This is a genomic window from Erwinia sp. GW821-FHT03D09 (assembly GCF_059420805.1).
This window is the reverse complement of record NZ_JBWKUK010000017.1, coordinates 75,741-119,962: the sequence shown is the minus strand read 5'-3', so window position 1 is coordinate 119,962 and position 44,222 is coordinate 75,741. Positions and strand designations below refer to the sequence as shown.

Sequence of the window (44,222 nt, the reverse complement as noted above, 5' to 3'; positions counted from 1 at the left end):
AGAAGTGAAACGCCGTAGCGCCGATGGTAGTGTGGGGTCTCCCCATGCGAGAGTAGGGAACTGCCAGGCATCAAATAAAGATCCTTAACGGATCGAGACTTTACCCCTGACAAGGTAAAGGCGAAACACCTGAAATCAGACAGTTTCTGATATCAGTACAGAATCGGTGGAGCGGTAGTTCAGTTGGTTAGAATACCTGCCTGTCACGCAGGGGGTCGCGGGTTCGAGCCCCGTCCGTTCCGCCACTTAAATAAAAAAAGCCCTGAGCTAACGCTCAGGGCTTTTTTGCTTTGCTACAAACCGATTGTGTTTGCATTTACTTACGCAGAAGGCCATGGAATTACAGCACGGTGATTGAAACTGCACGGTAAAGCCCCTATAACTGGAAAATGGAAAGCATCCATCGTTGTAACAGAGCAGGCAATAACGTGCGAAAAAAGACTTATGCTATGAGATATGTAGCAGGGCAGCCAGCGGAACGTATTTTTCCGCCGGGGTCGATGTTTCATGTCGGACAGGCATTACCGCCAGGCGCACCGCTCACCACGGAAACTTCGTTAAAAGTTCTGGTCTGGAATATCTTCAAGCAGCAGCGGGCTGAATGGCTGTCGGTGCTGCAAAACTTCGGTAAAGACGCACATCTGGTACTTTTACAGGAAGCGCAAACCACCCCTGAACTGGTACGTTTTGCCACAAGTAATTATCTTGCGGCGGATCAGGTCCCCGCTTTTGTGCTGCCACAGCATCCTTCAGGCGTGATGACGCTGGCATCCGCTCATCCCGTTTACTGCTGCCCGCTACGTGAACGAGAACCGCTGCTGCGGCTGTCCAAGTCCGCTCTGGTGACCGCCTATCCGCTGCCGGACAGTCAGATGCTGATGGTCGTGAATATTCACGCGGTGAATTTCAGCATTGGTATTGATGTCTACAGCAAGCAGCTGGGGCCGATCGGTGAGCAAATTATCAACCATCAGGGACCGGTGATCATGGCCGGAGACTTTAATGCCTGGAGCCGCCAGCGCATCAATGCCCTGTATCGTTTTTCCCGGGAAATGGGCCTGCGTGAGGTGCGCTTTACTGACGATCATCGGCGTAAAGCGTTTGGGCGCCCGCTTGATTTCGTTTTCTACCGCGGCATGGGCGTTGCCAAAGCCTCGGTGCTGGTTACTACGGCTTCCGATCACAATCCACTACTGGTTGAATTCCACTCGCACCCCGCGAATACGTTCTGAAAATAAAGGATTTTTATGGCCCGGCATCACGATCACGTCGATAAACAGTTTGGCGAGCAGGCAACTGCCTATCTGACCAGCGCAGTTCATGCCAGCGGTCGCGATCTGGTTAAGCTGAGTGAGCGTTTTTATGCTGCATCTGATGCGCGGGTGCTCGATTTAGGCTGTGGTGCCGGGCATGCCAGCTTTGTTGCCGCGCAGTACGTTAAAGACGTAGTGGCTTACGATCTCTCCGAAAAAATGCTGACGGTGGTGGCACAGACGGCAAAGGAGCGTGGATATCACCATCTGACTACGCGGCAAGGCTATGCGGAAAAGCTGCCGTTTGCCAACGAGGAATTTGATATCGTCATCAGCCGTTATTCGGCTCACCACTGGCACGATGTCGGCAGCGCGCTGCGTGAAGTTCGCCGCGTACTGAAACCAGGCGGCAAAGCCATCTTTATGGACGTAAATTCGCCGGGAAATCCGGTGCTGGATATCTGGTTGCAAACCGTTGAAGCCCTGCGCGATACCTCGCACGTCCGGGACTATTCCCCCGGTGAGTGGCTGACGCTGTTTACCGAGTCAGGGCTGGCCATCGAGGCGATTTCACATGACCGCCTGGAGCTGGAGTTTACCAGCTGGGTTGAGCGCATGCGAACGCCACAGGTCATGGTGCAGGCGATTCGTGCCTACCAGCATTCTGCACCCTACGACGTTCAGCGATACTATGTGCTGCAACCCGACGGCAGCTTTACCACGGACATCATTTTTATTGAGGTCAGCAGGCCCTGAGTATGATTACGGCTCCACCAGGGCAATCGCCCGTACCGGTGAGGCCGACGCGCCTTTAATCCTCAGTGGTAAAGCGATAAGGTAAACGATGCGGGCAGGTTGTGCAGATTTGCCAGATTTTCGACAATCAGGCAATCTGAGCCAGGCACGGCATGATGCGCGGGATGCCCCTCGCTGCTGAAGTTGTCCAGCGACATTGCATCGGTACCAAACACGGTGACCCCTTTATCAATCAGATAGCGTGTTCCCTCCCCCGATAGCCCTGGCCAGTCCTGCAGGAAGGCCTGATGATGGGGGCGGGGCTGCCATTTTTTATCATAGCCGGTGCGAAAAATAACGATATCGCCCGCCGTTATCCCGCCGTGTTTCTCTTCCCACTGCTGAATCTGTTCGAGGCTGATGACGCTGTTTTTCTCGATGTGGGACATATCCAGGCAGCGCCCCCGTCCCGTGAGCTGGCGGACATCAATACTGTCGATAGTTTTCCCTTCGGCAATAAAGTGAATCGGCGCATCAACGTGGGTGCCACAGTGATCGCCAAGGCTGAGCTGGCAGTTATAGTTGCCGTCCCCTGCGACATAGTCTTCTGAACGATGGCAGAAAAACTTGCCGTGAGTCGGCCATACCGGCATGAATTCTTCATAGGGATGATTAAGCTCAATCAAACGGTGGCGGCTCAGCAGATTGACCAGTTCAGTGCTCATATCAGGCCTTTTTAACGTTAACGGTTTCTTTAATTAACCAGAGTGGAATACAGGAAATGACCAGAACGGCCGCAATTACCAGATAGTGCGTGGTAAAGCCGTAGCTGTGAATGATCCAGCCACTGACCGGGGCAACCAGAATACCGGCGATACCCACCGCCAGCCCGATCATCAGACCTATACTTGACGCGGTGGCACGTGGGGAAGAGTCGATTAACAGTGCACAGGCTACCGGGAAAGGGGAGTTACGGAACAGCCCCCAGAAGAGCAGAATGGCCCATGCCAGCGCGGCTGAGTGGATGAACACGCAAAGTGCTGCGGCGAGTATTCAGCCCGTGATGATGACCGTCAGTTAGCGTTTGCGCCCTTTGACATCAGAGAAACTTCCTCAAACGATCTGACCAATCCACCCGGTGAGGCCGGAGACCCCGGAGATAATGGCTGTCGTAGAAAGATCAAGGCCCACTTCACGGGTTAACTGCAGCGTCAGAAAGTTAGCAATACCCATCTCTGCCAAGGTGAAACCGAAGATCAGCAGTATCGCTAACTGGCAGTTACGGTTCTTCAGGCAGGACAAAACATTGGCCCAGATGGACGACTGCTCAACGGTCTGCTGCAGAGATAGGGTCACCGGCGGCGTAAGGCCGTTTTCAACAATCCATTTATTGACCTTAACGTGATTTTTCTTCGTTCCCAGCAGCAGCTGAGCGACTAAAATCACCAGTCCAATCATGGGAATAAACAGGAACGCTTCACACGAGGTCGCAACGCCAGAATAGCAGCAATCAGCACCGGCCCGATAAACTGACCGAGGGGAAAACCGGTATGGTGAACGCCAATCGCGAACCCACGGTTTTCCTTCTGCCACCATTCACCGAGCAGGGCGAGGTTAATCGGTTCGGAGCCGCCGGTGCCCATCCCCATCGCTACGCGCAGTACCTGAAACATGCCAGGTGTTTTACAAAACGCGGTAGCCGCACCGGAAACCACTTCAACCAGCACCGCCACGCACCAGCTGTAGCAGCGCTTATGCCCGGTCCCGACCCAGTCAGAAAACAAACCGAACAGGATGGCGCCTGTTAAGGTCCCGACAAAGCTGAGCGAGTTGAGCCAGCGGCCTGTACCTCGGTGAGGTTAAACGAGGTCATGATCGCCGGTAGCAGCGTGGGCAAAATAATGCGGTCGATAGAGTTCATCAAAATGGCGAGCGTGGTGATCACCGGCATCCACCAATAAATAGGGTGCGCTCGGGGAATAAAACGCATTAAGCCGCGTCTGGCAGGGTATTGATAAGCAAGCGTCGGTGCAGTTCTGCTTTTGGCCCGCTGGGCCATTTCTGAAGAGGGGAGAGTCATATCCTGTGCCTTTGAAATCTAGGTTATCGGTGCCGTTCTGCCATTGCACTGGCAGAGCGGAGATGCCTGGTGTTGTTATTTTTTTGCGTGTTTAGATCAAAAATTAAACACTAATATAACATTAGATTTCAGGTGTACTACCATACAAGAAAGATCGCGCGATAACCCGATCTTCATCACAGTCACTGCAGAGGAAGCGCAAGCGGGATCACAAATTGAATAGCGAAGAAGATGAAATTGAGAAAAGAGAAAACAAAAAAGCCAATCCGAAGATTGGCTTTTTAACTGGTATTTCAACAGATTAGCTATCTGGCGTTGCGCTGTTATTTACAAACAACGTCAGCTTGTCGCCCGGTTGAAGATTTTTGGCATTGTTGGCAACGCTGTTCCAGCGCACCACATCCTTGATATTCACACCGTGACGCTTAGCAATACTGGCCAGAGAATCACCCTTACGAACCTGGTAGGTGATGCTGTCGCCGTTATTTGCCAGTCGCGTACTGCTGCCAGTTCTCAGATTTAATATCTGGCCGGGTTTAATGCTGGCAGTACGCAGATTGTTAGCGCGCTGCAGGGTCTTCACCGGAATACTCAGGCGCTTGGCGATAGCGGACAACGTATCACCATTGCGCACCTTGTAGGTGGCCGGAGAGACGCTGTTCTTCGCCAGCGACGTTGGCTGAACTGCGGCAATATCACCTTCTGCCAGTGAATTACGCAGCTGTGCAACGTTGGACTTCGGAACCATAATGTAGTGAGGACCATTTGGTGCCGTTGTACCACGTTTGTATCCCGTGTTAAAACTCTTCAGCTTGCTCAGCGACATGCCAGCCATATCGGCGGCCTGCGTCAGTTCAATCTGCTGACCCACTTCAACACGTGCCAGTGCGCGGGTTTCGTTTGTCGTTGGCAGACGAATACCATAGCGCTTGCTGTCCTTGAGCAATTGCCCCAGAGCCAGCATTTTTGGCACATAAACCGTCGTCTCACGTGGAAGCACCAGTGACCAGAAATCCGTTGGCCGCCCTTTAGCTTTATTCGCCTTCATCGCTTTCAACACGCGGCCTTCACCACTGTTATAGGCAGCTACCGTTAGTAACCAGTCACCGTCAAACATGCCGTTAAGGCGCTGCATCATATCCAGAGCAACTTTTGTCGAAGCAACAATATCACGTCGCCCGTCATACCATTGATTCTGTTTCAAGCCGTAGTTTCGCCCCGTTTGCGGTACAATCTGCCAGATGCCAGCGGCATTCGCAGATGATGTTGCGTAGGGGTCAAAAGCGCTCTCCACTATGGGTAGTAGTACCAGTTCCATCGGCATTTTGCGTTGCTTAATCTGCTCGACTATCCAGTACATATACGGCTCTGCCCGTAATGTTACATCGTGGAGATAGCTCTTGTTCTTCAGGTACTTCTGTTTTTGTTCGCGTATCCGGTAATTATCCGGAACCTTCATCTTCAGCTCGTCGCTAATGAAATTCCACAGATCCTGACCCTGCGCGAGGCCGGTTCCATCGTCCTGCCATCGAGGGGACAACATTGAATCTGAGTACTGTCCATTTTCACCTTGACCTGCCGAAGACAAACTCTGTGCATGCTGTTCAGGAATGTTGGCATCATGCTTTGATGCCTGGCACCCCACCAGCAAGACCGAGGCGAGAATTATCGCTTTAGCCTTCATGTGTGTGTCAATAGTTCGATTAAAAGACGAGCAATCATACGTGCTCGTCCCACTCATGACAACCTAAAATATTAAAAGTGGTCTTTCTTAGCACGTAAGGCAGCAAATACCTGCCACTCATGTTGCATAGTTGTTTCTAAACCAATTAGATTTTGTAATTCAGTATCTTGCGTCATTAAAAAAACATTAATTTTTCGCTCAAGTTCCAGTTTTGTCGGTAAAGTTATGTGGTTTTTTGAGCGTAACTCCTTAATTTTATGCAGGTAGCGCTCTATTTCCTTATGTTGCGGATAAATCGCGTGTGCAAAAGTTAAATTCGATAATGTGTACTCATGCGCGCAACAAACTAGTGTATTGGCTGGAAGTGAATTAAGCTTTTGAAAGGATTCGAACATTTGTTGCGGTGTTCCCTCGAATAATCTTCCGCAACCGCCGGAAAACAGCGTGTCTCCACAAAAAAGATAAGGGGAACTGAAATATGAGATATGTCCCAAAGTGTGACCAGGCGTAGCATAAATATTGAATTCCAGGCCAAGAATTTTGATTTTTTCGCCTTCGCCGACAATTTCAGTGGCGCCTTTACCCTGTGTTTCCTGCGGACCGTACACCGTAATATTGGGATACTGGTCCAGGATTTCAGCCACGCCCCCCACATGATCGTGATGGTGATGGGTGAGTAAAATCGCGACCGGCTGCCACTGATTTTGGGACAGTGTACGCAAAACCGGCGCTGCTTCCCCCGGATCGACGATCAGACAGCGCCCTGCGGTGTCATTTAACATCCAGATGTAGTTATCCTGAAGTGCCGGAATACTGGTAAGATTCATATTCACCTCTTTATACTTTTCATCAGTGACGTCGCGCCAGGTGTCCTGCGGCAACGCTAGTCAGACTGGTATATACTCATAATGGATAGAAGATGGTAAAGCATGAAGCCTGCTAAAACACGCCAAATCCGCCACGTGCCTGACTCATGGTCGCAAATTCCCTGCGGGGAGTTTTATCGTGATGCGCTGGCCCATCATCTGCGCCCCAGTCTGGCCAAACTGTATGGTTTTCATTTGCTCAAGTTGGGCAATCTCAGCGCAGAAATTGATACGGAAGCCTGTGCCATCTCTCATCAGGTAAATGTGGGACTGAAAGGCGATCTGCTGCAGGTCAAGGCCGATCCGCTCAGCCTGCCGTTTGAATCGAAGTCGGTGGATGCCTGTCTGCTGGCCCATACGCTTGCCTGGAGTAGCGATCCGCATCGCATCCTGCGCGAAGTCGATCGGGTATTAATTGATGATGGCTGGATGTTAATAAGCGGCTTCAACCTGTTCAGTATGCTGGGTGTCGGCAAGCTGATCCCGGGCGTTCACCGTATGATCCCCTGGAACAGCCGCATGTTTACTCAGATGCGGCTGCTGGACTGGCTGAGCCTGCTGAATTACGAAGTGGTGCAGCGCAGTGGTTTTCAGGTATTACCCTGGAGCCGGCAGGGTGGGAAGGTCATTAGCACGCATCTGCCAGCGCTTGGCTGCCTGAATCTTATCGTGGCACGTAAGCGTACCTTCCCGTTGATTATCAATCCGATGAAAAAGAGTACCAGCAAGCCGAAGCTACAAACGGTGGGCGCTACACGGCAGTTTTACCCGCGTTCCCCTCAGGAACCCGACTGATAACCAACGTCATCAAACGTAGGATTACCGGCAGCGTTGCGGGCCAGTTCATCGCAGCGCTCGTTTTCAGCGTGCCCCGCATGGCCTTTTACCCACTTCCAGTCGATGTCATGCAGGCTAAGTGCGCTGTCGAGGCGCTGCCAGAGATCGACATTTTTAACCGGTTTTTTATCCGCCGTTTTCCAGCCGCGCTTTTTCCAGTTGTGTATCCAACTGGTAATCCCCTGGCGCACATACTGGCTGTCGGTACTCAAGACGACGGAGCAGGGCTGCTTCAGGGCCTCAAGCGCGACAATCGCCGCCATCATCTCCATGCGGTTGTTGGTGGTCAGATGGTATCCGGCGCTGAATTCCTTCTCATGCTCGCCGTAGCGCAGAATCGCGCCGTATCCACCGGGGCCTGGGTTGCCGAGGCACGAACCGTCGGTGAAAATTTCTACCTGCTTAAGCATCTCTGGTAGACTCCCTGTAGAAAAACGCCAAGTCTGACATAAACGGGTCCTATGAGCACAGTAAATACCACACGCCAGATCGTACTTGATACCGAAACCACCGGTATGAACATGATTGGTACCCACTATGAAGGTCACTGCATCATTGAAATTGGTGCCGTCGAGGTGATTAACCGCCGCCTGACCGGCAATAACTTCCACGTTTATCTGAAGCCCGATCGGCTGGTGGACCCGGAAGCGTTTGGCGTTCACGGTATCGCCGATGAATTTCTTGCCGATAAACCCACCTTTGCCGACATTGCCGATGACTTCCTCGCCTATATCGACGGTGCGGAGCTGGTCATTCACAACGCGTCGTTCGATATCGGCTTCATGGACTATGAGTTTGGCAAGCTCAAGCGCAATATCCCGAAAACGGAAACCTTCTGCCAGATAACCGACAGCCTGGCGATGGCGCGCCGGATGTTTCCCGGCAAACGTAACAGCCTTGATGCCCTTTGCTCGCGTTATGAAATAGATAACAGTAAACGAACGCTGCACGGCGCACTGCTCGACTCCGAAATTCTGGCAGAAGTCTTCCTGATCATGACCGGCGGCCAGACCTCGCTGTCGTTTTCAATGGAAGGAGAAAAGGAAGAACAAAGCAGCGGTGATATCATTCATCGTATTGCGCGGCCTTCATCAGGTCTGCGCGTGCTGCGTGCCAGCGAGCAAGAACTGGCTGAACATGAAAAACGTCTGGATTTGGTACAGAAGAAGGGCGGCAGCTGCCTGTGGCGTTCACAGCAGGAAAATGTGCAGTAAGTCACTAAAAATGCGCAATAAAACCGCTTCGAGCACAAAAAAAGAACAGTTGAAATTATTCTGAATAAAAAGCGTTGACGAACGTTTTGTCGATCCGTAATATCCGATTCGTTCCCGACGGGGAACAAAGCGCGGAGCGGTAGTTCAGTTGGTTAGAATACCTGCCTGTCACGCAGGGGGTCGCGGGTTCGAGCCCCGTCCGTTCCGCCAAGTATACAGAGAAAGGCCGATTCGAAAGAATCGGCCTTTTTCGTTCTTGCTTCCCTCAAAAAACATTCCGGCGAAAAAAAGCCGCAACGTTATCCGTTACGGCCTTCTTCAAAACTTAGCTGGCGGGTATATTCGCCTGAGCTGAGCTTATTATTTTTCGTTATTGCTCTTTCTGCATCACCACGTCTGCACGATAATCAGCGCCCGTCCGGGCCTGGGCCATTTCATCACGTGCAATCCAGCGGTAGGCCCCGGCTCCCAGCGCCACGCCGATAAACCAGCTGAAGTTAGCCACCGCGTGCAGCGAAGGGATAAAGCTGATCACCAGGCCAATGCCCACCGATGGCAGCAGCGCGGCAATCGCTTTTGGGTTGAAGCCGCCTTTGTACCAGTACTTTCCTTTCGGCGTGTCGTCAAACAGGTCGTCAACGGAGATTTTGCTACGCTTCAGCAGATAGAAGTCGGCAAGCAGGATACCGAACAGCGGCCCGATAAATGCGCCCAGCACGTCCAGCGTATAGTGAATCAGCTCCGGTGACTGGAACAGGTTCCACGGCGTTAACAGCACGGAACCCACGGCAGCAATCATCCCGCCGGTACGGAAGCTGATCTTCTGCGGCGAACAGTTCGAGAAGTCGAAGGCCGGAGAAACGAAGTTGGCCACAATATTAATGCCGATAGTGGCGGTAATCATCGTTAACAGGCCGATTGCCACCGCCAGGTCATTTCCCACCATGCTGACGGTTTCAATCGGATCGGTAATCATGCGGCCAAACAGCGACTGTGTACCGGAAACAATTACCACGGTTACAATCGAGAACAGCAGGAAGTTAAATGGCAGGCCCCAGCGGTTCCCGCGGCGGATTTCATCCATGCTTTTACCGTAGCGCGCAAAGTCACCGAAGTTCAGCTGCGGGCCGGAGAAGTAAGACACCACCAGCGCGGTGGCGGTATCGCGCAGGAAAAAGTGCGCCAGCGTTGTATACAAGCCATCCGTGAAGACGACAACGGGGCCATTGTGCTCGGCTGCGGCGGCATGGCCGATCTGGCGCGTGAACTGACACACGAACTCGGTATGCCGGTGATTGATGGCGTGGGCGCGGCGGTCAAAATGGTGGAGTCGCTGCTGGCTCTGGGGTTGAATACCAGTAAGCATGGCGATCTGGATTACCCGATTCGAAAAAAACTTTCAGGTCAGTTTGAACGCCTAAACTAAGGCAACGATCTGTCCGATACTAAGGATGTTTTGATGAGCGATAGTCCGGAAAAGAAAGAGTACAGCTTTAACAAAAACTACCCGCGTGACCTGATCGGCTACGCAGGGAATCCTCCTCACGTCGCCTGGCCGGGTAAAGCACGGATCGCCGTGCAGTTCGTACTCAACTATGAAGAGGGTGCGGAAAACAACGTCCTGCACGGTGATGCGGGCTCAGAGCAGTTTCTGTCCGATATCATTGGCGCGGCAAGTTATCCCGAGCGGCATATGTCGATGGATTCGCTCTATGAATACGGCTCTCGTGCCGGATTCTGGCGCATCCACAACGAGTTCCAGAAGCGCAATCTGCCGCTGACGGTATTTGGCGTGGCGATGGCGCTGGCTCGCCACCCGGAAATTGTCGAGGCGATCAAAAACGCAGGTTACGACGTTGTCAGCCACGGCTGGCGCTGGGTCCACTATCAGGGAATAGATGCGAAAACCGAGCGCCAACATATGCAGCAGGCGCTGGATACGCTCACCGATCTGTTTGGCAAAACGCCAACGGGCTGGTACACCGGGCGCGACAGCCCGAATACCCGTCGGCTGGTGGTGGAGCAGGGCGGGCTCACCTACGACAGCGACTATTACGGTGACGATCTGCCGTTCTGGACCCAGGTTACCTGCCAGGACGGTACCGTTAAACCGCATCTGATTATTCCCTACACCCTTGAAACCAACGACATGCGCTTTGCAACGCCGCAGGGGTTTAACACCGCAGAGCAGTTCTACACCTACCTGCGCGACAGCTTCGATGTGCTGTATGAAGAGGGTGAAACCTCGCCAAAAATGCTTTCCATCGGTATGCACTGCCGCCTGCTCGGCCGCCCGGGTCGCTTCCGCGCGCTGCAGCGCTTCCTGGACCATATCCAGCAGTACGATAACGTCTGGATTTGTACCCGCCAGCAGATCGCCGATCACTGGATAAAAACGCATCCGGCTCCGCAGCTCTGATCAAAAACGGATGGGGAAACCCATCCGTTTTTTTGCGCTATCGGAAGAACATCATTCAGGGAATTAAACTGACCTGCGCAGCAACAATCCGCCAGCCGCAGGGAAGTTTCACCCAGGTTTGCTGCTGACGGCCGATTTTATCGCTGCCCTCGCGGGTAAATTCGGTGCTGCAAACGGCAAAATCCTCCCCGAAGGTGGATATCACCGTATTTTGCAGCTGGCGGTTCAGTCCGACGGGCGAGCGTGATGCGCGGAATTCGCGGATAGCGTCAATGCCATACAGATTCTCACCGGCTCCCAGACGTACGGTGCGATCGTCGTGCCAGAACAGCTCATCCAGAACGACAGTATCGTTGCTGATTAAGGCTTCCTCGTAGCGGTAAAAAGCCGCAGTCACTTCAGCGTGGATCGCCGGGCGATCGATATGTTCACTTTTCATTTTTTATCTTCCATGTTTGCAGGCATCGCCTGCGCAATACCCATCTGCTCCAGTGCCCTGGCGGCTCGCAGACAGGCTTGTTCGTTAAACGGTGCCGCGATCAGCTGCAGGCCAATCGGTAACCCACTCGTCGCTCGTAACGGAACGGTAGCGACCGGCAGTCCGAGAAATGAGATCGGCTGGGCCAGCATGCCCATACTCGCGCGGGTTGGCAAGTCGTTGCCATTAATGCGCATGGTCGGCTGGCCAATCAGCGTGGCGCAGGTCGGCGTGGCGGGAGCGATTAACACATCAACATCGTTGAACAGCGTCAGCGACCGCTGCTGGCAGTGGCGGCGAAAACGCTGGGCCTGAACGTACCATGCTGAAGGCAGCATGGCGCCGGCCAGCAGCCGCTCGCGGGATGCGGGTTCAAAACGCTCCGGTGACTGTCTCAGCGCAGGCAGATAGTGATTTCCGCCCTCGGCTGCCGTCAGAATAAAGGCCGATGCTCGCGCCAGTTCTGCCTCCGGCAGTAAAAACTCATCAATGGCTTCCAGCGCCTTTGCCGCGGTGGCTACGGCGGTGCGTGCGTGCTCATCGCACCACTGCTGAAAATATCCGCCCAGCACGCCGAAGCGCAGGCCGTCAATCCCGCGATCCAGCTGTGAAACGGTGGCGGCAGGGGCTTCCGTCGCCTGAAATGCATCACTATGATCGTGACCCTGCAGGACATCATAAACTTCTGCCAGATCGCTTACCCGGCGGGCCAGCAGGCCGATATGATCGAGACTGGCAACAAAGGGATGACTGCCGCTGCGCGACAGGCGGCCAAAGGTGGGTTTCAGCCCGAAAATTCCGCACAGCGAGGCCGGAACGCGAATGGAACCGTTGGTATCGGTGCCGAGTGTGAAATGAACCAGCCCGGCAGCCACGGCGGCCGCGGAACCGCCGGACGATCCTCCGGCAATACGCGAAGTGTCATGCGGGTTTCGCGTTGCGCCATAGTGAGTGTTTTCGGTGGTGAAACCGTAGGCGTAGGCATCCATGTTAAGCATCCCTGACAGCATCGCCCCGCTGGCGGTCAGCTGCCGCACCGCCCAGGCATCCTCCCTGGCAACGGGGCGATCGCTGAACAGGCTGGCTCCGGCCAGCGTGGTGTGACCGGCCACATCAAACAGGTTTTTAACCGCATAGGGCACGGCGGCCAGCGCGGGAAGGGGCTGGCCGTCACGCTGCAGGCGATCGAGACACTGAGCTTCCTGCAGCATGCGATCTCGCGTCATGCCGGTCCAGGCATTAATCGCCGGGTTGTGTTGTTCTATCGCCGCAAGCGCCCGGCTGGCGATATCAACGGCGCTCAGATCGCCCGTTGCCAGCGCCTGGCGGACTTCACTGATGGAGAGAGCGGTCAGATTCATGCTTTATACACTCCCGCCACTTCCAGCCGATCATCCAGCGGGAAGGCCATTAGCGGCGCAGCCATGGCGGCAATGCGGGTGAACTGCACCAGCAGCTCGGCGCGGCGTGCTTCGTCCAGATCCATACCGAGAATCTGTTCCATCTGTAAGATATACGTTGCCCAGTCGGGCTGAGTTGGCGTCATGTTCTTCTCCTGCTAAAAACCGGCGGCGCTACCGTTGCTGCGGGGATCGAAGGCTCCTTCCAGCATGCCGTTGGTATGGCGAATGATTGCGCCCGCGTGGCCAACTGCTTCGCTGAAATCGGGCAGCAGCTCGACCTCATGTCCAAGCGCACGCAGCGCGTTGATGGTTTCCGCGCTAAAACGTCCTTCCAGCTTCAGGGAATCGGACAGCTGTCCCCAGGTGCGGCCCAGCAGCCAGCGCGGCGCACTTAGCGCCTGTTGCAGCGGCATTCCCTGAACGACATGACGGGTGAAAATGGCGGCCTGGGTCTGCGGCTGGCCGTCACCGCCCATTGAACCGTAAACCAGCGTACGGCCATCGTTCAGCCGTGCGGCTGCCGGATTGAGGGTGTGGAACGGCTGTTTCCCGGGAGCCAGCGCCAGCAGGTGATCGGCATCCAGGCTGAACGACGCCCCGCGATTCTGCCAGGTGATGCCGGTGCCCGGCAGTACCACGCCGCTGCCAAACTCGTGATAAATACTCTGGATAAAGGATACCGACAGTCCGCTGCTGTCCATCACGCCCATCCAGACGGTATCGCCCGGGCCTTTGCCGTTGCCCCACGGCGCGGCCTGATCCAGATCGATCCGATCGGCAAGCTGCTTCAGGCGATCGGATGTCAGCAGCGACTGCATCTCTTCGCGCATGAAGCGCGGGTCGGTGATATGGCTGTCGCGCAGTCCGAAAGCCAGCTTGGTGGCTTCGACGATGCGGTGGATGGTTTGCGCTTCATCCGCATCTTCCATCGCCAGATGATCGGTGATGCCCAGAATGGCCAGCGATACCAGTCCCTGGGTAGGCGGCGTCATATTGTAGATATCGCCAGACTGGTGGCGGATGCGTAGCGGCGTACGGCGTTTTGCCTGCTGACGGTTAAGATCCTCCAGCGTAATCGGCATACCGAGCTGCGACATTTCTGCGGCCAGCCGCTGTGCCAGCGGGCCGCGATAGAAGCTCTCCAGCCCCTCTTCAACCAGCTGGATCAGCGTAGCGGCAAGATCCGGCTGCACAAAGCGGCTGCCGGCTTTCGGGATCTCATTACCTGGTAAAAACGCGGCGGCAAAACCGGGCTGATCGGCCAGTTCAGCGTATTTGCTGGCGGTGGCTTCCGCCTGGGAAGCGGCGATCGGAATGCCGTCCGCCGCATAGCGGATCGCATCATTTAACAGGCGAACCAGCGGCAGCGGCTCGCCGCCGTACTCGGCGGAAATCGCCAGCGCCTCGGACCAGCCGCTAACCGTCCCCGCCACGGTCAGTGCCGATTTTGGGCCGCGATGCGGGATATGGCTGTCGCCCGCGTAAAAGTCGAGATCGGCCAGGGACCCTGCCGCGCCGCTGGCGTCAATGGCCACCGGCTCGTCGCCCGGTGGAACAATCAGCCAGAAACCGTCGCCGCCCAGCCCGTTCATATGGGGATAGACCACTGCAACGGTGGCCGCGGCAGCGACCATGGCTTCAATGGCGTTGCCTCCCGCCCGTAAAATTCCCAGTGCGCTCTCGCTGGCCAGATGATGTGGGGTCACTGCCATCCCCTGCGGTGCCATATTGCTCTGATTCATATTATTCTCGTTATTGCTCGAACTGAGTGTGACTAAAGCAAGAGTCATTCCAGTTTTTGTATAACAATCAGACACAGGCGGGGCGTTCCGGGAAAATGGGGCGTTGGCAGGGCGCGAGCGGACGCATTTTTTTCCGGCTACAGACAGGCACGTTATTTGTATATGATCGGTGGAATGAAACAAAAGTTACAGGATGCATAGACATGAAGCAGCTTGATGAACGCCTGCGTGGCCATTATGCGCAACTCTCGCCGCAGGAGCAGCGCATTGCGGATTTCGTCTTTGATCATTATGACGACCTGATCGGTTACAACAGCGCGGAACTGGCGCGGCTGAGCGGGGTGTCGAAGGCCACGGTAAGCCGCTTATTTAAGCGTCTGGGCTATGACACCTATAAAGATATGCGCAACGAGCTGCGTACCCTGCGCCAGAGCGGCATGCCGCTGACGGACGTGCGGGATGCGGTTCAGGGCAATACCCTGTTAGCACGCCACTACAAGCAGGAAATGGCTAACCTTACGCAGTGGGTTAACACCCTCGACAGCACGCATTTCGGCCAGGTCGTGCAGGCATTGTGTGAGAGCCAGCGGATTTTTATTATTGGCTTACGTAACTCTTATCCGGTCGCACTGCACTTCCGCCAGCAGCTGCTTCAGGTCCGGAGCCGGGTGCAGCTGCTGCCGCAGCCGGGGCAAACTTTTTCCGAAGAGCTAATCGACATCACCCCGGAGGATATGGTGATCGTAATGGCGTTTCGCCGCCGCCCGCGCATTATCCGGCCGCTGTTACAGCAGCTGCAGCAGCGCCATATTCCTACGCTGGTGATGTGCGAACCTCAGGCGCAGACGTCCATCGCGCTGGCGCGCTGGCAGCTGTGTGCGCCGCTGGATAGCGTATCAGCCTTTGACAGCTACTCGGCGGCCAACAGCCTGGTCAACCTGCTGTCGAATGCCGTCTTGCATGAGTTACTCAGCAACGGGCGTCAGCGTATCCATCAGATTGCCGATCTTTACGGCGAGCTGGACGAGTTGGAACAACGTTGATGGGGCACTAATTTGGTGCTTTGCATAGTTATGGGGCATGAGGCGGTGCCCCTTTTTATTGCGCTTTTATCGCGCTTCGATCTGCCTTTTCCGATTTTTTTCATTGGAATAACCCGCTTTCATTTATGGGGTTTCTATCTTTTATTCTGATTTTAAAAAGGTTTTATCCGGGTTGTGCCGATGCACCCCCGATTTCAGTAAGAAAAATCAACGCTAAAATCCCCGATGGCACATTAGTTGCAAATAAATTCTTTAAGAATCTTTCGTTTCATGATGTATTAATCGGGGAAGTGAGAATGAAAAAAGGCTTATTCGCATTACTGGCTGGCGCGTTACTGCTGACGTCTACCGCTTCGGCGCTGGCGGACCAACTACAAGATATTGAAAAACGTGGTGTTATCCGCATTGCCGTACCGCAGGATTTCCCGCCGTTTGGTTCGGTAGGTACCGACTTACAGCCGCAGGGCTATGACATCGATATGGCGAAGTATCTGGCAAAGCAAATGAAACTTAAGTTGCAGCTGGTGCCGGTCACCAGCGCCAACCGCGTGCCTTATTTGCAGACGGATAAAGTGGATCTGGTAATTTCCAGCCTGGGTAAAAATCCGGAGCGCGAAAAAGTGATCGACTTCAGCCGCGCCTATGCCCCGTTCTTCCTCGGCGTGTTTGGTCCGAAAGACGGTACCCTGAAAGACGCGGCGGAGTTGAGCGGTAAATCCATCGGCGTCACCCGCGGTGCCGTTGAGGATATGGTACTGACCAGCGTGGCACCGAAAGAGGCGGAAGTGAAACGCTACGAAGATAACAACACTACGCTGTCGGCCTATCTGTCTGGTCAGGTGCAGTATGTGGCGACCGGTAACCTGGTCGTGGCGGCTATTGCCCGCCAGAACGCGGACAAAGCGCCGGTGGCGAAGTTTATGCTGAAAGATTCGCCGTGCTTTATCGGCATGAAAAAGAATGAACCAGCGCTGAAGGCCAAAGTGGATGAGCTTATCGGCCAGGCGCTGAAGGACGACACGCTGAACAAACTATCGCAAGAATGGCTGAAAGCGCCATTACCCGCTGACCTGGGTTAATCGGGGCTGACTGATGATCGGGCAACTGAATTTTCCCGCGCTGTGGCCCTACTGGCCGGAACTGATTTCCGGCCTGTGGGTGACTATCCAGCTAACGGTGATGGCTACCGTTGGGGGCGTGGGGCTGGGTATTCTGGGGGCTGCGCTGCGAAGCGGTAAACTCTCACTACTCAGCCGCTGCTGGGGCGTTTATGTCGAACTGATCCGCAATACGCCGTTTGTGGTTCAGCTATTTTTTATCGTTTTCGGCCTGCCCAATCTGGGCCTGAAACTCACAGCCGGAGAGGCGGCGCTGCTGGCGATGTTGATTAACCTCGGTGCCTACAGCACGGAAATTATCCGCGCCGGTATCCAGGTGACGCCGAAAGGGCAGTGGGAGGCCGGGCGGGTGCTGGGCTTAACCCGTACTCAGACGTTTATCCGCGTGGTGCTGCCGCCGTCGATGAAGCGCATTTATCCGGCACTGGTGAGCCAGTGCATTATCGTGATGCTTGGCTCCTCGGTGGTGTCGCAGGTCTCTTATGAAGAGCTGACCTTTGCCGCCAACCTGATCCAGTCGCGGACGTTTTTGAGTTTTGAAGTGTATCTGGTGACCACGCTGATGTATCTGGCGCTGTCGATTGCCATGCGTCAGCTGCTGCTGGCCGCCGGGCGTAAATGGTTCGGGGAGCAGCCGTAATGACAACCTTTACCGACTGGGACATCCTGCGCAATCTGCTGCTCGCGGCACGCTGGACCCTCCTGCTGTCGCTGACGGCATTCTTTGGCGGTACGCTGGTGGCGATGCCGCTGGTGATGGTTCGCCTGACTCGCCGCCGCTGGCCGTGTCGCTTTATCCGCGCCTGGACCGAACTGTTTCAGGGAACGCCGCTGCTGATGCAGCTGTTTCTGGCCTTCTTCGGCGTGGCGCTGTTCGGCATTGACGTTTCGCCGTGGACTGCCGCCTCGTTGGCGCTGACATTTTATACCAGCGCCTTCCTGATTGATATCTGGTACGGCAGCATCCAGGCACTGCCAAAAGGGCAGTGGGAAGCCTGTCGTTGCCTCGGTCTGAGCTTCGGCCAGACGCTGTATCGCGTGGTTCTGCCGCAGGCGCTGCGCATCGGCATCGCGCCGACCGTGGGCTTTGCGGTACAGGTGGTGAAAGGCACAGCGCTGGCGTCGATTATCGGCTTTATCGAGCTAACCAAAGCCGGAACCATTCTGAACAATGTGACGTATCAACCGTTTAAAGTTTTCGGGCTGGTGGCGCTGGGCTACTTCCTGATGTGTTATCCGCTGTCCCGCTACAGCCAGTATCTGGAGAAGAAATTCAATGCCGCTCATCACCATTAATCAGGTGCAGAAATACTATGGCGACAACCACGTACTGAAAGGCGTGGATCTCGACATCGAAATGGGCCAGGTGATCTCCATCATCGGCCGCAGCGGCTCGGGGAAAAGTACCCTGCTGCGCTGCATGAACGGGCTGGAAGGCTATCAGGAAGGCAGCATTAAACTGGGCGGGATGACCATCACCGATCGTGAATCCCAGGCGCGTGAAATCAGCCGTTCGGTCGGCATGGTGTTCCAGAACTTTAATCTGTTCCCGCACATGACCGCGCTGGAAAACGTGATGCTGGCACCGCGCCGCGTGCTGAAAAAGAACGATGCCGAGTGCCGGGCGCTGGCGGCGGAAATGCTCAATAAAGTGGGGCTGGGGGATCGCATGGATTACTATCCTGCGAACCTGTCCGGCGGCCAGCAGCAGCGCGTGGCGATTGCCCGCGCGCTGGCGATGTCACCGAAAGTGTTGCTGTGCGATGAGATCACCTCTGCGCTCGATCCCGAACTGGTTGGCGAAGTGCTGAAAGTGCTGGAGCAGCTGGCGAAAGAGGGCATGACGCTGATCCTTGTGACTCATGAAATGAATTTTGCCCGCGAAGTGGGCGACCGCGTAGTGTTTATGCATCAGGGCCGCGTTTGGGAGCAGGGCGACAGTGAAACCCTGTTTGCCAATCCGCAGAGCACTGAGCTTAAACAATTTATCTCCTCGGTGCGGGGCCTGAACTAACGCACCGGAACTCACCCTGAAGGACAGACAGATGGATTTATCGACATTTACCCAGATCAACCCGCCGCAGCGTTTACTGATGGGGCCGGGGCCGATTAACGCTGACCCGCGCGTGCTTCGTGCCATGTCCAGCCAGCTGATCGGGCAGTACGATCCGGCCATGACCCAGTATATGAACGAAGTGATGGCGCTGTATCGCGGCGTGTTCCGCACCAAAAATCAGTGGACCATGCTGATCGACGGCACGTCGCGCGCGGGCATCGAAGCTATCCTGCTGTCTGCTATTCGTCCGGGTGACAAAGTGCTGGTGCCGGTCTTTGGCCGTTTCGGCCATCTGCTGTGCGAGATCGCTCGCCGCTGCCGCGCGGAAGTCCACACCATTGAAGTACCGTGGGGCAAAGTGTTCACCCCGGACCAGATTGAAGACGCGATCAAAAAAGTGAAACCGCGCCTGCTGCTGACCGTGCAGGGTGATACCTCCACCACCATGCTGCAACCGCTGGAAGAGTTGGGCGCTATCTGCCGTAAGTACGGCGTACTGTTCTACACCGACGCTACCGCTTCCTTCGCCGGTAACCCGCTGGAAACCGATGCATGGGGACTGGATGCGGTCTCTGCCGGGATGCAGAAATGCCTCGGCGGCCCGTCCGGCACGTCGCCGATCACCCTCAGTCCGCAGATGGAAGAGGCCATCCGCAAGCGTAAATGCGTGGAAGCCGGCATCCGTACCGATGCACATCAGGACGGTGACGATGAGATGATCTACTCCAACTACTTCGATCTCGGCATGATCATGGATTACTGGGGGCCGGAACGCCTGAACCACCATACCGAAGCCACCTCCGCACTGTTCGGTGCCCGCGAATGCGCGCGTCTGATTCTGGAAGAAGGGCTGGATAACGGCATCGCCCGCCACAAGCTGCACGGCGACGCGCTGCTGAAAGGCATTCAGGGAATGGGGCTGGAAACCTTCGGCGATCTGAAGCACAAGATGAACAACGTGCTCGGCGTGGTGATCCCGCAGGGCGTCAACGGCGAGCAGGTGCGCAAGCTGATGCTGGAAGATTTCGGCATTGAGATCGGTACCTCATTTGGTCCGCTGATTGGCAAAGTGTGGCGCATCGGCACCATGGGCTACAACGCACGTAAAGACTGCGTTATGCAGACGCTGAGCGCGCTCGAATCGGTGCTGAATCACCTTGGATTCCGCACCACCCAGGGCAATGCGATGCAGTCCGCTCGGGATCACTATAACGGGAGCCGTTAATGAGTGAATGCCTGATGACGACGGCCGCTGCTGCTGAGGCGGCGGCGCGCGTAATGTCCCGCTGTGATGCGCTGGCTGCGATCAGCGAAACGCCGGGCGAACTGACCCGCGTTTATCTGTCGCCGGAACATCTGCGGGCTAACGCGATGGTCGGCAAGTGGATGACGGCGGCAGGGATGAAAGTGTGGCAGGACAGCGTCGGCAATATCTGCGGCCGCTATGAGGGCCAGCAGGTAGATGCGAAAGCGCTGCTGCTGGGCTCACACCTGGACACGGTACGTAATGCCGGGCGTTATGACGGCATGCTCGGTGTGCTGACCGCGATTGAAACCGTGCAGTACCTGCACGATCGCGGCGAACGCCTGCCGCTGGCCATTGAGATTATCGGTTTCTGCGATGAAGAAGGCACCCGTTTCGGTATCACTCTGCTGGGTAGTCGCGGCCTGACCGGCCGCTGGCCGGAAAGCTGGGTCGATCACCCGGATGCCAACGGCATTACCGTAGCGCAGGCGATGAAAAACTGCGGGCTGAATGCGGACCGTATCTGGCAGTCGGCGCGCGATGTCGAAGACTTCGTGGCCTATCTTGAGTTGCATATCGAGCAGGGGCCGTGCCTGGAACAGGAACAGCTGGCGCTGGGCGTGGTGACGGCCATTAACGGCGCGCATCGCCTGAACTGTCGCTTTGTCGGCGAGGCCGGTCATGCCGGAACCGTACCGATGAGCCACCGTAAAGATGCACTGGCCGCCGCCGCCGAATGGATGCTGTATATTGAGCAGCGTACGCCGCAGGTTGGCCCGCAGCTGGTGGCCACGGTCGGCACGCTGCAGTGTCAGCCCGGCGCAGTGAATGTGATCCCCGGTGATGTGGCGCTGTCGCTCGACGTGCGCGGCCCGGAAGACGGCCCGCTTTCCGCGCTGCTGGCCGATCTGCTGGCCGAAGGCGAGGCGATTGCCCACCGTCGCGGCATCAGCTTCAGCGCCGAAGAGTATTACTGCATTCCGGCCACCGGCTGCGATGCCGAACTGCAGGCCGCGCTGACCCGCGCCGTTGTTCAGGTGCAGGGGCACAGCCTGTCGCTGCCGAGCGGTGCCGGGCATGACGCCATCGCCGTGGCCGAGAGCTGGCCGTCAGCCATGCTGTTCGTGCGCTGCGATCGCGGCATCAGCCATCATCCGGCAGAGTCGGTGACCACAGAAGACGTGGCGCAGGCGGTTCAGGCGTATGTGCAGGTGGTGAATGAGGTGGCGGGGGGATAAGGCGGCTTTGGCTGGGCATCGGGTGCGCGTTTTTGCTTCGTATTGGATGCTCAGGCTAAATTTGCTGTGAACTCGGTGTTCAGGCTGACCGTTACGGGCAGAACGCCGAGACGCCGTAAATACCTCCCTGTAGGCTTGGCTGCCGCATCCCTGCGGCAGACACTCGGCTAACCTGTCCCGTAACGGTCATCCTTCCAGGCAATGGTCTTGCTGCGCGAAACGTCGGCTTTAACCATCAGATAAGTTTTTACTGACAGAGAATAATATGGCAGTGAGGAAAGACTCTGGTTATCCCTGACAGCAACACCTTGGTTAACAGGCAATCGGTCTGCGAACCCGCCCCACACCGATAAGCCGGGCACCGGACATGTAGCAGCGCCTTGTTAACTCAGAAACTAAACGAATCCGCATCTCGCCATGCCGGGAACTTCTCACGATACTCGCGCAGGCTTTCCAGCGACAGCTCCGCTTCAAGGATCGCAGGCTGGTGTGGTTCTCCGGCGGCAAGCACTTCACCCAGCGGGCTGAAAATCCGGCTGTCACCGCTGTAGCCGTGACCATTACCGTCGGTGCCAACGCGGTTGCATCCGGCGATATAAGCCTGATTTTCAATCGCTCGCGCCTGCAGCAGCGCCTGCCAGTGCAGGGCGCGCGGGGCTGGCCAGTTAGCCACGTACAGCGCCAAATCGTAGTCATTCTGGTTACGGGCGAATACCGGGAAGCGCAGGTCGTAACATACCTGCGGCAGAATGCGCCAGCCGCGCCATTCAAACACTTCGCGGCGATTGCCTGCCAGATAGTGCTCGTGCTCGCCGGCCATGCGGAACAGATGGCGCTTATCGTAGAAGTGCACCGTGCCGTCCGGTTCAACGAGGAAGAAACGGTTAACCGCGCCTTTGGTCGTCTGGATCGCCGCGCTGCCCGCCATCATGGCGTGGGTCGCGGCGGCTTTCGCCTGTAGCCAGCTAATCACTTCGCTTTCGGGCAGCGAGCTTTTTGCCGCTTCCATCGCAAAACCGGTGGTGAACATTTCCGGCAGCACGATCAGATCGCGGTCTTTCAGGCCGTCCAGCAGCGAATCAAAGAAACGCAGGTTGGCTTCGCCATCCATCCAGACCAGCGGTTGCTGGAGTACGTTAATTTTTAAAGTTGACACAGTCGCTCCGCAGCAGCGTCCAGCGTGGCTTCCCGTTTGGCGAAGCACAGGCGGATCAGTTTATGAGGGAAGGCATCGGCGCAGAACACCGACAGCGGAATGGCCGCTACGCCCACTTCTTTTGTTAACCACTGGCAGAATGCCACATCGTCGAGATCCGAGATAGCGCTGTAATCCGCCAGCAGGAAGTAGGTGCCTTCGCAGGGCAGCAGCTTGAAGCGGCTGGCGGAGAGCGCCTCAACAAAGCGGTCACGGCGGGCACGATAAAATTCCGGCAGCTCGCGGTAGTGCTCCGGATGCTGCTGGAGCATATCGGCCAGCGCCAGCTGCGTGGGGGTATTCACCGAGAAGGTCAGATACTGGTGAACCTTGCGCACTTCTGCGCTTAGCGCAGCAGGGGCAACGCAGTAGCCGACTTTCCAGCCGGTCATATGAAAGGTTTTACCAAAGGAAGACACAGCAATCGCCCGCTCGCGCAGCTGCGGATGCGCCAGCACGCTGGCATGGCCGGCCTCATCAAAGCAGATGTGCTCGTACACTTCGTCGCTCAGAACGTAGATTTCCTGCGCGGCAATCGCCTGCCACAGCTGGGCGAAATCACTTTTCTGCCAGACGGTCGCAGAGGGGTTATGCGGCGTATTGAGGATCACCAGACGGGTGCGCGGCGACAGCAGGGCGGTGAATGCTGCCCAGTCAACGCGGAAGCCGGGCGGCTGCAGCGCAATACGTTTCATTACGCCACCCGCCAGCGTCACCGCCGGGGCGTAGCTGTCGTAGCTTGGGTCGAAGCAGATCACTTCATCACCCGGACGTACCAGCGCAGTGATCGCCGCGTACAGTGCTTCGGTGGCGCCGGTGGTAACGGTGATTTCACTGTTCATATCCGGCTGATAGCCATACAGCTCAGCGGTTTTCTGCGCAATGGCCTCACGCAGCGGAGCCACGCCGATCATCGGCGCATACTGGTTTGCGCCCTGACTGACATGATAAGCCAGACGCTCCTGCAAATAGGCCGGGCCGTCAAAATCCGGAAACCCCTGGGATAGATTGATCGCGTTGTGCTGCTGGGCGAGAGCGCTCATCTGTGTGAAGATGGTAGTGCCCAGTGCGGGCAGCTTGCTCTCTGGCGTGAATGACGTCTGGCTCATGGTTACAACCCTTGCTGAATGCGGTTTTATGATGTTGTGTCCTGTGTTGCTGCCAATATATCACGGTGATACTATTTGGCAATCGAGACGCTTAGACGGCTAAAACTGAGCCCGCAATAAAATAGTCCCAGAGGAATAAACAAAGAGATGACCCAGACCTCACAATTGGATCAGCTGGTTAGCGCCTGTCACTGGATTGGCGAACGCGGCTGGGCTCCGGCCACCGGCGGCAACATGTCCATCCGCCAGGACGCGGAGTTCTGCCTGCTGAGTGAATCCGGTAAAGACAAAGGCAGCCTGACCCGTGATGACTTTATCCAGGTAGAGATTGCCAGTAATCGGGTGCCTTCCGGGCGCAAACCCTCTGCGGAAACCGCTCTGCACACGCTGATTTATCGCCTGTTCCCGGATGCCGGTGCAGTACTGCATACCCATACCGTGAACTCAACCGTGCTGTCGCGCGTGGAGAAAGGCGCTGCTTTAGAGCTGCAGGGCTATGAAATGCAGAAAACGCTGGCGGGTCAGCACAGCCATCTGGACTGCGTGCCAATTGCGCTGTTTGATAACGATCAGGATATCGATGGCCTGGCGAAGCGCATTGAGCTGTTTGCCGCACAGAATCCGCTGCGTTACGGTTTTCTGCTGCGCGGACACGGGCTGACCTGCTGGGGTAAAGACGTCAATGAGGCACGCCGTCATCTTGAAGGGCTGGAATTCCTTTTCCAGTGCGAACTGCAACGCCGCGTTCTGGAGAGCCAATGATCCGCGCTATTGTTACCGATATTGAAGGCACCACCAGCGATATTCGCTTCGTTCATAACGTTCTTTTCCCCTACGCCCGTGAAAACCTGCCCGCCTTTATCAAAGGCAATGAGCAGCAGCCTGCGGTGGCCCAGGCACTGGCCGATCTTCGCGCTGAAGTAAACCGCCCGGATGCCACGGCGCAGGAGCTGATTGAGGTGCTGTACGGCTTTATGGATGAAGATCGTAAATCCACCGCGCTGAAGGCGCTGCAGGGGATGATCTGGCGCGACGGCTATCTGAACGGCAGCTTTACCGGCCATCTGTATGCCGATGTGCTGTCTGCACTAAAACGGTGGCAGCAGCAGGGCATCGCGCTGTATGTATATTCATCTGGCTCAGTAGCAGCGCAGAAATTGTTATTTGGCTACAGCGATGCGGGTGATATCACTGATCTGTTCAGCGGTTACTTTGATACCCACGTCGGTGCCAAGCGCGAAGTGAATTCCTACCGCAACATCGCGGAGCAAATTGCGCTGCCTGCGGCGGAACTGCTGTTTTTATCCGATATCCACCAGGAGCTGGACGCCGCACGGGAAGCGGGCTGGAATACCATTCAGTTAATACGTGACGAGGCGGATGCCGTGAGTAGCCATCGTCAGGTTTCAGGTTTCGATCAGATTAACCAGGAGCTGTTGAATTCATGAGTGCACTGACTATTTTTACCGATACTGATGCGGCCACCCAGGTCTGGCACAGTACCGATGCGGCGGAAATCGCCGAAAAGCTGAAATCTAAAGGCGTGCGCTTTGAGCGCTGGGAAGCCGACCGCGATCTGGGGGAAAATCCGGATTCTGAAACGGTCATCAAAGCCTACCAGCACGCCATCGATCGTCTGGTGGCGGAAAAAGGCTATCAGAGCTGGGATGTGATCAGCATGCGTGCGGATAACCCGCAGAAAGACGTGCTGCGCACCAAGTTCCTGTCTGAGCACACCCACGCGGAAGATGAAGTTCGCTTCTTCGTTGAGGGCGCGGGGCTGTTCTGCCTGCATCTGGATGGCCACATTTATCAGATCCTGTGCGAGAAGAACGATCTGATCTCGGTGCCAGAGGGGACTGCTCACTGGTTTGATATGGGTTCCGCGCCGCACTTTACCGCAATCCGTATTTTCGACAATCAGGAAGGCTGGATCGCCAATTTTACCGGCGACACCATCGCTGACGCCTATCCGCGCCTGCCGTAATTTGCATAACGGGGGGCTGCTTCAGCCTCCCCATTCTCTTTACCCCGTTCTCCGCACTTCACACTCCGTTCACTTCGGAATACCTGTGTTGACGAGAAGTGACCGTCAGCCAGAGTCTTACAGTGTCCGTGCGAAAGGAGGATGGTGCAGCGGACCCTTTCCGACCCGCTGATTCCATTCGTCAAACGCGCGGCTGGAAGACACCCGCTTTCACCTGCTCCGGTGTGACCACGCCGGTATCCAAAACCCAACCGCTGATTAACGACGCTGGCGTCACGTCAAACGCCGGGTTGTAGACCTGCGCGCCCTCCGGTGCCCAGGTCACGTCGCCGAAGCTGCCCGCCACACCGGTCACTTCGCTGGCTGCGCGCTGCTCGATCGGAATGGCGCTGCCGTCCGGACAGTAGCGATCCAGTGTGGTATGTGGCGCGGCAACGTAGAACGGCACGTTGTGATACTGCGCCAGCACCGCCAGGCTGTAGGTGCCGATCTTATTGGCGACGTCGCCGTTGGCGGCAATGCGGTCCGCGCCGACCCAGATCGCATCAACTTTGCCCTGGGCCATCAGGCTGGCGGCCATTGAATCGCAAATAAGATGGTAGGGAACACCGAGTTCACCGAGTTCCCACGCTGTTAAGCGCCCACCCTGCAATAAAGGACGGGTTTCATCGACCCATACGCTGGCGACTTTGCCCTGCTGCCAGCCGCGAACGATGACCCCCAGCGCGGTGCCAACACCCGCGGTCGCCAGCCCACCAGTATTGCAGTGGGTCAGCAGGCGACTGCCTGGAGCGATCAGCGCATTGCCCGCTTCGGCGATGTTGTCACACAGGATTTTATCTTCAGCAACCAGACGCAGCGCCTCATCGGTCAGCGCGGTAGCGAAATTATCCTGTGCCAGTACCCGCTTCATGCGGTCGAGGTTGTTCATCAGGTTAACCGCCGTCGGGCGCGAAGCGCGCAGGGTTTCCAGCGCCTCCGCCAGTTCAGCACGCGGCATTTCCTGTTCCGCCAGCAGTGCCAGCAGCAGGCTGGCAGACAGTCCAATCAGCGGTGCACCGCGTACCCGCAGCGTTTTGATGTGTTCAACCAGGCTGGCGACGTCCGGCGTCGGGCACCAGATCTTTTTCTGCGGAAGGGCCTGTTGATCGAGTACCCACAGTTGATTGTCGCGGATTTGTAGGCTGGTGGTGCTGAGTGTCTGCATAAGTGAAATCCTGGTTGCTTTAATGCGACACATTGTGCCAACATGTCTGATGGATGTATAGACGTCTGAACGGCTTATTAAAACGAATTTGTCTTATGGGGGTTAGGGTAATGTCGCAATACCGTACGTTCACCGCAGCGGATGCCGTGGAATATGCTCGCCAGTTTGGCGGTGTGGATAATCCTGACAGCCTGGTCGATTCGCTGGAAGTGGGCGATGGTAATCTTAACCTGGTGTTTAAGATTTTCGATACACAGGGCGTGAGTCGGATTATCGTCAAGCAGGCGCTGCCTTACGTCCGCTGCGTGGGCGAATCCTGGCCACTGACCCTCGACCGGGCAAGACTGGAAGCGGAAACCCTGATTGAGCACAGCAAGTTCTGCCCGGAGCACACGGTTAAGATCCTGCATTACGATGTCGATCTGGCGGTGATGGTGATGGAGGATCTCTCCGATCACGCAATCTGGCGCGGCGAGCTGGTGAAAGGGAAAAACCATCCTCTGGCTGCCGTGCAGCTGGGTAGTTACCTGGCGCAGACGCTGTTCCATACCTCTGATTTCTTCCAGCATCCGTATCAGAAGAAAAAGGACGTGATCCGTTTTACCAACCCGGAACTGTGCGACATCACCGAAGAACTGTTCTTCAATGAACCGTACGAGCAGCACGATCGCAACGCCTATCCGCGTGAGCTGGAGCACCTGGCTGAAGCTCTGCGCGACGATGAAGAGCTGAAAGTGGCGGTAGCCGGGCTGAAGCATCGGTTCTTCAGCAATGCCGAAGCGCTGCTGCACGGGGATATTCACAGCGGCTCGATTTTCGTTGCCGAAGGCCGCCTGAAGGTGATCGACGCCGAGTTTGGTTTCTATGGCCCGATTGGTTTTGATATCGGCACAGCGATTGGTAACCTGCTGATTAGCTACTGCGCCACGCCGGGGCTGCTGGTGCCAAGGGAAGCGGCCGATGCGCGCGAACAGCGCCTGAACGACGTGCGCGATACCTGGAACAGCTTTGCCGAAGGCTTCCTGGCGCTGGCAGCCGAGAAAAGTACCGATCGCGCGCTGGCGACGCCGGGATACGCGCGTGAGTTCCTCGGTAAGGTGTGGAGTGACACTATCGGCTACTGCGGTACCGAGCTGATCCGCCGCACCGTCGGCATGTCGCAGGTAGCGGATATCAAGCAAATCGGCGATCGCGCGATGCAGGTGGAGTGTGTACGCCAGGTGATTACCCTCGGCCGCAGCCTGATCCTGCTGGCTAACCACGTGCCGGATATTGATGCGCTGATTATGCGTGTCCGCCAGAATGGCTGAATGCTGAATGCTGAATGCTGAATGCTGAATGCTGAATGCTGAATGCTGAATGCTGGATGCTGAATGCTGATGGTATGGGCAGGTTACCCGTCGCTGGAGCATGTGGTCCAGCGTAAGCAGCGAAATAAAAACGCCAACCCTTGCAGGTTGGCGTTTTTTTAATTGCGCGTTTCTGATGCGGTTTAGCTGCCTGAGCTGCCTGAGCTGCCTGAGCTGCCTGAGCTGCCCGTCTGACAAAGGTAACCGCCAGGCAGCATCGTCAGGCCGTCAAACGCAGGCAACCTGAAGCTACGCCGCTTCGGTTTTACCCGGCCCCTGCGGCTTTACCGCAGCGGGTTTCTCCAGCGTTACCGTGGCTGAATCATCCTGCTTGCCCGATTTGCCCTGTACTGTCGCCGCAGATTCCCCAGACTTAGCTGATTTATCCAGCGCGACCTTATCAGAGCCCTCGGCTTTCACCGGACGAGTCGCCAGCGCATCAGCCTCGAATTCATCGACGTTAATGGAACGCAGGCGGCTGGCCTCGGCGCGGATCAGGACGTCGGCTTCCGCCTTAGTTAACCAGCCGGCCTGCTGGCCTTCGGCGGCCAGCACGTCCAGGCGGGTGAACGGCAGGTGTTTTTTCTGCTCTTTCGACACGCGTTCGTGGATCACTTCCGCCGCCATGACATCGGTTAAGGCCTGTTCCAGCTGGCCCGCCGGGTTGTGTTCGCTCGGTGCCAGGTACTGGCCACGGCCCAGACGGCTGCGGGTGGCAGACGGCAGCTGCAGAATACGCGCCAGCTGGTGGTCAAGGCGATCGGACGGCGCACGGCAGTGGCGACCGGTTGGGAAAATCACCACACGCAGCAGGCCCGCCACCAGGCGGTTAGGGAAGTTATGCAGCAGATCCTCAATGGCCGTTTCTGCCTGATACAGCGCGTCCTGCACACCCCAGTGCACCAGCGGCAGATCGGCTTCGTTGCGACCCTCATCGTCGTAGCGCTTCAGTGCCGCCGAGGCCAGATAAAGCTGGCTGAGGATATCGCCGAGGCGCGCCGAGATACGTTCACGGCGCTTCAGGCTGCCGCCGAGTACCGACATGGAAATATCCGACAGCAGGGCGAGGTTCGCGCTGATGCGGTTCAAATGCTGATAGTAGCGACGGGTGGCGTCGCGGGTTGGCGAGGCGCTGGTCAGGCCTCTGGTCAGGCCCAGCCACAGACTGCGCATTTTGTTGCTGCCAACGTGGCCGATATGTTTAAACAGCGCCCGGTCAAAGGCCGCCACGTCGTTATTTTGCGCGGCTTCCATCTCTTCCAGCACGTAAGGATGGCAGCGAATTGCCCCCTGGCCGAAGATGATCATGCTGCGGGTCAGAATGTTCGCGCCCTCAACGGTGATCGCAATCGGTGCGCCCTGATAGGCACGGGCGAGGAAGTTACTGTTGCCGAGCATAATGCCCTTGCCCCCGGCGATATCCATTGCATCCATAATCGCCCGTTGGCCGCGGTGGGTACAGTGATATTTCACAATCGCCGACAGCACCGCGGGTTTTTCGCCCTGCATAATGCCGTAGGTAATCAGTGACGCGGCGGCATCCATGACATAGGCGTTACCGGCAATACGCGCCAGCGGTTCTTCGATGCCCTCCATCTTGCCAATCGGCAGACGGAACTGGCGGCGAATATGAGCGTAGGCACCAATCGCCAGCGCAATGCTTTTCAGGCTGCCGGTGGAGTTAGAAGGCAGGGTGATGCCGCGACCAACGGAGAGGCACTCAACCAGCATTCGCCAGCCCTGACCGGCCATCGCCGGGCCACCGATAATAAAATCAATCGGTACAAAGATGTCTTTACCCCGGGTTGGGCCATTCTGGAACGGCACGTTGAGCGGGAAATGGCGGGTACCGATTTCCACGCCCGGAGTTTGGGTCGGGATCAGCGCGCATGTGATGCCCAGTTCTTCGGTATTGCCCAGCAGGCGATCCGGATCGGACAGTTTGAACGCCAGCCCCAGTACGGTGGCAACAGGGGCCAGGGTAATGTAGCGTTTGTTCCAGGTCAGGCGCATGCCCAGCACCTGTTCGCCCTGCCAGTCGCCCATGCAGACTACGCCGGTATCGGGAATTGCCCCCGCATCGGAGCCTGCTTCCGGGCTGGTCAGTGCAAAGCAGGGAATTTCGTCGCCGCGCGCCAGGCGGGGCAGATAGTGATCTTTTTGCTCTTCAGTACCGTAGTGCTGCAGTAGCTCGCCGGGGCCGAGGGAATTAGGAACGCCAACGGTAATTGCCAGAATGCCGGAAACGCCGGCCAGTTTTTGCAAAACCTGAGCCTGAGCATAGGCGGAAAACTCCAGCCCGCCGTACTCTTTTTTAATGATCATCGCAAAGAAGCGATGCTGTTTCAGGTATGCCCAGAGTTCCGGCGGCAGATCGGCCATTTCGTGGGTGATTTCAAAGTCATTCGCCATGCGGCAGGCTTCTTCTACCGGGCCGCTAAGAAACGCCTGTTCTTCTTCGGTCAGACGTGGCTGCGGATAGTTGTGCAGTTTTTTCCAGTCCGGCGCGCCGCGGAACAGATCGCCTTCCCACCAGGTTGTGCCGGCATCGATGGCTTCTTTTTCGGTACGCGACATCGGCGGCATGACTTTGCGGAAGGTGTTCAGTACCGGCTTGCCAAACATCGCCTGACGCATCGGCAACAGGTTTAACGGCAGCAGGATAATGGCCAGTGGGATTAACAGCCAGAAGGTCCACAGACCCACAAGGCTGAGAACGACGGTCCACGCCAGTAAGGCGATGCTGCCAGCCAGAAGGCTAACACGGTGATAAAACAGGGCACCAATCAGCACGATTGTCGCCACAATACTGAGAACCATCATAACGTGCGCTCCGTAAGTTGTAAGAGGTCCGACCTGTTGGTTATATGTTTAGATTAGCACTGGCCAAGATGCAATCTGTTTACATAATAATTACAACCTGGCTCACAAAGCACCGCACATCCGGGTAAACCTCGCGGTGGAAAGGGAGATTGCTTCACGCCCTTCTGGCAAGTTGATAAACTTAAGCCGTCACTTATTCCTAAAAAGGATCTCTCCCTATGTACCAGGACATTATTCGCGCCGAGCTAAATGAAGCCGCCGACACGCTGAATAAATTTTTAAGCGATGACGCTAACATCCATGCCATTCAGCGGGCGGCCGTGCTGCTGGCCGATTCCTTTAAGGCGGGTGGCAAGGTGCTTTCCTGCGGTAACGGCGGCTCGCACTGCGATGCCATGCACTTCGCTGAAGAGCTGACCGGCCGCTATCGTGAAAACCGTCCGGGCTATCCGGCGATTGCGATCTCTGACGTCAGCCATATCTCCTGCGTGGGCAATGACTTTGGCTTTGACGCCATCTTCTCCCGCTATGTTGAAGCGGTAGGTCAGGCGGGTGATGTTCTGCTGGGGATATCCACTTCCGGCAATTCCGCCAACGTGATTAAAGCGATTGAAACTGCCCATGCCAAAGGGATGAAGGTGATTACCCTGACCGGTAAAGACGGTGGGAAAATGGACGGATCGGCGGATGTGGAAATCCGCGTACCGCACTTTGGTTTTGCCGATCGTATTCAGGAGGTCCATATTAAAGTGATCCATATCCTGATCCTGCTGATCGAAAAAGAGATGGCGAAGTAATCCCTGCCATTGCCCGCCGGTGACTCTGTGCGGCGGGCACTCCACGGTTATCCGTTTCGAGGTTGTTGACGAGGTATCACTATGTGCGAACTGCTCGGGATGAGCGCGAACGTCCCGACGGACATCTGTTTTAGCTTTACCGGGCTGGTGCAGCGCGGTGGCGGAACGGGTCCGCATAAAGATGGCTGGGGTATTACCTTCTACGAGGGTAAAGGCTGTCGCACATTTAAAGATCCGCAACCGAGCTTCCAGTCGCCGATTGCGCGCCTGGTGCAGGATTATCCGATTAAGTCGTGTTCGGTGGTGGCGCATATACGCCAGGCCAACCGCGGCGAAGTGTCGCTGGAAAACACACATCCTTTCACCCGCGAACTGTGGGGCCGCAACTGGACCTATGCCCATAATGGGCAGCTGAAAGGCTACAAGAATCTGGATACCGGGCCTTACCGACCGATCGGTGAAACTGACAGCGAGCTGGCGTTCTGCTGGCTGCTGCACAAGTTGACCACGCGCTATCCGCGTACGCCCGGCAACTGGCCTGCGGTATTTCGCTATATTGCCGAGCTGGCGGCGGAGCTGCGTGAGAAAGGCGTGTTCAATATGCTGCTGTCGGACGGCCGCTATCTGATGGCGTTTTGCTCCACTAATCTGTTCTGGATCACCCGCCGGGCACCGTTTGGTAAAGCAAAGCTGCTGGACCAGGATGTGGAGATAGACTTTCAGAAGCAGACCACGCCGAATGACGTGGTCACGGTGATCGCAACGCAGCCGCTAACGGCTAACGAAACCTGGAACAAGATTGCCCCAGGCGAATGGGCGCTATTTTGTCTGGGTGAGCGCCAGAGCTGAATCTGGTGCACCTGTGCCGCCCATCATCGGGCGGCTCAGTACATACTTACCACCGCTGACGCTGACCGAAGGTGGCATTTTAGTCTGCACAAACTGTGTATAGCCCGGTTGCAGTTCCTTCCAGAAACTGTAATAGGTCGAGTAGCGGTGGCGCTGCATATTGCTCTCGGTCATACGGAAGGGATAAATGCTGACATCCACGCGCTGCTGGCCGTTGCGCAGAGCGGCTTCCACATAATGATAAATCTCGTCCATATAGGCATCGGTCATGGCGTAGCAGCCGACTGACACGCAGTTGCCGTGGATCATCAGGTATTTGCCTTCATAGCCCTGCTGCTGGTCGTACTCATTCGGGAAACCGACGTTAATCGCGCGGTAGAAGCGGCTGTCCGGCTTCAGCTGGGAAAGCCCGACGCTGTAAAATCCTTCCGGGCTTTTGAAGTCACCCTCGCGACGCTTTGGCCCCAGTCCGCCGGAAAAATTACAGATGCGATAGCTGTCGAGCAGACGATATTCGTTACCGATCTTGCCGTAAAGCTCGAGGGTGCGTTCTTCTTTAAAGATCTGCAGATACACCGGCGTACCCAGCAGTTGTTTCTTTAACTCTTTGCTGACCGGCGCCAGTGGCTGTACCGCGTTGGGTACGCTGGCAAAGACAACGGCAGGCAGAAAAATCATCGCAAACAGCAGTGCGATTTTGGCCATTCTTGTTCCCTTGAAAAAGAGGGTGGAGTGCAACGCCGAAAGGCGTCTGTAACTTGCAATACAGGACAAATCCGCTATTGCGGCGATACCATAGCATTGTCTATTTTTTTCTCAAGATTAGAAAGATTAAATACCTTATTACCCGCCATGATTGCGGGTGAACCGACATTTATTGATATCGCATAATTAAGCTGTATACTTATACAGTATATTGTCGGGGGGCGTTATGCGTAAGATTATTCACGTTGATATGGACTGCTTCTTTGCCGCAGTAGAAATGCGTGACGATCCGAGCCTGCGCGATATCCCGATTGCGATTGGCGGCAGCCGCGTTGCGCGTGGTGTGATCAGCACCGCCAATTATCCTGCACGCAAATATGGCGTGCGTAGCGCGATGCCAACGGCCATGGCCTTAAAGCTTTGCCCCCATCTTAAAGTGATCCCCGGACGCTACGACGCTTATAAAGAGACCAGTGCCCATATCCGTGAAATTTTCTCCCGCTACACCTCGCTGATTGAGCCGCTGTCGCTGGATGAAGCCTACCTTGACGTTTCCGACAGCCCCCACTGCCAGGGATCGGCAACGCTGATGGCGCGGGAAATCCGCCAGACTATCCATCGGGAACTGGATCTCACCGCTTCTGCCGGCGTGGCACCCATTAAGTTTCTCGCCAAAATAGCCTCTGATATCAATAAACCCAACGGCCAGTGCGTAATTACTCCCGAGGAGATGCCCGACTTTCTGCTGGCCCTGCCGCTGGCAAAAATTCCCGGCGTAGGCAAAGTTACCGCCCGCAAGCTGGAAGAACTGGGGCTGAATACCTGCGCCGATGTGCAAAAAAGCGATCTGGCGATGCTGCTTAAGCGCTTTGGCAAATTTGGCCGAGTGCTGTGGGAACGGAGCCACGGATTTGACGACCGTGAAGTGATTACCGAACGCCAGCGTAAATCCCTCGGCGTGGAACGCACGCTGTCTGAAGATATCCACGACTGGGAAGATTGCCTGAATATTATTGATTCGCTCTATGAAGAGCTGGAACGGCGACTGATCAAAATCAAGCCGGACCGACAGATTGCCCGTCAGGGCGTGAAGCTGAAGTTTAATGACTTCCAGCTCACCACTCAGGAACACATCTGGCCTGAGCTGAATAAAGCCGATCTGATCGCCGTGGCGCGGAAAAGCTGGGACGAGCGGCGGGGAGGGCGTGGGGTCAGGCTGGTAGGGCTGCACGTTACGCTGCTGAATCCACAGCTGGAGCGGCAGCTGCTGCTGGGGCTGTAAACACTGAGCATGGCATAAATAATAACGCTGCCGCAGTATTATGCGGCAGCGTTCATCATACATTCCTTCCATGGAGAGCACAGGCAGGGTTCGCATACATCCTGCTTTGTGCACACTCGCATGGCTTAGCGCGGGTATTCAGCGATACGGTGTCGGCTCGCTGGCAAAGATTATCCAACCCGGAGATTCCCGGGCCGGGAATACTTTTATTTAGCTGGAATAGCCTTCAGCAGTGCGGTCAGCAGCTGCCAGTAAAGGCCAACGCTGGCGATATGCACCTGCTCATCCGGCGAGTGCGGGCCGGTGATGGTGGGGCCGATAGACACCATATCCATCTCCGGGTACGGTTTTTTAAATAAACCGCACTCCAGGCCTGCGTGAATCACCTGAATGTTCGGCGTGCGGTTAAACAGCTTCTCGTAGGTTTCACGTACCAGCGCCATTACTGGTGAGGTTGCGTCCGGCTGCCAGCCAGGGTAGCTGCCTTTTGCCAGGGTTTTTGCCCCCGCCAGCTGGCCGAGCGCGGTCAGCATTTCCACCACGTACTCTTTACCGCTGTCGATCAGGGAACGCACCAGGCTATTGATGACCGCTTCGTCGCCTTCAAACTTCACTACGCCCACGTTCAGAGAGGTTTCAACCACGCCTTTCATCACGTCGGAATTGCGGATCACGCCGTTCGGGGTGCTGTTCAACAGAGCGATAAACGCGTCACGGCTTGCGGCATTCAGCGGTTTTTCGCTGCTTTCCACGGCTTCGGTAACGATCGCGATATTCTTCTCAACCAGGCTCAGTTCATTTTGCAGTGTGGTCAGGTAGCCTGCCGCCAGCGACTTCAGACGATCGACTTTATCGGCCGCAACCGCGAGGGTAGCAAACGCCTCACGCGGAATGGCATTACGCAGCGTGCCGCCGGTGAAGTCGATCAGACGCAGGTCAAGATCCGCCGCGTGGGCGAACAGGAAACGTGACAGGAGTTTGTTAGCGTTACCCAGGCCAACGTGAATATCGCAGCCGGAGTGGCCGCCTTTCAGGCCTTTTAAGGTAACCTTCTGCGTCTGATAACCCGCCGGCAGCGCTTCACGGGTCAGCGGCAGGGTGCTGGTAAAGTCGATACCACCCGCGCAGCCCATGTAGATCTCACCTTCTTCTTCCGAGTCGGTGTTGATCAGAATATCGGCCTGCAGCCAGCCAGCCTGAAGGCCAAAGGCCCCGGCCATGCCGGTTTCTTCGGTCATGGTCAGCAGCACTTCCAGTGGACCGTGCTCAACGCTGTTATCGGCTAAAACGGCCAGTGCAGAGGCCATACCGATGCCGTTATCGGCACCCAGCGTGGTTCCGCGCGCCTTCACCCACTCCCCGTCAACCCACGGTTGGATCGGATCTTTGGTGAAATCATGCACGGTGTCGTTGTTCTTCTGCGGCACCATATCCAGGTGCGCCTGCAGGGCCACCGGCTTACGGTTTTCAAAGCCCGGCGTGGCCGGTTTACGAATCAGGATATTGCCGACCTGGTCACGTTCATGCCAGAACCCCTGCTCTTTAGCCCACGACATAATGTGGCTGGCCAGCGCTTCTTCATGATAGGAAGGGTGGGGAATGGAACAAATTTTGGCAAAAATATCCCACAGCGGCTGCGGGGATAATTGAGACAATTCAGACACGTTGACTCTCCTGTGTCAGCACCACCGACCGCCAATAAGGCAGGGGCGTGCGTTAAATTCGGTTGGACAATTCCCGTCAGCGGATCTGACGCGATGGGGAAATAGTATCACCGTTTATCAGGACCTGCTTGCTTCACCCCGGCAAAAAAGCGGTTATCGACGCCTCTGGTGCTGGTTTTTAGCGCCTCAGATCTCTATAATTTCGCGCAACCTTTCCCATTGCACATTTTTAAGCCAGTTTCTGATCGGGATCTTTTTATGAGTGAAAAATACGTCGTCACCTGGGATATGCTGCAGATTCATGCCCGTAAACTGGCACAGCGCCTGCTTCCTGTTGAACAGTGGCAGGGCATTATCGCCGTCAGCCGCGGTGGTCTGGTACCCGCTGCACTGCTGGCTCGCGAGTTGGGCATTCGCCACGTTGATACCGTCTGCATCTCCAGCTACGACCACGACAATCAGCGTGAAATGAAAGTGCTGAAGCGTGCAGAAGGGGATGGTAAAGGGTTTATCGTGATTGATGACCTGGTTGATACCGGCGGCACCGCGCAGGCGATTCGCGATATGTATCCACAGGCGCGTTTTGTCACTATCTTTGCCAAGCCGGCCGGTCGCCCGCTGGTTGACGATTACATCATCGACATCCCGCAAAATACCTGGATTGAGCAGCCATGGGACATGGGCGTTGCCTATATCCCACCCATCGTTAAAAATTAATTGATGTTGCTCAATGCGCGCCCGGTTTTACCGGGCGCGTCTGTTTTTATCCTTCGCACGCGGACACCGGCTACGATAGACTGGACGCCTGTCCAGAATGCCGGAGGAACTCCCTGTAATGTCGCCGAAAAACCTCAGCGAAGAACTGTTCAAACCGCGTTTTAAGCATCCTGAAACCTCGTCGCTGGTGCGGCGCGTGCGTCATCATCGCCCGATAAACATTAACTCCGCGCTGGATGGCGAAAGCCATGTGGGCTGGTATCGCATGATTAACCGCCTGCTGTGGGCCTGGCGCGGTCTGACCCCGCAGGAAATCAGCGAGGTACTGGCGCGTATCGCGGTCAGCCGGGTGGAGCATACCGACGATCGACTGCTGGATACGGTGATTGGCTATCGTGGCGGCAACTGGATCTATGAATGGTCAAAGCAGGGGGCGCTATGGCAGCAAAAGGCCAGCGAGTGTGAGGACGATCTGCTGTCCGGCCAGCACTGGCTGCACGCGGCGAATCTGTACAGCCTCGCGGGCTATCCCTATCTGAAAGAGGACGAGCTGGCCGAGCAGGCACAGCTGTTGGCAAACCGTGCCTATCAGGAAGCAACCAGCCGCCTGTCGGGCGAACTGCGCGAACTGACGTTCAATATTCCCGACGGCAGTCCGGTAACCGGCTTCCTGCATATGCCGCCGGGCGTATCGGCACCTTATCCAACGGTGATGCTGTGTGCCAACCTCGACTCGCTGCAAAGCGATCACTACCGCCTTTTCCATGACTATCTCGCCCCGCGTGGCATCGCCATGCTGACGCTTGACGTGCCCTCGGTAGGTTTTTCCGCTAAATGGAAGTTAACGCATGATTCCAGCTTCCTCCACCAGCACGTGCTGCGTCAGCTCGAGCAGGTGGCCTGGGTCGATCATACCCGCGTCGGCGTTTTCGGTTTCCGCTTCGGTGCAAACATCGCCGTTCGTTTAGCGTATCTCGAACCCCAGTGCCTGCGCGCTGTGGCCTGCCTCGGGCCGATAGTCCATAGCCTGTTAAGCGATACCGCCTTGCAGGATCGGATACCGGAAATGTATATGGATATGCTGGCCAGCCGCCTGGGGATGTCCAGCACTTCTGACAGTGCGCTGCGCATTGAGCTGAGCCGCTTCTCGCTTAAGCTACAGGGCCTTCTGGGCCGCCGCTGCACTGTGCCGATGCTCTCTGGCTACTGGGCAAACGATCCATTCAGCCCGGAGGAAGAGTCGCGCTCGATCGTCAACTCTTCCGTTAGCGGCAAGCTGCTACCGATTAAGCCTTCGCCCTCAATGAACAATTTCGACCGTGGCCTGCGAGATATTTGCGACTGGCTGGCCCGGCAGTTAAGCGCATGAGTTGCTAAAATCCATGACTTTGCTACAACTATAGGCCCAATCAAGGAGGTTTAACGATGACGTTACCGAGTGGACATCCTAAGAGCCGTTTAATGAAACGCTTTGGCTCCTTAGGCCCTTACATCCGTGAGAACAAGTGTGAAGACGATCGCTTTTTCTTCGACTGTCTGGCAGTTTGCGTCAATGTGAAACCTGCGCCGGAAGAACGAGAATTCTGGGGCTGGTGGATGGAACTGGAAGCTCAGGCGGACCATTTCACCTATGAGTACTACTTTGGTCTGTTTGATAAAGAAGGCAACTGGAAGCCGACAGCCGTAAAAGGTAAGGATAATAATGCCCGCCTCGAAGAGACGTTACGCAACTTCCATGAGCGCCTGAAGGCACTGTTGGTTGAACTGGAACTGGATTTGCGTCCTGCGGCTGATTTTGCCGAGGAGCCGGTAAAGCTGAGTGCCTGATTCATTTTGAGAATAAGAAAAGGCTGGAAGATTCCAGCCTTTGTTTTAAGTAGACACAGCGAGGGGGGGGAAAGTTTTACAACTTAGAACTGGTAAACCAGACCGACAGCAACAACGTCGTCGGTGTTCAGAGACAGTTTGTTGTCGTCTTTCAGCTGGTTAATTTTGTAGTCAACATAGGCGTTCATATTCTTGTTGAAGTAATAAGTTGCGCCCACATCAATGTATTTTACTAAATCTTCATCGCCGATACCGTTCTCGATATCTTTACCTTTGGTCTGGATATAGCCCAGTGATGGACGCAGACCGAAATCGAACTGGTACTGCACCAGCAGTTCCACGTTCTGAGTTCTGTTCGCCATGCCGCTGACGGAAGAACCGGTTACGGTGCTGGTGCCGCTGATTGGCGTCATGTTGCGGGTTTCGGAGTAGATCGCTGCCAGATACAGGTTGTTGGCGTCGTATTTCAGACCTGTGCCCCATGAATCCGCTTTGTCACCGTGGCCGTAAGCCTGAGCCTGCTGCTGGTTAGTACGGTCAGACGAAGTGTAGGCACCGCTGATGCTCACGCCGCTGTCGCCCAGTGCGTAGACCAGTGAGCCGCCGTAACCGTCGCCGTTCTGGCGTGCAACGCTGGTACGGTCGTTAGCGCCGCCCGCGTCATTTTTACCCTGATACTGGAGGGCGAACTTCAGGCCATCAACCAGACCGAAGAAGTTGGTGTTACGGTAGGTCAGCACGCCGGTAGTACGTGCGGTCATGAAGTTATCGGTACGTGCCGTGCCGTCACCGCCGAACTCTGGGAACATATCGGTCCAGGCTTCCACATCGTACAGTACGCCGTAGTTACGGCCGTAGTCGATGGAGCCGTAGCTGCCGAATTTCAGACCAGCGAAGCCCAGACGGGTTTTGTTACCGGTCTGTGCGTCGGTGCTCTCAGTGTTGTTGGCGTTGAACTGATATTCCCACTGACCGTAACCGGTCATCAGGTCATTAATCTGGGTCTGGCCCTTAAAGCCAAGACGAACGTAAGATTTGTCGCCGTTGTTTCCAGCGCTGTCGCTGAAGTAGTGCAGGCCTTTCACTTTGCCGTACAGGTCCAGCTTGTTTCCGTCTTTATTGTAAACTTCAGCAGCCTGAGCGGCGGTGGACAGGGCCAGTGCGGCGGTTAAAATTGCCAGTGCGCTTTTCTTCATTGCTATCAATCCCGAAAGAGTAAAGTTTATGTCCCTTCATATTCCAGACGGCTGCGGGGCAGACTTCGACTGAACTACTTTGGGCTAAGTGGCCCGGAGGCTCTTCTAAGGCAGGAACGTTTTACCTTTTCTCTATTAAACTTTTATTGCAATTTTAAACATTTCTTGTTAATCACGAACTTTTCGACTAGCAAATGGTCAGGGCTTTTTCACGCTTTTCCCCGTCAGGCTGTTGGCTTCCTGCACGACTCCTGTTAAAACGTTTCTTTGCACTCTTTTATGACAAAAACGGCAGGAAATAATGAGCAGCAGCCAGACCCTGGTGGTGAAACTGGGGACCAGCGTACTGACCGGCGGATCGCGTCGGCTGAATCGGGCCCACATCGTTGAGCTGGTGCGTCAGTGCGCACAGCAACATGCGGCTGGCCACCGGATTGTGATTGTTACTTCGGGCGCGATGGCGGCCGGGCGAGAACATCTGGGCTACCCCGAACTGCCGCCTACCATCGCCTCAAAGCAGCTGCTGGCTGCGGTGGGGCAGAGTCGTTTGATCCAGCTGTGGGAACAGCTGTTTTCCATCTATGGCATCCATATCGGCCAGATGCTGCTGACTCGTGCCGACCTGGAGGATCGCGAGCGTTTTCTTAACGCCCGTGACACCATGCGTGCGCTGCTCGATAACCATATCGTCCCGGTCATTAACGAGAACGACGCGGTGGCGACCGCTGAAATCAAAGTGGGCGACAACGACAATCTGTCGGCGCTGGCGGCGATTCTGGCCGGAGCCGATAAGCTGCTGCTGCTGACCGATCAGCAGGGCCTGTTTACCGCCGATCCGCGTAATAGTCCTGAAGCAGAGCTGATTAGCGACGTCCACGCGATCGATGACGCGCTGCGCGCGCTGGCCGGGGACAGTGTTTCCGGGCTGGGTACCGGCGGGATGACCACCAAACTGCAGGCCGCCGATGTTGCCTGCCGTGCCGGGATCGACACCATCATTGCCGCAGGCAGCCGTCCGGGCGTGATTGGCGATGTGATCGCCGCAACGCCGGTTGGCACACGCTTCCACGCTTTTGCAACGCCGCTGGAGAACCGCAAACGCTGGATCTTTGGTGCGCCGCCTGCCGGTGAGCTGGTCGTTGATGACGGTGCGCTTTCCGCCATTCTGGAGCGCGGCAGTTCGCTGCTGCCTAAAGGTATCCGCGATATCAGCGGCAACTTCTCTCGTGGTGAAGTGATTCGTATCCGCAGCCTGCAGGGGCGCGATGTCGCCCACGGCGTGTCCCGCTATAACAGCGACGCCATGCGGATGATTGCCGGCCATCACTCCCAGCAGATTGGCGATATTTTAGGTTATGAATATGGTCCGGTTGCCGTGCACCGCGACGATATGATTGTCAGCTAAGGAATACCAATGCTTGAGCAAATGGGTAAAGCGGCCAAGGCCGCGTCATATCAGCTTTCGGTGCTGTCTACCGAACAAAAAAATCAGGTACTGCTGACGATTGCCGACAGCCTGGAAGCACAAAGCGCGGAGATTCTGGCCGCTAACGAGCTGGATCTTGCCGATGCGCGTCAGCACGGCATGAGCGCCGCGCTGCTGGACCGGCTGATGCTGAATCAGGCGCGCCTGAAAGGGATTGCTGACGACGTGCGCCAGGTGTGCCATCTGGCCGATCCGGTTGGCGTGGTGATTGACGGCAGTAAGCTGGACAGCGGTTTGCGCATTGAGCGCCGCCGCGTGCCGCTCGGCGTAGTGGGCGTGATTTATGAAGCGCGCCCGAACGTCACCGTTGACGTCGCCAGTCTGTGTCTGAAAACCGGTAATGCGGTGATCCTGCGCGGCGGTAAAGAGACGTATCGTACTAACGCCGCTACCGTACGGGTGATCCAGAATGCTCTGCAGCAGCACGGCCTGCCTGCCGGTGCGGTTCAGGCGATTGAGAGCCCGGATCGCGAGTTGGTCAATCAGCTGCTGAAGCTGGATCGCTACGTGGATATGCTGATCCCACGTGGGGGAGCCGGTTTACACAAGCTGTGCCGTGAAAATTCAACCATCCCGGTGATCACCGGCGGTATCGGCGTTTGCCATATCTATGTCGATCGCAGCATCGAGCAGGAAGCGGCGCTGAAAGTGATTGTTAACGCCAAGAAGCAGCGGCCAGGCGCCTGTAACTCGGTGGAAACGCTGTTGATTGATGCCGCCATTGCAGACACTTTCCTGCCGGTACTGAGCGCGCGGATGGCGGAAGAGGGCATTACTCTGCACGCCGATCCGCGTTCGCTACCGCTGTTGGAAAACGGCCCATGCCCCGTTAGCGCGGTGACCGATGCCCAATATCGTGACGAGTGGCTGGCGCTGGATCTTAACGTCAAGCTGGTGGACGATCTGGATGCGGGCATTGCCCATATTCGTGAATACGGCACGCAGCATTCCGATGCGATCCTGACGCGCACCATTCAGCATGCCGATCGTTTCGTTAACGAGGTGGATTCTTCGGCGGTATACGTCAATGCCAGCACCCGCTTTACCGACGGTGGCCAGTTTGGTCTGGGAGCCGAGGTGGCGGTGAGCACGCAGAAGCTGCACGCTCGCGGCCCGATGGGGCTGGAAGCGCTGACCACGTATAAGTGGGTGGCGTTTGGGGATGATACGATCCGCGGGTGATTTCCCGCAGCCTTAGTCAGCCGGCACTTTAGCTTTTGCGTCGTCTGACGGTTTTTTTCCGTATCAGCGATAGCCGAAGCTTTCAGCGAGTGCTGTAGTTTTTGTGTTACCTGGCATTCTTCCCGCGTTGGCAATATTCGGAGTCTGCGCAGGCTGGCGGCTCCTCCGTTGGGCAGGTCCTCGCGCCGCTTTGCGGTGCCTTCACTTCGTTCGTCAGCCGGGCGGACCGCCACAGACGCGCGTCCTGCGCGGCTGTGGCTTCCGCCCACGTCCGTGTGGGCGAATCCTGGCTTCCTCGCTGCGTTCAGCGCTGCGGATGGCCCGAGCGCAGGAGCCGCCAGCCCGCGCTTTAGCTATTGTGCTGCCTGATTGTTTATTACTGCGTTAGTGATGGTTAAAACTACCAGCCAGTGCTAAAGATTTTGTGTTATCCGGCCATATTTTAACTGTCCGGTGTTTTAAGTTGCTGTAAAGCCGCAGAGGCCGAAACCCGATCTCCGGCCCATACCGAACAGTAAATGCAGTCGATACAAGGACTCCAACTCATGATAACACTCAGCCAGATCCTGCCGTTTGCCGCCGTCTCACTCGGCATGGTCCTCACGCCCGGCCCTAACATGATCTATCTGATCTCCCGCTCACTGTGCCAGGGAAAACGGGCCGGTTTCACCTCGCTTACCGGCGTGGCACTGGGCTTTATGTTTTACATGCTCTGCGCCGCACTGGGTATCACCGCGCTGGTGATGGCGGTGCTGCTGGGGTATGACGCACTGCGCTTTGCCGGGGCGGCCTATCTGCTGTGGATGGCGTGGCAGGCGATTTTTGGCGGAAAATCACCGTTTGAGATACGGCAACTGCAACCGGACAGCACGCGTAAACTGTTTACTATGGGGTTGCTGACTAACCTGTTGAACCCTAAAGCGGCGGTGCTTTACCTCACGCTGCTGCCCCAGTTTATTCGCCCGGAGTTGGGCAACGTGCTTGGGCAGTCGCTGACGCTGGGCTTTACCCAGATTGCGATTAGCATGCTGGTCAATAGCCTGATCATCTTTGCCGCTGGCTCCATTGCTACATTCCTTGCCCAGCGCCCCGGCTGGCAAAAAGCACAGCGCTGGCTGATGGGCACGGTACTGGCGGGTTTAGCGGTGAGAATGGTGGTGGACGGCAAGCGCTGAATATTCCCATGTCTCTGCCCGGCATTTTTTGTTATTTTAGCAAATGGAGCTATCCACTATACTCGCCGGGTTTTTCCTTTGGCTTTTTTACGGAAATTATTACCTTTTTTCTCCCACGGCTTGATGAAAGTCTGTCGCTCTTAAGGAATAAGCGCGTCATTAAAGTAAACAGAGGGATCTATGCTGTCAGTTTGTCTGCTTACCTGTAATTCAGATCGCCTGCTCTATGATGTCGTTAAGTCATTAATTCCCGTTGCTGA

General features: G+C 56.1%; 44 protein-coding genes, 2 tRNA genes and 3 pseudogenes (1 of these 49 only partly in view). 29 read left to right on the top strand and 20 right to left on the bottom strand.

Translation table 11 applies throughout. The annotated features are described in order from the left end of the window. The first annotated feature begins 168 nt into the window (after positions 1–168). The 3 genes from AC07U6_RS17440 to AC07U6_RS17430 all read left to right on the top strand — a co-directional run bounded on the left by AC07U6_RS17440 (position 169) and on the right by AC07U6_RS17430 (position 2,009). A tRNA-Asp gene (locus AC07U6_RS17440) sits at positions 169–245 on the top strand. 183 nt (positions 246–428) lie between these two features. Continuing rightward, entirely contained in the window at positions 429–1,232 is an 804-nt protein-coding gene (locus AC07U6_RS17435; protein ID WP_494761658.1) for an endonuclease/exonuclease/phosphatase family protein, read from the top strand. Between the two features lie 15 nt (positions 1,233–1,247). After that, the gene (locus AC07U6_RS17430; protein WP_494761659.1) at positions 1,248–2,009 is read left to right on the top strand and encodes a class I SAM-dependent methyltransferase; all 762 of its coding nucleotides are present in this window, start codon (positions 1,248–1,250) and stop codon (positions 2,007–2,009) included. A gap of 62 nt (positions 2,010–2,071) precedes the next feature. On the opposite strand, the gene AC07U6_RS17425 is transcribed toward AC07U6_RS17430, so the two are convergent. The 7 genes from AC07U6_RS17425 to gloB all read right to left on the bottom strand — a co-directional run bounded on the left by AC07U6_RS17425 (position 2,072) and on the right by gloB (position 6,579). Then, positions 2,072–2,713, bottom strand: coding sequence for a cyclase family protein (locus AC07U6_RS17425; RefSeq protein ID WP_494761660.1), 642 nt, complete (start codon positions 2,711–2,713; stop codon positions 2,072–2,074). 1 nt (position 2,714) lies between these two features. Further along, entirely contained in the window at positions 2,715–3,020 is a 306-nt protein-coding gene (locus tag AC07U6_RS17420) for a hypothetical protein (RefSeq protein WP_494761661.1), read from the bottom strand. Positions 3,021–3,101: 81 nt separating this feature from the next. Next, positions 3,102–3,434, bottom strand: a complete 333-nt coding sequence (locus AC07U6_RS17415; RefSeq protein WP_494761662.1) for a hypothetical protein — start codon at positions 3,432–3,434, stop codon at positions 3,102–3,104. 8 nt (positions 3,435–3,442) lie between these two features. Beyond that, the gene (locus AC07U6_RS17410) at positions 3,443–3,772 is read right to left on the bottom strand and encodes an MFS transporter (protein ID WP_494761663.1); all 330 of its coding nucleotides are present in this window, start codon (positions 3,770–3,772) and stop codon (positions 3,443–3,445) included. 20 nt (positions 3,773–3,792) lie between these two features. Continuing rightward, the gene (locus AC07U6_RS17405; protein WP_494761664.1) at positions 3,793–4,068 is read right to left on the bottom strand and encodes a hypothetical protein; all 276 of its coding nucleotides are present in this window, start codon (positions 4,066–4,068) and stop codon (positions 3,793–3,795) included. 301 nt (positions 4,069–4,369) lie between these two features. After that, positions 4,370–5,752 carry a murein transglycosylase D gene (gene mltD / locus AC07U6_RS17400; protein ID WP_494761665.1) on the bottom strand — a complete coding sequence of 461 codons (1,383 nt, stop codon included), beginning with the start codon at positions 5,750–5,752 and terminating at the stop codon, positions 4,370–4,372. A gap of 71 nt (positions 5,753–5,823) precedes the next feature. After that, positions 5,824–6,579: a hydroxyacylglutathione hydrolase gene (gene gloB / locus AC07U6_RS17395; protein WP_494761666.1), complete on the bottom strand. Its 756-nt coding sequence runs from the start codon at positions 6,577–6,579 to the stop codon at positions 5,824–5,826. 102 nt (positions 6,580–6,681) lie between these two features. Here gloB and AC07U6_RS17390 point away from each other — a divergent pair, with 102 nt between their 5' ends. Beyond that, complete coding sequence (locus AC07U6_RS17390; RefSeq protein WP_494761667.1) at positions 6,682–7,413, top strand: class I SAM-dependent methyltransferase; 732 nt, start codon at positions 6,682–6,684, stop codon at positions 7,411–7,413. On the opposite strand, the gene rnhA is transcribed toward AC07U6_RS17390, so the two are convergent. Continuing rightward, entirely contained in the window at positions 7,398–7,865 is a 468-nt protein-coding gene (gene rnhA / locus AC07U6_RS17385) for a ribonuclease HI (RefSeq protein ID WP_494761668.1), read from the bottom strand. The two genes, AC07U6_RS17390 and rnhA, sit on opposite strands and share 16 nt — an antisense overlap. A gap of 51 nt (positions 7,866–7,916) precedes the next feature. On the opposite strand from rnhA, the gene dnaQ reads away from it, so the two are divergent. Beyond that, positions 7,917–8,669, top strand: a complete 753-nt coding sequence (dnaQ, locus tag AC07U6_RS17380) for a DNA polymerase III subunit epsilon (RefSeq protein ID WP_494761669.1) — start codon at positions 7,917–7,919, stop codon at positions 8,667–8,669. Between the two features lie 133 nt (positions 8,670–8,802). Next, a tRNA-Asp gene (locus AC07U6_RS17375) sits at positions 8,803–8,879 on the top strand. Positions 8,880–9,039: 160 nt separating this feature from the next. Here AC07U6_RS17375 and AC07U6_RS17370 read toward each other — a convergent pair. After that, positions 9,040–9,831: pseudogene (locus AC07U6_RS17370) on the bottom strand (cytosine permease); the annotation flags it as partial. On the opposite strand from AC07U6_RS17370, the pseudogene AC07U6_RS17365 reads away from it, so the two are divergent. Then, positions 9,823–10,095 (top strand): annotated as a pseudogene (locus tag AC07U6_RS17365) (aspartate/glutamate racemase family protein); the annotation flags it as partial. The pseudogenes AC07U6_RS17370 and AC07U6_RS17365 sit on opposite strands and share 9 nt — an antisense overlap. 33 nt (positions 10,096–10,128) lie before the next feature. Beyond that, positions 10,129–11,088: an allantoinase PuuE gene (gene puuE / locus AC07U6_RS17360; RefSeq protein WP_494761670.1), complete on the top strand. Its 960-nt coding sequence runs from the start codon at positions 10,129–10,131 to the stop codon at positions 11,086–11,088. A 55-nt stretch (positions 11,089–11,143) separates the two neighbouring features. On the opposite strand, the gene hpxZ is transcribed toward puuE, so the two are convergent. From hpxZ to AC07U6_RS17340, 4 genes are read right to left on the bottom strand one after another with little or no spacing between them, the layout of a single operon-like run. Further along, positions 11,144–11,527, bottom strand: a complete 384-nt coding sequence (hpxZ, locus tag AC07U6_RS17355; RefSeq protein ID WP_105590677.1) for an oxalurate catabolism protein HpxZ — start codon at positions 11,525–11,527, stop codon at positions 11,144–11,146. After that, complete coding sequence (locus AC07U6_RS17350; protein WP_494761671.1) at positions 11,524–12,927, bottom strand: AtzE family amidohydrolase; 1,404 nt, start codon at positions 12,925–12,927, stop codon at positions 11,524–11,526. Before AC07U6_RS17350 ends, hpxZ begins: the two co-directional genes overlap by 4 nt. Beyond that, the gene (gene hpxX, locus AC07U6_RS17345) at positions 12,924–13,112 is read right to left on the bottom strand and encodes an oxalurate catabolism protein HpxX (RefSeq protein WP_200547613.1); all 189 of its coding nucleotides are present in this window, start codon (positions 13,110–13,112) and stop codon (positions 12,924–12,926) included. The genes AC07U6_RS17350 and hpxX overlap by 4 nt, the downstream gene beginning before the upstream one ends. A gap of 12 nt (positions 13,113–13,124) precedes the next feature. After that, positions 13,125–14,711 carry a gamma-glutamyltransferase family protein gene (locus AC07U6_RS17340; protein WP_494761672.1) on the bottom strand — a complete coding sequence of 529 codons (1,587 nt, stop codon included), beginning with the start codon at positions 14,709–14,711 and terminating at the stop codon, positions 13,125–13,127. Positions 14,712–14,914: 203 nt separating this feature from the next. Between AC07U6_RS17340 and AC07U6_RS17335 the strand changes: the two genes are divergently transcribed. The 7 genes from AC07U6_RS17335 (at position 14,915) to hpxK (ending at position 21,412) form a co-directional block, all read left to right on the top strand. Next, positions 14,915–15,754 carry a MurR/RpiR family transcriptional regulator gene (locus AC07U6_RS17335; protein WP_105590681.1) on the top strand — a complete coding sequence of 280 codons (840 nt, stop codon included), beginning with the start codon at positions 14,915–14,917 and terminating at the stop codon, positions 15,752–15,754. Between the two features lie 296 nt (positions 15,755–16,050). Then, positions 16,051–16,833, top strand: coding sequence for a transporter substrate-binding domain-containing protein (locus tag AC07U6_RS17330; protein WP_105590682.1), 783 nt, complete (start codon positions 16,051–16,053; stop codon positions 16,831–16,833). A gap of 13 nt (positions 16,834–16,846) precedes the next feature. Beyond that, positions 16,847–17,512 (top strand): amino acid ABC transporter permease, encoded by a 666-nt coding sequence (locus tag AC07U6_RS17325; RefSeq protein ID WP_494761673.1) that lies wholly within the window; start codon positions 16,847–16,849, stop codon positions 17,510–17,512. Beyond that, positions 17,512–18,168 carry an amino acid ABC transporter permease gene (locus tag AC07U6_RS17320; protein ID WP_494761674.1) on the top strand — a complete coding sequence of 219 codons (657 nt, stop codon included), beginning with the start codon at positions 17,512–17,514 and terminating at the stop codon, positions 18,166–18,168. The genes AC07U6_RS17325 and AC07U6_RS17320 overlap by 1 nt, the downstream gene beginning before the upstream one ends. Next, entirely contained in the window at positions 18,149–18,886 is a 738-nt protein-coding gene (locus AC07U6_RS17315) for an amino acid ABC transporter ATP-binding protein (protein WP_494761675.1), read from the top strand. Before AC07U6_RS17320 ends, AC07U6_RS17315 begins: the two co-directional genes overlap by 20 nt. Before the next feature lie 31 nt (positions 18,887–18,917). After that, positions 18,918–20,153, top strand: a complete 1,236-nt coding sequence (locus AC07U6_RS17310) for a pyridoxal-phosphate-dependent aminotransferase family protein (protein WP_494761676.1) — start codon at positions 18,918–18,920, stop codon at positions 20,151–20,153. Continuing rightward, positions 20,153–21,412, top strand: a complete 1,260-nt coding sequence (hpxK, locus tag AC07U6_RS17305) for an allantoate amidohydrolase (protein WP_494761677.1) — start codon at positions 20,153–20,155, stop codon at positions 21,410–21,412. The genes AC07U6_RS17310 and hpxK overlap by 1 nt, the downstream gene beginning before the upstream one ends. A 388-nt stretch (positions 21,413–21,800) precedes the next feature. On the opposite strand, the gene AC07U6_RS17300 is transcribed toward hpxK, so the two are convergent. Both AC07U6_RS17300 and AC07U6_RS17295 read right to left on the bottom strand, forming a co-directional pair. Beyond that, entirely contained in the window at positions 21,801–22,568 is a 768-nt protein-coding gene (locus AC07U6_RS17300; protein ID WP_494761678.1) for an amidohydrolase, read from the bottom strand. Further along, positions 22,556–23,716: a pyridoxal phosphate-dependent aminotransferase gene (locus AC07U6_RS17295; RefSeq protein ID WP_494761679.1), complete on the bottom strand. Its 1,161-nt coding sequence runs from the start codon at positions 23,714–23,716 to the stop codon at positions 22,556–22,558. Before AC07U6_RS17295 ends, AC07U6_RS17300 begins: the two co-directional genes overlap by 13 nt. Before the next feature lie 147 nt (positions 23,717–23,863). On the opposite strand from AC07U6_RS17295, the gene AC07U6_RS17290 reads away from it, so the two are divergent. The 3 genes from AC07U6_RS17290 to AC07U6_RS17280 are packed head-to-tail and all read left to right on the top strand — an operon-like array spanning position 23,864 to position 25,703. Beyond that, positions 23,864–24,478: a methylthioribulose 1-phosphate dehydratase gene (locus AC07U6_RS17290; protein ID WP_494761680.1), complete on the top strand. Its 615-nt coding sequence runs from the start codon at positions 23,864–23,866 to the stop codon at positions 24,476–24,478. Next, positions 24,475–25,164, top strand: coding sequence for an acireductone synthase (gene mtnC / locus AC07U6_RS17285; protein ID WP_494761681.1), 690 nt, complete (start codon positions 24,475–24,477; stop codon positions 25,162–25,164). Before AC07U6_RS17290 ends, mtnC begins: the two co-directional genes overlap by 4 nt. Beyond that, the gene (locus AC07U6_RS17280; protein ID WP_494761682.1) at positions 25,161–25,703 is read left to right on the top strand and encodes a 1,2-dihydroxy-3-keto-5-methylthiopentene dioxygenase; all 543 of its coding nucleotides are present in this window, start codon (positions 25,161–25,163) and stop codon (positions 25,701–25,703) included. Before mtnC ends, AC07U6_RS17280 begins: the two co-directional genes overlap by 4 nt. A 181-nt stretch (positions 25,704–25,884) precedes the next feature. Here the strand turns inward: AC07U6_RS17280 and mtnA are convergent, their stop codons facing one another. Then, positions 25,885–26,910: an S-methyl-5-thioribose-1-phosphate isomerase gene (mtnA, locus tag AC07U6_RS17275; protein ID WP_494761683.1), complete on the bottom strand. Its 1,026-nt coding sequence runs from the start codon at positions 26,908–26,910 to the stop codon at positions 25,885–25,887. Positions 26,911–27,020: 110 nt separating this feature from the next. Here mtnA and mtnK point away from each other — a divergent pair, with 110 nt between their 5' ends. Next, complete coding sequence (gene mtnK, locus AC07U6_RS17270) at positions 27,021–28,220, top strand: S-methyl-5-thioribose kinase (RefSeq protein ID WP_494761684.1); 1,200 nt, start codon at positions 27,021–27,023, stop codon at positions 28,218–28,220. Positions 28,221–28,673: 453 nt separating this feature from the next. On the opposite strand, the pseudogene fadE reads toward mtnK, so the two are convergent. Next, positions 28,674–31,082 (bottom strand): annotated as a pseudogene (fadE, locus tag AC07U6_RS17265) (acyl-CoA dehydrogenase FadE); the annotation flags it as partial. Between the two features lie 218 nt (positions 31,083–31,300). Between fadE and lpcA the strand changes: the two are divergent. Both lpcA and AC07U6_RS17255 read left to right on the top strand, forming a co-directional pair. Beyond that, positions 31,301–31,879, top strand: coding sequence for a D-sedoheptulose 7-phosphate isomerase (lpcA, locus tag AC07U6_RS17260; protein ID WP_494761685.1), 579 nt, complete (start codon positions 31,301–31,303; stop codon positions 31,877–31,879). An 81-nt stretch (positions 31,880–31,960) separates the two neighbouring features. Then, on the top strand, positions 31,961–32,728 hold the full coding sequence (locus tag AC07U6_RS17255) for a class II glutamine amidotransferase (protein WP_494761686.1): 768 nt from the start codon (positions 31,961–31,963) through the stop codon (positions 32,726–32,728). Here AC07U6_RS17255 and dpaA read toward each other — a convergent pair. Beyond that, positions 32,699–33,433 (bottom strand): peptidoglycan meso-diaminopimelic acid protein amidase, encoded by a 735-nt coding sequence (gene dpaA, locus AC07U6_RS17250; protein ID WP_494761687.1) that lies wholly within the window; start codon positions 33,431–33,433, stop codon positions 32,699–32,701. The two genes, AC07U6_RS17255 and dpaA, sit on opposite strands and share 30 nt — an antisense overlap. A gap of 226 nt (positions 33,434–33,659) precedes the next feature. Between dpaA and dinB the strand changes: the two genes are divergently transcribed. Continuing rightward, a complete protein-coding gene (dinB, locus tag AC07U6_RS17245; protein WP_494761688.1) occupies positions 33,660–34,715 on the top strand; it encodes a DNA polymerase IV in 1,056 nt (351 codons plus the stop codon). A 206-nt stretch (positions 34,716–34,921) separates the two neighbouring features. On the opposite strand, the gene pepD is transcribed toward dinB, so the two are convergent. Further along, complete coding sequence (pepD, locus tag AC07U6_RS17240; RefSeq protein WP_494761689.1) at positions 34,922–36,379, bottom strand: beta-Ala-His dipeptidase; 1,458 nt, start codon at positions 36,377–36,379, stop codon at positions 34,922–34,924. Between the two features lie 258 nt (positions 36,380–36,637). On the opposite strand from pepD, the gene gpt reads away from it, so the two are divergent. From gpt to crl, 3 genes are all read left to right on the top strand, one after another. Beyond that, positions 36,638–37,096, top strand: a complete 459-nt coding sequence (gene gpt, locus AC07U6_RS17235; RefSeq protein ID WP_105590707.1) for a xanthine phosphoribosyltransferase — start codon at positions 36,638–36,640, stop codon at positions 37,094–37,096. A 118-nt stretch (positions 37,097–37,214) separates the two neighbouring features. Beyond that, positions 37,215–38,465, top strand: a complete 1,251-nt coding sequence (gene frsA / locus AC07U6_RS17230) for an esterase FrsA (protein WP_494761690.1) — start codon at positions 37,215–37,217, stop codon at positions 38,463–38,465. Positions 38,466–38,521: 56 nt separating this feature from the next. Further along, positions 38,522–38,923 (top strand): sigma factor-binding protein Crl, encoded by a 402-nt coding sequence (gene crl, locus AC07U6_RS17225; RefSeq protein ID WP_494761691.1) that lies wholly within the window; start codon positions 38,522–38,524, stop codon positions 38,921–38,923. Positions 38,924–39,006: 83 nt separating this feature from the next. Here crl and ompC read toward each other — a convergent pair whose 3' ends face one another. Then, the gene (gene ompC / locus AC07U6_RS17220; RefSeq protein WP_494761692.1) at positions 39,007–40,119 is read right to left on the bottom strand and encodes a porin OmpC; all 1,113 of its coding nucleotides are present in this window, start codon (positions 40,117–40,119) and stop codon (positions 39,007–39,009) included. A 301-nt stretch (positions 40,120–40,420) separates the two neighbouring features. On the opposite strand from ompC, the gene proB reads away from it, so the two are divergent. From proB to AC07U6_RS17200, 4 genes are all read left to right on the top strand, one after another. Beyond that, complete coding sequence (gene proB, locus AC07U6_RS17215; protein ID WP_494761693.1) at positions 40,421–41,524, top strand: glutamate 5-kinase; 1,104 nt, start codon at positions 40,421–40,423, stop codon at positions 41,522–41,524. 9 nt (positions 41,525–41,533) lie between these two features. Further along, positions 41,534–42,787: a glutamate-5-semialdehyde dehydrogenase gene (gene proA / locus AC07U6_RS17210; RefSeq protein WP_494761694.1), complete on the top strand. Its 1,254-nt coding sequence runs from the start codon at positions 41,534–41,536 to the stop codon at positions 42,785–42,787. 545 nt (positions 42,788–43,332) lie between these two features. Then, on the top strand, positions 43,333–43,962 hold the full coding sequence (locus tag AC07U6_RS17205; RefSeq protein ID WP_494761695.1) for a LysE family translocator: 630 nt from the start codon (positions 43,333–43,335) through the stop codon (positions 43,960–43,962). A 180-nt stretch (positions 43,963–44,142) separates the two neighbouring features. Continuing rightward, on the top strand, positions 44,143–44,222 hold the start of the coding sequence (locus tag AC07U6_RS17200) for a glycosyltransferase family 2 protein (protein WP_494761696.1). The gene runs 676 nt beyond the window's last position; only the first 80 of its 756 coding nucleotides appear in the window; the start codon lies at positions 44,143–44,145; its stop codon lies beyond the right edge, outside the window.

What these genes read in the sequence shown, in the direction of transcription:
- mtnK (WP_494761684.1), top strand. Translation starts at nt 27,021, where the DNA reads ATGTCGCAATACCGTACGTTCACCGCAGCGGATGCCGTGGAATATGCT.
- AC07U6_RS17350 (WP_494761671.1), bottom strand. Translation starts at nt 12,927, where the DNA reads ATGAATCTGACCGCTCTCTCCATCAGTGAAGTCCGCCAGGCGCTGGCA.
- AC07U6_RS17330 (WP_105590682.1), top strand. Translation starts at nt 16,051, where the DNA reads ATGAAAAAAGGCTTATTCGCATTACTGGCTGGCGCGTTACTGCTGACG.
- AC07U6_RS17320 (WP_494761674.1), top strand. Translation starts at nt 17,512, where the DNA reads ATGACAACCTTTACCGACTGGGACATCCTGCGCAATCTGCTGCTCGCG.
- AC07U6_RS17295 (WP_494761679.1), bottom strand. Translation starts at nt 23,716, where the DNA reads ATGAGCCAGACGTCATTCACGCCAGAGAGCAAGCTGCCCGCACTGGGC.
- AC07U6_RS17405 (WP_494761664.1), bottom strand. Translation starts at nt 4,068, where the DNA reads ATGACTCTCCCCTCTTCAGAAATGGCCCAGCGGGCCAAAAGCAGAACT.
- AC07U6_RS17205 (WP_494761695.1), top strand. Translation starts at nt 43,333, where the DNA reads ATGATAACACTCAGCCAGATCCTGCCGTTTGCCGCCGTCTCACTCGGC.
- AC07U6_RS17425 (WP_494761660.1), bottom strand. Translation starts at nt 2,713, where the DNA reads ATGAGCACTGAACTGGTCAATCTGCTGAGCCGCCACCGTTTGATTGAG.
- gloB (WP_494761666.1), bottom strand. Translation starts at nt 6,579, where the DNA reads ATGAATCTTACCAGTATTCCGGCACTTCAGGATAACTACATCTGGATG.
- crl (WP_494761691.1), top strand. Translation starts at nt 38,522, where the DNA reads ATGACGTTACCGAGTGGACATCCTAAGAGCCGTTTAATGAAACGCTTT.
- puuE (WP_494761670.1), top strand. Translation starts at nt 10,129, where the DNA reads ATGAGCGATAGTCCGGAAAAGAAAGAGTACAGCTTTAACAAAAACTAC.
- dnaQ (WP_494761669.1), top strand. Translation starts at nt 7,917, where the DNA reads ATGAGCACAGTAAATACCACACGCCAGATCGTACTTGATACCGAAACC.
- hpxX (WP_200547613.1), bottom strand. Translation starts at nt 13,112, where the DNA reads ATGACGCCAACTCAGCCCGACTGGGCAACGTATATCTTACAGATGGAA.
- ompC (WP_494761692.1), bottom strand. Translation starts at nt 40,119, where the DNA reads ATGAAGAAAAGCGCACTGGCAATTTTAACCGCCGCACTGGCCCTGTCC.
- dpaA (WP_494761687.1), bottom strand. Translation starts at nt 33,433, where the DNA reads ATGGCCAAAATCGCACTGCTGTTTGCGATGATTTTTCTGCCTGCCGTT.
- rnhA (WP_494761668.1), bottom strand. Translation starts at nt 7,865, where the DNA reads ATGCTTAAGCAGGTAGAAATTTTCACCGACGGTTCGTGCCTCGGCAAC.
- hpxZ (WP_105590677.1), bottom strand. Translation starts at nt 11,527, where the DNA reads ATGAAAAGTGAACATATCGATCGCCCGGCGATCCACGCTGAAGTGACT.
- AC07U6_RS17390 (WP_494761667.1), top strand. Translation starts at nt 6,682, where the DNA reads ATGAAGCCTGCTAAAACACGCCAAATCCGCCACGTGCCTGACTCATGG.
- AC07U6_RS17335 (WP_105590681.1), top strand. Translation starts at nt 14,915, where the DNA reads ATGAAGCAGCTTGATGAACGCCTGCGTGGCCATTATGCGCAACTCTCG.
- mtnC (WP_494761681.1), top strand. Translation starts at nt 24,475, where the DNA reads ATGATCCGCGCTATTGTTACCGATATTGAAGGCACCACCAGCGATATT.
- gpt (WP_105590707.1), top strand. Translation starts at nt 36,638, where the DNA reads ATGAGTGAAAAATACGTCGTCACCTGGGATATGCTGCAGATTCATGCC.
- frsA (WP_494761690.1), top strand. Translation starts at nt 37,215, where the DNA reads ATGTCGCCGAAAAACCTCAGCGAAGAACTGTTCAAACCGCGTTTTAAG.
- AC07U6_RS17255 (WP_494761686.1), top strand. Translation starts at nt 31,961, where the DNA reads ATGTGCGAACTGCTCGGGATGAGCGCGAACGTCCCGACGGACATCTGT.
- AC07U6_RS17430 (WP_494761659.1), top strand. Translation starts at nt 1,248, where the DNA reads ATGGCCCGGCATCACGATCACGTCGATAAACAGTTTGGCGAGCAGGCA.
- mtnA (WP_494761683.1), bottom strand. Translation starts at nt 26,910, where the DNA reads ATGCAGACACTCAGCACCACCAGCCTACAAATCCGCGACAATCAACTG.
- lpcA (WP_494761685.1), top strand. Translation starts at nt 31,301, where the DNA reads ATGTACCAGGACATTATTCGCGCCGAGCTAAATGAAGCCGCCGACACG.
- mltD (WP_494761665.1), bottom strand. Translation starts at nt 5,752, where the DNA reads ATGAAGGCTAAAGCGATAATTCTCGCCTCGGTCTTGCTGGTGGGGTGC.
- AC07U6_RS17325 (WP_494761673.1), top strand. Translation starts at nt 16,847, where the DNA reads ATGATCGGGCAACTGAATTTTCCCGCGCTGTGGCCCTACTGGCCGGAA.
- AC07U6_RS17340 (WP_494761672.1), bottom strand. Translation starts at nt 14,711, where the DNA reads ATGAATCAGAGCAATATGGCACCGCAGGGGATGGCAGTGACCCCACAT.
- AC07U6_RS17315 (WP_494761675.1), top strand. Translation starts at nt 18,149, where the DNA reads ATGCCGCTCATCACCATTAATCAGGTGCAGAAATACTATGGCGACAAC.
- AC07U6_RS17290 (WP_494761680.1), top strand. Translation starts at nt 23,864, where the DNA reads ATGACCCAGACCTCACAATTGGATCAGCTGGTTAGCGCCTGTCACTGG.
- proB (WP_494761693.1), top strand. Translation starts at nt 40,421, where the DNA reads ATGAGCAGCAGCCAGACCCTGGTGGTGAAACTGGGGACCAGCGTACTG.
- hpxK (WP_494761677.1), top strand. Translation starts at nt 20,153, where the DNA reads ATGAGTGAATGCCTGATGACGACGGCCGCTGCTGCTGAGGCGGCGGCG.
- AC07U6_RS17310 (WP_494761676.1), top strand. Translation starts at nt 18,918, where the DNA reads ATGGATTTATCGACATTTACCCAGATCAACCCGCCGCAGCGTTTACTG.
- AC07U6_RS17280 (WP_494761682.1), top strand. Translation starts at nt 25,161, where the DNA reads ATGAGTGCACTGACTATTTTTACCGATACTGATGCGGCCACCCAGGTC.
- dinB (WP_494761688.1), top strand. Translation starts at nt 33,660, where the DNA reads ATGCGTAAGATTATTCACGTTGATATGGACTGCTTCTTTGCCGCAGTA.
- proA (WP_494761694.1), top strand. Translation starts at nt 41,534, where the DNA reads ATGCTTGAGCAAATGGGTAAAGCGGCCAAGGCCGCGTCATATCAGCTT.